General features: G+C 70.9%; 52 protein-coding genes (1 of these 52 only partly in view). 34 read left to right on the top strand and 18 right to left on the bottom strand.

The genetic code is table 11. The features are described from left to right. Together BLW84_RS30955 and BLW84_RS30950 are read left to right on the top strand one after the other, a co-directional pair. On the top strand, positions 1–724 hold the 3' portion of the coding sequence (locus BLW84_RS30955) for a hypothetical protein (RefSeq protein WP_093272469.1). 11 nt of this gene lie to the left of the window's left edge; 724 of the gene's 735 nt are visible here — the last part of the coding sequence; its start codon lies beyond the left edge, outside the window; its stop codon occupies positions 722–724. Next, a complete protein-coding gene (locus tag BLW84_RS30950) occupies positions 721–2,745 on the top strand; it encodes a hypothetical protein (RefSeq protein ID WP_093272466.1) in 2,025 nt (674 codons plus the stop codon). Before BLW84_RS30955 ends, BLW84_RS30950 begins: the two co-directional genes overlap by 4 nt. 146 nt (positions 2,746–2,891) lie before the next feature. On the opposite strand, the gene BLW84_RS50445 is transcribed toward BLW84_RS30950, so the two are convergent. Then, positions 2,892–3,554, bottom strand: a complete 663-nt coding sequence (locus BLW84_RS50445) for an amidohydrolase family protein (protein WP_425441781.1) — start codon at positions 3,552–3,554, stop codon at positions 2,892–2,894. 329 nt (positions 3,555–3,883) lie between these two features. On the opposite strand from BLW84_RS50445, the gene BLW84_RS30940 reads away from it, so the two are divergent. Together BLW84_RS30940 and BLW84_RS30935 are read left to right on the top strand one after the other, a co-directional pair. Then, positions 3,884–4,741 (top strand): aminoglycoside phosphotransferase family protein, encoded by an 858-nt coding sequence (locus tag BLW84_RS30940; protein WP_245761512.1) that lies wholly within the window; start codon positions 3,884–3,886, stop codon positions 4,739–4,741. 184 nt (positions 4,742–4,925) lie between these two features. Beyond that, positions 4,926–5,459 carry a MarR family winged helix-turn-helix transcriptional regulator gene (locus tag BLW84_RS30935; protein ID WP_245761511.1) on the top strand — a complete coding sequence of 178 codons (534 nt, stop codon included), beginning with the start codon at positions 4,926–4,928 and terminating at the stop codon, positions 5,457–5,459. 96 nt (positions 5,460–5,555) lie between these two features. Here the strand turns inward: BLW84_RS30935 and BLW84_RS30930 are convergent, their stop codons facing one another. Further along, positions 5,556–6,953 carry an aldehyde dehydrogenase gene (locus BLW84_RS30930; protein WP_093272463.1) on the bottom strand — a complete coding sequence of 466 codons (1,398 nt, stop codon included), beginning with the start codon at positions 6,951–6,953 and terminating at the stop codon, positions 5,556–5,558. On the opposite strand from BLW84_RS30930, the gene BLW84_RS30925 reads away from it, so the two are divergent. The 13 genes from BLW84_RS30925 (at position 6,941) to BLW84_RS30865 (ending at position 18,342) form a co-directional block, all read left to right on the top strand. Then, positions 6,941–7,462: a cupin domain-containing protein gene (locus tag BLW84_RS30925; protein ID WP_093272460.1), complete on the top strand. Its 522-nt coding sequence runs from the start codon at positions 6,941–6,943 to the stop codon at positions 7,460–7,462. The two genes, BLW84_RS30930 and BLW84_RS30925, sit on opposite strands and share 13 nt — an antisense overlap. Positions 7,463–7,539: 77 nt before the next feature. Beyond that, positions 7,540–8,478 carry a PDR/VanB family oxidoreductase gene (locus BLW84_RS30920; RefSeq protein ID WP_093272457.1) on the top strand — a complete coding sequence of 313 codons (939 nt, stop codon included), beginning with the start codon at positions 7,540–7,542 and terminating at the stop codon, positions 8,476–8,478. A gap of 12 nt (positions 8,479–8,490) precedes the next feature. After that, the gene (locus tag BLW84_RS30915; RefSeq protein ID WP_093272454.1) at positions 8,491–8,733 is read left to right on the top strand and encodes a hypothetical protein; all 243 of its coding nucleotides are present in this window, start codon (positions 8,491–8,493) and stop codon (positions 8,731–8,733) included. A gap of 143 nt (positions 8,734–8,876) precedes the next feature. Then, positions 8,877–9,101, top strand: coding sequence for a recombinase-like helix-turn-helix domain-containing protein (locus BLW84_RS30910; RefSeq protein ID WP_093272452.1), 225 nt, complete (start codon positions 8,877–8,879; stop codon positions 9,099–9,101). 2 nt (positions 9,102–9,103) lie between these two features. Further along, entirely contained in the window at positions 9,104–10,147 is a 1,044-nt protein-coding gene (locus BLW84_RS30905; RefSeq protein WP_093272449.1) for a Rieske 2Fe-2S domain-containing protein, read from the top strand. Between the two features lie 183 nt (positions 10,148–10,330). Further along, complete coding sequence (locus tag BLW84_RS30900; RefSeq protein WP_093272447.1) at positions 10,331–11,266, top strand: VOC family protein; 936 nt, start codon at positions 10,331–10,333, stop codon at positions 11,264–11,266. Next, complete coding sequence (locus tag BLW84_RS30895) at positions 11,263–12,045, top strand: aspartate dehydrogenase domain-containing protein (protein ID WP_093272444.1); 783 nt, start codon at positions 11,263–11,265, stop codon at positions 12,043–12,045. Before BLW84_RS30900 ends, BLW84_RS30895 begins: the two co-directional genes overlap by 4 nt. After that, positions 12,042–12,839: an alpha/beta fold hydrolase gene (locus BLW84_RS30890; protein ID WP_093272441.1), complete on the top strand. Its 798-nt coding sequence runs from the start codon at positions 12,042–12,044 to the stop codon at positions 12,837–12,839. The genes BLW84_RS30895 and BLW84_RS30890 overlap by 4 nt, the downstream gene beginning before the upstream one ends. Next, a complete protein-coding gene (locus BLW84_RS30885) occupies positions 12,836–13,585 on the top strand; it encodes a 3-oxoacyl-ACP reductase family protein (protein ID WP_093272439.1) in 750 nt (249 codons plus the stop codon). The genes BLW84_RS30890 and BLW84_RS30885 overlap by 4 nt, the downstream gene beginning before the upstream one ends. Before the next feature lie 10 nt (positions 13,586–13,595). Further along, entirely contained in the window at positions 13,596–14,366 is a 771-nt protein-coding gene (locus BLW84_RS30880; RefSeq protein WP_093272435.1) for an SDR family oxidoreductase, read from the top strand. A 280-nt stretch (positions 14,367–14,646) separates the two neighbouring features. Next, positions 14,647–16,281: a thiamine pyrophosphate-binding protein gene (locus tag BLW84_RS30875; protein ID WP_093272433.1), complete on the top strand. Its 1,635-nt coding sequence runs from the start codon at positions 14,647–14,649 to the stop codon at positions 16,279–16,281. A gap of 12 nt (positions 16,282–16,293) precedes the next feature. Next, positions 16,294–16,824 (top strand): dienelactone hydrolase family protein, encoded by a 531-nt coding sequence (locus tag BLW84_RS30870; protein ID WP_093272430.1) that lies wholly within the window; start codon positions 16,294–16,296, stop codon positions 16,822–16,824. Positions 16,825–16,959: 135 nt separating this feature from the next. After that, entirely contained in the window at positions 16,960–18,342 is a 1,383-nt protein-coding gene (locus BLW84_RS30865; protein ID WP_093272428.1) for an MFS transporter, read from the top strand. Positions 18,343–18,574: 232 nt separating this feature from the next. Here the strand turns inward: BLW84_RS30865 and BLW84_RS30860 are convergent, their stop codons facing one another. Continuing rightward, positions 18,575–19,378: a nucleotidyltransferase family protein gene (locus tag BLW84_RS30860; RefSeq protein ID WP_143061161.1), complete on the bottom strand. Its 804-nt coding sequence runs from the start codon at positions 19,376–19,378 to the stop codon at positions 18,575–18,577. A 220-nt stretch (positions 19,379–19,598) separates the two neighbouring features. Here BLW84_RS30860 and BLW84_RS30855 point away from each other — a divergent pair, with 220 nt between their 5' ends. Both BLW84_RS30855 and BLW84_RS30850 read left to right on the top strand, forming a co-directional pair. Next, positions 19,599–19,766, top strand: a complete 168-nt coding sequence (locus BLW84_RS30855) for a hypothetical protein (RefSeq protein WP_218157541.1) — start codon at positions 19,599–19,601, stop codon at positions 19,764–19,766. A gap of 81 nt (positions 19,767–19,847) precedes the next feature. Continuing rightward, a complete protein-coding gene (locus tag BLW84_RS30850; RefSeq protein ID WP_093272423.1) occupies positions 19,848–20,771 on the top strand; it encodes a phosphotransferase in 924 nt (307 codons plus the stop codon). A 279-nt stretch (positions 20,772–21,050) separates the two neighbouring features. On the opposite strand, the gene BLW84_RS30845 is transcribed toward BLW84_RS30850, so the two are convergent. The 4 genes from BLW84_RS30845 to BLW84_RS30830 are packed head-to-tail and all read right to left on the bottom strand — an operon-like array spanning position 21,051 to position 24,951. Further along, positions 21,051–21,782, bottom strand: a complete 732-nt coding sequence (locus BLW84_RS30845; protein WP_093272420.1) for an amino acid ABC transporter ATP-binding protein — start codon at positions 21,780–21,782, stop codon at positions 21,051–21,053. Further along, a complete protein-coding gene (locus tag BLW84_RS30840; protein WP_093272418.1) occupies positions 21,782–23,260 on the bottom strand; it encodes an ABC transporter substrate-binding protein/permease in 1,479 nt (492 codons plus the stop codon). The genes BLW84_RS30845 and BLW84_RS30840 overlap by 1 nt, the downstream gene beginning before the upstream one ends. Then, the gene (gene hutG / locus BLW84_RS30835; protein ID WP_093272415.1) at positions 23,261–24,211 is read right to left on the bottom strand and encodes a formimidoylglutamase; all 951 of its coding nucleotides are present in this window, start codon (positions 24,209–24,211) and stop codon (positions 23,261–23,263) included. Continuing rightward, positions 24,208–24,951 carry an IclR family transcriptional regulator gene (locus BLW84_RS30830; RefSeq protein WP_177226780.1) on the bottom strand — a complete coding sequence of 248 codons (744 nt, stop codon included), beginning with the start codon at positions 24,949–24,951 and terminating at the stop codon, positions 24,208–24,210. Before BLW84_RS30830 ends, hutG begins: the two co-directional genes overlap by 4 nt. A gap of 239 nt (positions 24,952–25,190) precedes the next feature. Here BLW84_RS30830 and BLW84_RS30825 point away from each other — a divergent pair, with 239 nt between their 5' ends. Further along, the gene (locus BLW84_RS30825) at positions 25,191–28,736 is read left to right on the top strand and encodes an AAA family ATPase (protein WP_143061160.1); all 3,546 of its coding nucleotides are present in this window, start codon (positions 25,191–25,193) and stop codon (positions 28,734–28,736) included. Positions 28,737–28,875: 139 nt separating this feature from the next. Here BLW84_RS30825 and aztD read toward each other — a convergent pair whose 3' ends face one another. The 4 genes from aztD to aztB form a co-directional block, all read right to left on the bottom strand. Next, positions 28,876–30,051, bottom strand: coding sequence for a zinc metallochaperone AztD (gene aztD, locus BLW84_RS30820; protein ID WP_093272549.1), 1,176 nt, complete (start codon positions 30,049–30,051; stop codon positions 28,876–28,878). Positions 30,052–30,116: 65 nt separating this feature from the next. Next, positions 30,117–31,046 (bottom strand): zinc ABC transporter substrate-binding protein AztC, encoded by a 930-nt coding sequence (gene aztC / locus BLW84_RS30815; protein WP_093272407.1) that lies wholly within the window; start codon positions 31,044–31,046, stop codon positions 30,117–30,119. After that, positions 31,043–32,248: a hypothetical protein gene (locus tag BLW84_RS30810; protein ID WP_245761510.1), complete on the bottom strand. Its 1,206-nt coding sequence runs from the start codon at positions 32,246–32,248 to the stop codon at positions 31,043–31,045. Before BLW84_RS30810 ends, aztC begins: the two co-directional genes overlap by 4 nt. Before the next feature lie 22 nt (positions 32,249–32,270). Next, positions 32,271–33,116, bottom strand: a complete 846-nt coding sequence (gene aztB / locus BLW84_RS30805; RefSeq protein WP_093272403.1) for a zinc ABC transporter permease AztB — start codon at positions 33,114–33,116, stop codon at positions 32,271–32,273. 77 nt (positions 33,117–33,193) lie between these two features. Between aztB and aztA the strand changes: the two genes are divergently transcribed. Next, a complete protein-coding gene (gene aztA, locus BLW84_RS30800; protein ID WP_093272400.1) occupies positions 33,194–33,910 on the top strand; it encodes a zinc ABC transporter ATP-binding protein AztA in 717 nt (238 codons plus the stop codon). Positions 33,911–34,015: 105 nt separating this feature from the next. Here the strand turns inward: aztA and BLW84_RS30795 are convergent, their stop codons facing one another. Next, positions 34,016–35,233, bottom strand: coding sequence for a type VII secretion protein EccE (locus BLW84_RS30795; RefSeq protein WP_245761509.1), 1,218 nt, complete (start codon positions 35,231–35,233; stop codon positions 34,016–34,018). A 133-nt stretch (positions 35,234–35,366) separates the two neighbouring features. Here BLW84_RS30795 and BLW84_RS30790 point away from each other — a divergent pair, with 133 nt between their 5' ends. The 4 genes from BLW84_RS30790 to BLW84_RS30775 all read left to right on the top strand — a co-directional run bounded on the left by BLW84_RS30790 (position 35,367) and on the right by BLW84_RS30775 (position 41,737). After that, the gene (locus BLW84_RS30790; protein WP_093272394.1) at positions 35,367–37,394 is read left to right on the top strand and encodes a fibronectin type III domain-containing protein; all 2,028 of its coding nucleotides are present in this window, start codon (positions 35,367–35,369) and stop codon (positions 37,392–37,394) included. An 85-nt stretch (positions 37,395–37,479) separates the two neighbouring features. Beyond that, a complete protein-coding gene (locus BLW84_RS30785; RefSeq protein ID WP_093272393.1) occupies positions 37,480–38,433 on the top strand; it encodes an AAA family ATPase in 954 nt (317 codons plus the stop codon). A gap of 2 nt (positions 38,434–38,435) precedes the next feature. After that, a complete protein-coding gene (locus BLW84_RS30780) occupies positions 38,436–39,557 on the top strand; it encodes a DUF58 domain-containing protein (RefSeq protein WP_093272390.1) in 1,122 nt (373 codons plus the stop codon). Next, positions 39,554–41,737 (top strand): transglutaminase TgpA family protein, encoded by a 2,184-nt coding sequence (locus tag BLW84_RS30775; RefSeq protein ID WP_093272388.1) that lies wholly within the window; start codon positions 39,554–39,556, stop codon positions 41,735–41,737. The genes BLW84_RS30780 and BLW84_RS30775 overlap by 4 nt, the downstream gene beginning before the upstream one ends. Before the next feature lie 16 nt (positions 41,738–41,753). Here the strand turns inward: BLW84_RS30775 and BLW84_RS46600 are convergent, their stop codons facing one another. Both BLW84_RS46600 and BLW84_RS30770 read right to left on the bottom strand, forming a co-directional pair. Further along, entirely contained in the window at positions 41,754–41,999 is a 246-nt protein-coding gene (locus BLW84_RS46600; RefSeq protein WP_143061159.1) for a hypothetical protein, read from the bottom strand. 3 nt (positions 42,000–42,002) lie between these two features. Continuing rightward, a complete protein-coding gene (locus BLW84_RS30770) occupies positions 42,003–42,404 on the bottom strand; it encodes a hypothetical protein (protein ID WP_093272543.1) in 402 nt (133 codons plus the stop codon). A 161-nt stretch (positions 42,405–42,565) separates the two neighbouring features. Here BLW84_RS30770 and BLW84_RS30765 point away from each other — a divergent pair, with 161 nt between their 5' ends. Both BLW84_RS30765 and BLW84_RS30760 read left to right on the top strand, forming a co-directional pair. Beyond that, positions 42,566–43,336 (top strand): helix-turn-helix domain-containing protein, encoded by a 771-nt coding sequence (locus BLW84_RS30765; protein WP_342743191.1) that lies wholly within the window; start codon positions 42,566–42,568, stop codon positions 43,334–43,336. Between the two features lie 84 nt (positions 43,337–43,420). Next, positions 43,421–43,855 carry an Imm1 family immunity protein gene (locus tag BLW84_RS30760; RefSeq protein ID WP_093272384.1) on the top strand — a complete coding sequence of 145 codons (435 nt, stop codon included), beginning with the start codon at positions 43,421–43,423 and terminating at the stop codon, positions 43,853–43,855. Positions 43,856–43,882: 27 nt separating this feature from the next. Here the strand turns inward: BLW84_RS30760 and BLW84_RS30755 are convergent, their stop codons facing one another. After that, entirely contained in the window at positions 43,883–45,394 is a 1,512-nt protein-coding gene (locus BLW84_RS30755; protein WP_093272383.1) for a serine/threonine protein kinase, read from the bottom strand. A gap of 107 nt (positions 45,395–45,501) precedes the next feature. Here BLW84_RS30755 and eccD point away from each other — a divergent pair, with 107 nt between their 5' ends. From eccD to BLW84_RS30740, 3 genes are all read left to right on the top strand, one after another. After that, on the top strand, positions 45,502–46,878 hold the full coding sequence (gene eccD / locus BLW84_RS30750) for a type VII secretion integral membrane protein EccD (protein ID WP_093272381.1): 1,377 nt from the start codon (positions 45,502–45,504) through the stop codon (positions 46,876–46,878). A 4-nt stretch (positions 46,879–46,882) separates the two neighbouring features. Beyond that, complete coding sequence (gene eccB / locus BLW84_RS30745; RefSeq protein ID WP_093272378.1) at positions 46,883–48,319, top strand: type VII secretion protein EccB; 1,437 nt, start codon at positions 46,883–46,885, stop codon at positions 48,317–48,319. 494 nt (positions 48,320–48,813) lie between these two features. Beyond that, positions 48,814–49,245 carry an MFS transporter gene (locus BLW84_RS30740; RefSeq protein WP_177226779.1) on the top strand — a complete coding sequence of 144 codons (432 nt, stop codon included), beginning with the start codon at positions 48,814–48,816 and terminating at the stop codon, positions 49,243–49,245. Between the two features lie 341 nt (positions 49,246–49,586). Here BLW84_RS30740 and BLW84_RS30735 read toward each other — a convergent pair whose 3' ends face one another. The 3 genes from BLW84_RS30735 to eccCa all read right to left on the bottom strand — a co-directional run bounded on the left by BLW84_RS30735 (position 49,587) and on the right by eccCa (position 55,309). Then, positions 49,587–50,747, bottom strand: coding sequence for a hypothetical protein (locus tag BLW84_RS30735; protein ID WP_093272372.1), 1,161 nt, complete (start codon positions 50,745–50,747; stop codon positions 49,587–49,589). 10 nt (positions 50,748–50,757) lie between these two features. Further along, positions 50,758–51,171, bottom strand: coding sequence for a hypothetical protein (locus tag BLW84_RS30730; protein ID WP_093272540.1), 414 nt, complete (start codon positions 51,169–51,171; stop codon positions 50,758–50,760). A 175-nt stretch (positions 51,172–51,346) separates the two neighbouring features. Beyond that, entirely contained in the window at positions 51,347–55,309 is a 3,963-nt protein-coding gene (gene eccCa, locus BLW84_RS30725; RefSeq protein WP_093272370.1) for a type VII secretion protein EccCa, read from the bottom strand. A gap of 129 nt (positions 55,310–55,438) precedes the next feature. Here eccCa and BLW84_RS30720 point away from each other — a divergent pair, with 129 nt between their 5' ends. The 4 genes from BLW84_RS30720 to BLW84_RS30705 form a co-directional block, all read left to right on the top strand. Further along, a complete protein-coding gene (locus BLW84_RS30720; protein ID WP_093272367.1) occupies positions 55,439–55,774 on the top strand; it encodes a hypothetical protein in 336 nt (111 codons plus the stop codon). A gap of 12 nt (positions 55,775–55,786) precedes the next feature. Beyond that, the gene (locus BLW84_RS30715; RefSeq protein WP_093272364.1) at positions 55,787–56,083 is read left to right on the top strand and encodes a hypothetical protein; all 297 of its coding nucleotides are present in this window, start codon (positions 55,787–55,789) and stop codon (positions 56,081–56,083) included. Between the two features lie 222 nt (positions 56,084–56,305). Continuing rightward, positions 56,306–56,938 (top strand): DUF4360 domain-containing protein, encoded by a 633-nt coding sequence (locus BLW84_RS30710; RefSeq protein ID WP_093272362.1) that lies wholly within the window; start codon positions 56,306–56,308, stop codon positions 56,936–56,938. Positions 56,939–57,077: 139 nt separating this feature from the next. Next, a partial coding sequence (locus tag BLW84_RS30705) for a helix-turn-helix domain-containing protein (protein ID WP_177226778.1) occupies positions 57,078–57,354 on the top strand: 277 nt, incomplete at its 3' end.

Raw genomic sequence — 57,354 nt, 5'->3', positions numbered from 1 at the left:
TCCGGAGCATCGCGCGCTGCTCGGCGTCGACGTCGTCGGCTCGGCGAGCAATCCTGGATATCATCTGAACGCCGTAGCCGAGTGCGTCGACGAGTTGCTGTGCGAGGCGCTGGCAACAAGCAGCATCCCCCGTCACGAGGTGGTGGACTGGGAGTCAACCGGAGACGGGGCACTGCTCGCGCTCCCCAGCAGATATCTTGGACGTTTGCTGGACTGCTCCCAGCATCTCGATGCACTCGCCGCAGTCCGGAATCGATGGCAGAAGCCCGAGATCTGTCTCCGCATCGCGATCGAAATCGGACCAGTGGGCGGAAGGCCTGGCTTCTACGCCGCCAAGATCGCACTCAGCAGGATGCTGGAGGCGAAGGAGTTCAAGGCTCTGTTCGGCCGATGTCGAGAGGAGAGGCCTGGCGACGTTGCGAGCTCCGCGCTCATCGTTTCTGAAAAGGTGCTGGGTGCTGCCTTCGGTGGTGACCACACCGATCTGGTTCGACGCAGTGACTTCGCGGCACTACCCCTCCGCAACAAGGAGCACAGCGACACGGCTTGGGTCAGGGTCCCGGGTTTCGATCCGCGAAGCTTGGACTCGTTCGTCTCACCGCGCAGCGAAGAGGGTGCGCAGCGGCCCAGTGTCCAGGTGTCCAACACGTCGTACGGGACCAATCAGGGGGTCCAAGCCCATACCGTCAACGGTGGGGTGACGTTCGGAGCAGTGCCGCGATGAGCGAGGAATCCAACAACGAAACGACTGAGGAAGAACTCGGCGGCGTCCGCTACGTCCCGAATTTCAAGCAGGGGTCCACGCAGAACACGGCATATCGCGACCAGAACGGCGTCCAAACGGGGATCCTCAATGGCGATGTCACGATGAACAGCTTCAGCTCTCCCAAGGAGCCGGAGCTGCTCGTCCGCCGTGCGACTGATGACGAGGTCGAACAGGCGCGGAAGCAGTTTGTCGAGCCCGGGGGTTTCGCCACCGCCAAACGCATTCTGTGGGAGCACAACGTGGTGGTGCTGTGCGGGCCCGGCACCGGAAGGTCGTTCACCGCTCGGAGGCTGCTCGACGATTGCGGTGCGAGCGCCATCGTTGAGATGAACCGGCAGCGGAAACTCCAGTCGGTGCGTGCGAGTGATCTGGAAGCGGGTCTTGGCTACATCTGGTCGGTTGGCGACGATGGCGGCAAGCCTTTCTTGGACTGGGAATTCGAGCAATGTGCAAGCTTGTTCAAAGACGAGGGTTGCCGGCTGGTTATCGTGCTTGATCATCGCTCGCAGTCCTGCTCCACGGCATCGAGCAAGACGGTGGAGCTAGCGGCTCCGGACCTCGTCGAGGTGGCTCTTTGCGCTCTCAGGTGGCGTTGCCGATATGGGGCTGAAGGGCCGGCGGTGGTGCTCAAATCAGACCTTCGCAATGCGTTGGAGAAAGGGGATCCTCCGGAGAAGGCAGTACGAGCCGCTGAGTGGGCGCTGCGTGCCTTTCACGGTGAGGCGTCGGTTGACGAGGCGTTGGCAGGCTTGCGCGAGGATATCGGGAATGCGGTAGCTCGCTGGTTCGAAGCTTGGCAGGTCTCGTCAGTGCGGGAGTACGCGATGTCCTTGGCGGTCGCGGTGTTGGAGAACGAGCCCTACGACAGGGTCGTGGCGCACGCCACCCTGCTGGACGAGGGGATCCGCAAGGCTCAGCTTCCCGAGGACAAGAAGTTGCGCCCTCGTCGGGTATTCGAGAAGCCGAAGCAGCAGTTGCTGGACGACATCCAGACCGAGACGGTAGAGCGTCAACATCCTCGGCACACCGGCCTGCGAGAAGAAACAGTGCGCTTCAAACGTGAAGGCTGGGCCGTTGCGCTGCTCTGCCATGTGTGGCGCGAGTACCCTTCCATCCACCCGATTCTGCACAAGTGGTTGGTCTGCGTCCCAGGCGACGCCGCACGCCGTGCGCTGTGCACGATTACCGCGAAGGTTCCTGCGCACGAGCCGCTGCGCTTCGTGAATGAGCTTGCGGCGAAGAGAAGATACGCTGATCGGCTCCTGGCAGCGGCAACCCTCACTACTTTGGCGGACGACCACAACCTGCAACCGCTCGTAGAAGAGACATTGGAGGACTGGACCGAGTACGGCGGTGCGTACCAGCAGTGGACTGCGGCAGTTGTGTACACATCATCTTTCGGGCAGCGGGACATACGCGGAGCACTGACCCGGCTCGCGAAGATCGGGCAGTCTACTTACCAAGCGCCGCAGAACGCGGTGGTCGCGGGTGTGTTGGGCATGCTGCAGAATCCCGACATCCAGGAGCTCGTGATGGATCGCGTCCTGTCGTGGTCGGAGCCGAAGTATCGCCGCAAGGGGTTGCGCGCCGTAGCTCTGAGTCTGGGGTTGTGGTTGACCGGGCTGGACCGCGTCGAGTGGTTCGACGCTGCCGAGGTATACGAGACATTCGACTACCACGTGCGTGTGCTCATGCGGCTTGTGCTCGAGGATCCTGACTTCGGGGGGATAGCCATTGAGCGCCTGTCTGCGCTGGCAATCCAGTCCCAGTGGGACCAGGACAAGGCGGCGGAACTGGTCCGCCTGATCGAACTCGCCATTCCTGACCTGCGGTGGCGGCGTCGCCGTCGTGCCGTTTCCGTGCTCGGCCTCTACCACCCGACGAAGCGTTCGCAGATCCGAAGTCTTTTGAAGACGACGCGAAAGTGTCAACGCCGGCTATCGCGTGTGAACCGCGGGCGAGAGGGCGCGATCAACTGAAGTGTCAAGCTTCTTCCGGGAAGGATGTCAAAGGAGCCCCGCCTCGGGCTTTCGAGGAGTCGCAGTTTCGGGGCCTGCTCTCCCGGCGGTTCTTCTGCGTTGATCGGCCTCTGCCTTGGGCGGTCGGTTGTCCTGGGTGTCGCAGATCATCCCGGTGTGCGGCATGCTCCGCTTGGACTTTGCTGAGCGCCTACCGGCGCTGTCCGAATCCTTGACCTCCGACAGCGCCGGTTTGCTCGGGGCGGTCGGGTCAGATCGTTCTGGCTGCTTTGATGACGTGCTTGAGGTTCTTGGTGGGTTTGGTCAGGGCCGCTAGGTCTTCGAGTGGGTTCCTCGACCACGAGGAGGTCCACGTGGACTCCCTTCGCGAGCGTGCCGATCTGGCCGGTCATGCCCAGCAGGCGCGCCGCCGTCGTCGTCGCCGACCGGATCAGGTCTGCGTTGGGCTGGACCTCCGCGCGGAGGGCGAACTCGTCGAGTTGGTGGGCGTGCATCGGGCCCAGGAGGTCCGTTCCGTAGGCGATGTTCACCCCTGCTCGGTGCGCCTTCTCCAGTGCGTCGAGGCCCGCGTGCCGAACGTCGAAGATCTTGCGGTACGAAGCCTCGCTCACGCCCGCCTGCACCTGCGTTCCTCGCCGTTGGCCGACGACGCGCACCACCTGATCGCCACACCGATCGAGGGCGTCCAGGCGGGCCCGTCTCTCACCGCCATGGTCGCGGCGGTGTGGGCCGTCCTCGCGGAGATGGCGGACGACGACTCCGCGCGCGTCCGGAGACGCCCAGAAGCTGTGGGGCGACCTCGACCTCATGGACGTCCAGCCCTAGGGGCTCATTTCGTGTGAATGTCCGCAAAGGACTAAAGGTGATCCGTGGTGGACGGGCGGTGTTGTGATCGGCATCCGGCGGAGTCGGCACCGTGGAGCCATGCAAGTCAACGGTTTCAGCCTGGTCGGCGAACTGCTCGTCGGGCAATGAGCGCGGGGTATCTGCGTACCGGGAGGATTCGAAGGAGCGGAATCGTCGGCCGCGCCAGGACACGTGCGGCTTCCGTCTGCTGGTTCGACCGGTGCTAGCGTGCCTGCGCATGCCGGTGATCGGAGGCTCCTCGATGGACGGGTTGAAGTTCGAGCGAAACCTGGTGCGGGCGCTGTTGCGGGATCAGCATCCGGATCTCGCGGACCTCGAGCTCCGAGACGTCAACGGAGGCGGGGACAACCAGCAGTGGCGCCTCGGGGAGGAGCTGGCCGTGCGCTTGCCGCGCACCGAGCGAGCGCCGGCTCTGCTGCAGGGGGAGCAGACGTGGCTGCCGGTGTTGGCCGAGCGCCTGCCGCTGCCAACGCCCGTGCCGGTTCGCATCGGCAAGCCTTCGGGCCTGTTCGAGCACACCTGGACGATCGCGCGCTGGGTCGAGGGTGAGCCGGCCGATCACACGCCGATCAGGCGCATCGAGGCGGCCGAGGTCCTCGCTGGGTTCCTCGGGGCGCTGCATCACCAGGCGCCGGCTGACGCCCCTGCCAACCCGACGCGCGGCATCCCGCTGGCCGGTTTGCGGCAGGAGGTCGACGGCTGGCTCGAGGTCATCGCCGACTACGCGGACGCTGACGCTGCGCGGGAAGTGTGGGAGAACGCCGTCGCGGCGCCCGCCTGGCAGGGCGCGCCGCTCTGGCTGCACGGTGACTTGCATCCGGCCAACGTGGTCGTCCGGGACGGGATGCTCGCCGGGGTGATCGACTTCGGCGAGATGTGCGCAGGTGATCCCACGACTGATCTTTCGGCCGCTTGGATCCTGCTGCCCGCCGGCGCGGCAAGTCGGTTCTTCGACGCTTACGAGCACGCCGACGAAGCCACCGTCGCCCGGGCCCGAGGCTGGGCCGTCGCGCGCGCTCTGGGCCTGATCTGGATCGGACAGCGTGGCAGGCTCGGTCTGCCCGGGGGTAAACCGACCTGGGAACCGGCGGGCTACGCAACACTTGAACGGGTCCTGGCGGCGAACTGATCGCGCGGCCGCGCGTCGAGGACGGTGCGGGTCCGGCACGCGTCGCACCACCTGTGAGCATCGAGTTCGCGCCGAGGAGCACGGTTCCCAGGGCTGCTGTCCTGGCACGGCGCTCGTCGGGAAATTCCTTAGCTCTGCTATTCTTAGTACTTCTTGTTCGTCGAGTTTCGGGTGGTGGGCGAAGGTGGTCCGACGCAACCGGTCCCGGCCGGACGCGGTCGACTTCATGCTGGCGGAGTGGCGCCGCGAGGTTCCGGACGTCGACGCCTCCGGCATGGCCGTGTTCGGCCGCCTGCACCGCGCCTACCACCGCTACCAGGACCAGCTGAACCGGATCTTCCAGTCCTTCGACCTGACCATGGCCGGGTTCAGCATCCTCGCGTCGCTGCGCCGGGCGGGCAGCCCGTACCGGCGCACTGCGGGCGAGCTCGCCGACGCCGCGTTGGTGACCACGGGCGGGATCACCCAGCGCGTCGACAAGCTCGAAGCCGCCGGCCTGGTGCGGCGGGAGCGCGACGCCCATGACCGGCGCACCGTTCACGTGCAGCTGACCGAGGAGGGCCTCGCCTTCACCGACAAGGTCAGCGAGGCCCACTTCGCCAACGAGCGCGAGATGCTCAGCGGCCTGTCCGCCACGGAGCAGGAGCGCCTCGCGGACCTGCTCAGCAGGCTCGAAGGCTCCCTCGACCACGCGGTGGCCAGGCGCGCCGGCGAGTGATCTTCCGGCGAGGGCCGGAAGATCACCGCGGCACGCATGGAGCCCGAGGTCTCCGCAGTTTCAATTGAAACTGCCGACCTCCGGTGGGGCGGCGGGTCAGGTGGCCCAGGGAAGCGGGGCTTCGTCGAGGCCCCAGTAGAGGCTCTTCTGCCGGGTGTAGCGCAGGATCGCGTCCCGGCCCTTGTCGGTGCCCACGCCGCTGGCCTTCATCCCGCTGAACGGCGTGGCGATGCTGAACTGCTTGTAGGTGTTGATCCACACGGTGCCCGCGTCGATGCGCCGGGCCACCCGCCAGGCCCGCCGGTAGTCCCGGGTCCAGATCCCGCAGGCCAGGCCGAAGATCGTGTCGTTCGCCCGGGCGATCAGCTCTTCCTCGTCGCGGAAGGGCAGCACGACGCCGACCGGGCCGAAGATCTCCTCCTGGCACGTGCGCGCGTCGTTGGGCAGCCCGTCCAGCAGCGTCGGCAGGTAGTAAGCGCCGCGCGCCAACTCCGGATCGTCGGGGATTCCGCCGCCGCAGAGCACGTTGGCGCCTTCCTCGCGGGCGCGGTCGACCAGCGCGGCCACCCGATCGCGGTGCGCGAAGGTGGCCAGCGGCCCGACCTGGCTGGCCGGGTCGGTGCCGGGGCCGACCCGCAGCCGCCGCGCCCCGGCGACCAGGCGCTCGACGAACTCCGCGTAGATCCGCTCCGGTACGAAGATCCGGGATCCGGCGATGCAGCTCTGCCCGCTGGAGGAGAAGATCCCGAACAGGATCCCGGCCACGGCCTGGTCCAGGTCGGCGTCGTCGAACACGATCGTCGGGGACTTGCCGCCGAGTTCGCTGGTCAGCGGCATGAACTTGGCCGCGGCCAGCCGGCCGATGGCGCGGCCGGTGTCGGTGCCGCCGGTGAAGGAGACCTTGCCCACCGCCGGATGCCGGACGATCGCGTCGCCGACCACCGACCCCTTGCCGGGCAGCACCGAGAACAGCGCCGGAGGCACCCCGGCCTCGACCACCAGCCGCGCGAGCGCCAGCGACACCAGCGGGGTGGCTTCGGCGGGCTTGAGCAGCACGGCGTTGCCCGCGGCCAGTGCCGGCGCGACCTTCTGCGCGTCGCTCGCGATGGGGGAGTTCCACGGCGTGATCGCGCCGACCACGCCGATCGGCTCCGGCACGCTCATCGTCAGGTAGGGGCCGCGTTGCGGGGGCAGCGGGGTCTCGGTGGTCTCCAAAGCGGCGGCGTAGAACCGGAAAGTGCCCGCGGCGCTGCCCACCAGCGCGCGCGTCTCGGCCAGCGCCTTGCCGGTGTTGCGGGTCTGCAGGAGGGCGAGTTCGCCGGCGTGCTGCTCGATCAGGTCGCCGACCCGGGTGAGCAGCCGGGCGCGTTCGTGCGGGAGCAGGTCCCGCCAGGCCGGGTCCGCCGCGGCGGCGGACCCGGCGCGGGCGGCTTCGTCGACGTCCTCCGGTGTGGCGGCTAAGAGATTCTGGAGGTCGCCCGATGACCGCTGCAGACGCCAAGACCCACACCGGCCTGGAAGACCTGATCGACTCCTGCATCGCCTCGCGGGAGAGCCGCCACGAGGACTGGGACACCCTCGCGTTCCAGGCCAAGGCCGGCGACGAGTTCCGCCGCGCGCAGATCCGCTACATCGGTTCCGGCGCCACCGGCAACCACGATGGCGACAGCCGCACGCTGCCGTCGGAGCACTTCACCTTCTCCAACATGCGCCTGCCGCTGGGCGCGATCGGCCCGGAGCACACCCACCACGACGTGGAGGAGGTGTTCTTCGTGCTGGAGGGGCAGCTCGAGGTCAGCGTCCACGACGTCGAGGACGGCACCAAGACCGCGACCCGCGTGCTCGGCTACCGCGACCTGATCCGGGTGCCTGCCGGGGTGCCGCGCAGCCTGAAGGCCATCGGCGACACCGACGCGCTGTTCTGCGTCGTCATCGGCGCCCAGAAGCCGCAGCTGCCGACCTACCCGGCCACCTCGCCGGTGCACGGCGTCACCCGCGACTGAAGCGAGTCCACGCCGCGAGCGGCTCCGCGCCGCATTGGAGAACAGACGTCGGTCGAGGAAGGCCCGGGGTGAGGAGCATGGCGCACGGGGTTCGGGTGCACAGCACGACGTGGCTGGCATCCGGGGTGGTGCAGGTGGAATTCCGGGATCCGGCCGGGGGCGACCTCCCGGCATGGGAACCGGGGGCGCACCTCGCACTGCAGTTGGCCAACGGGATGACGCGGGAGTACTCGCTGTGCGGCGACCCGGCCGACCGGCGCAGCTGGACGGTCGCGGTGCTGCGCGAGCCGAACTCGCGCGGCGGCAGCAGCTGGGTGCACGAGCGGTTGACCGCGGGCACCCTGCTGACGGTCGACGGGCCGCGCAACAACTTCCCGCTGGAACCCGCCGAGCGCCACCTCCTCATCGCGGGCGGCATCGGCGTGACGCCGATGCGGGCCATGGCCGGCGAACTCGCCGACCGCGGCGCCGACTGGCGGATGCTCTACTGCGGACGGTCCCGCGAGAGCATGGCCTTCCTGCCGCAGCTGCGGGAGATCGGTGGTGACCGGGTCCGCGTCCACGCCGACGACGAGCACGGCGGGCCGCCGGACCTCGGTGCCGAACTCGCCGACCTGCCGCCCGGCGCGCTGGTGTACTGCTGCGGCCCCGAACCGCTGATCAGCGCGGTGGAATCGGCGCTGCCCGATCCGTCGGTGCTGCGCGTCGAGCGGTTCCGGGCCCCGGAGGCGACAGCGTCCACTTCGGACGACGGCTTCGAGGTGACCTGCAAAGCCTCCGGCACGCGGGTGTTCGTCGGCCCGGACGTCTCGGTGCTCGACGCGCTGTCCGACGCCGGGGTGCAGGTGCCGAACTCCTGCCAGGAAGGCGTGTGCGGCACCTGCGAGACCAAGGTGCTCGGCGGCGAGCCGGAGCACCGCGACTTCGTGCTCAGCCAGGCAGAACGGGATGCCGGGGAAACGATGATGATCTGCGTGTCCCGCTGCCGTTCGGCCGAGCTGGTGCTGGACTTGTGAACGAGTGCGATCATGACCGTCATCGCTGTGCTCAACCACCGCCAGCTGGCCATGCTGCGGGCCGTCGCCGGTGGCCGGGCCGAGATCACCTGCAGCTGCGAACCCGACCTGTACGTCGACGGGTTGCCGTGCTGCGACCAGGGCAGCGCCCGGGAGCTGGTGCAGACCGGCCTGCTGCGCGCGGCCCCGCCCGGCGCGAGCGGCCGGCGCGTGACCGCGGCCCTGACCGATCTCGGCCGGGCGGCACTGCATTAGAGGCTTTTGACTGCCGGCTGGACTCCGGGATTCCCGAGTCGTGCACGTCCGGCAGCCCGATTGAATCCCGCACCGCGTGCGGATACGACCCCGCAAAGACCCGGGTGCCGGTGTCCCGTTGGAAACACTGGAGGAGAACCGATATGTCGCTGACCTTGGAGCCGGTGCAGACCCGGCTCGGGCCCACCACGAGCTATGCGGATGCCTTCGCCGACGAACTGGAGGCGATCTACGGCCGGGGCGTGCACGACCTGCCCGGCGTCGTTGCCGCGCTCAACGAGACCGGAGTCCGCCCGGCCGACGGCTCCGACTGGACCGAGCAGGCGTTCACCGCCGAGCTCGCCCGCCTCGGCGCGAAGGAGATCTGACGATGACCAGGCTGCGGAACGAGGAAGACCTCCTGCTGCTCGGGCTGCGGGACCGCTGGTACCCGCTGTGCCCGTCCCACCGGGTCCGGGCGGGCGAGCTGACCCGGCTGGAGCGCGCGGGCGAGGAATTGCTGCTGTGGCGCGACAGTTCCGGTGTCGTGCACGTGCAGGAGGACCGGTGTCCGCACCGCTCCGCGCGGCTGTCGCTGGGCGTGCACATGGGCGACCGGATCGCCTGCAACTACCACGGTGTTCAGCTCGACGGCGACGGCGTCGTGGCCTCGGTGCCGGGCAGCCCGGGCTGCGCGCTGGAAGGCCGCAAGGCGTTGCGCACCTTCCCGGCGCAGGAGCACGCCGGGGCGATCTTCGCCTGGTTCGGCGCGGACGAGTCCGCCGAGCCGACCCCGCTGCAGGTGCCCGCGCCGATCGCCGGCGCCGAGTGGGACGACTTCCTCTGCTACGTCGAGTGGGACGCCTCCTACTTGCTCTCGCTGGACAACCTGCTCGACCCCATGCACGGCGCGTTCCTGCACCGCAACAGCCACACCATGTACACCGGGAAGCGGGAGGCGGCGTTCCAGATCCGGGACACCGACACCGGTTTCGTGTTCGAGAAGACCGACCAGCGCGGCGTCAACTTCGACTGGTCGGAGTGGCTCGACACCGGCGGGCTGCAATCGGTCACGCTGGACATCCCGTACCCGGACACCGCCGGGCCGGGCGGGCCGTTCACCATCGTCGCCTGCGTGACGGCGATCAACGAGCGCCAGCACGCCGGGTTCTTCTGGCGCTGCCGCAAGGTCAGCGGCTGGCAGCGGGACAGCTGGCGGTTCCTGTACAAGAACCGGATCGAGGCGCGGCACTGGCAGGTGCTGGAGCAGGACCGCGTCATGGCCGAGGCGATGCCCGACGACGCCTGGGCGCGGGAGAACCTCTACCAGCACGACATCGCCCTCGTCCGGCTGCGCCGGATGCTGCGCGCGGAAGCCAAGCGCCAAGCGGCCGCCCGAGCCGAGCGCGAACCCGTCCGCGCGGCCGCCCGCTGATTGCTTGTCTCCGAACCGCTTCTGCCTGGCGCTGCCGGTCGGAACCCCTGAAGCCTTCTCGGCTCTGGGATGTCCACGCGGCATCGGCGAGAAGGCTCCTGGGAACCCGTGGCGGTGCAAGTCGCGAGGGCGGGCCAAGCGCCTCCGGCGCTTCGAAGACAGTCTCTGATTGGAGTGCACACCATGCAATTCCCCGACGCCGAACCGGTGGTGCGGCTCCGGTCGCTGCGGTCGGTCGGCTTGCGCACCGAGCGGTTCGCCGAGGCCGCCGAGTTCTACCGCGAGATCTGGGGCCTGACCCCGGTGGAGACCGACCGGGACGCCGCGTGGCTGCGCGGAACCGGCTCGGAACACCACATCGTCGAGCTGCGGCAGGCCGAGCAGAACGGGTTGGGCAAGATCGCGTTCGCGGTCGGCACGCCCGCCGAGATCGACGAGGCCGGGCGGCGGCTGGCCGCGCTCGGCGTCCCGATGCTCGCCGAACCCGGCCCGCTGGACCAGATCGGCGGCGGCTACGGGCTGCGGTTCGTCGATCCCGAAGGCCGGCTGGTCGAGCTGTCCTGCAACGTGGAAGCCGTCGTCGCGCAAGATCCGGGCGGCCTGCCCGCGGTGCCCCGCAAGGTGGCGCACGTCGTGCTCAACACCGTCGACATCGACGCCGCCTGCGAGTTCTACACGCGCGTGCTGGGGATGCGGATCTCGGACTGGTCGGAGCACCAGATGGCGTTCCTGCGGTGCAATTCCGACCACCACGTGATCGCGTTCAACCAGGCGCGGTGGACCTCGGTCAACCACGTGGCCTACGAGATGCCGTCGATGGACCACTTCATGCGCGGCATCGGGCGGCTGAAGCACAACGGGATCACCCCGCTGTGGGGCCCGGGGCGGCACGGCCCGGGATCCAACACCTTCTCCTACTTCGCCGATCCGGCCGGACTGGTCTGCGAGTACACCTCCGACGTCGCGCAGGTCGAGGAGGACGCCTGGCTGTGCCGGGTGTGGCGGCGCACCGCCGAGCTCTCCGACCAGTGGGGCACCGCGGGCCCGCCGTCCAAGGACGCGCGTGCGCACATGGCGGGCAAGCCCGACGCCGGTTACCGGGAGCTGGTGCGCGCATGAAGGTGGCGATCCTCGGCTGCGGCGCGATCGGCGGCGTCGTGGCGCGCGCGGTGCGGGACGGCGAAGTCCCGGGGGCCGAGCTGGTCGGCGTCGTGCACGCCGAGCGCACCGACCCGCCGGGACTGCCGGTGCTGGACGTCGAAGCCGCGATCGAGCAGGCGGACCTGATCGTCGAGTGCGCGGGCCAGCGCGCGCTCGCCGAGCTCGGGCCGTCCATCGTGGCCGCCGGCACGGATCTGCTGGTGGTGTCGGTCGGCGCGCTGGCCGATGACGCCCTGCTGGCGAAGCTGCGCGACACCGGGCCCGGCCGGCTGCACCTGTGCAGCGGCGCGATCGGCGGCCTGGACGTGCTCGCGGCGGCCGCCCGGATGGGCGGGCTGTCGGAGGTGCGCATCGTGACCACCAAGAAGGCGACCACGCTGATCCAGAAGTGGATGGACGAGCCCGCCGCGCAGCGGCTGCGCACCGCCGTCGAGCCTGTCGAGTTGATGCGCGCACCGGCCCGCGCGGTCACCGCCGCCTTCCCGGCCTCGGCCAACGTCGCGGCATCGGTCGCGCTGGCGGTGGGGGACTGGGACCTGGTGGAGGCCGCCGTCGTCGCCGACCCGGAGGCCCCGCTGACCAGCCACGTGATCACGGCCGAAGGCAGCGCGGGCGACTACCGCTTTGAGATCCGCAACCACCCGTCCCCGGCGAATCCGGCCACCAGCGGCGTGGTTCCGCACGCGGTGCTGGCCGCGGTGGGCCGGCTCGCCGCGCCGACCGGAGCGTTCGCATGATCCGGACGAAGGTGTCCGATGTGGACTTCGTGGTGGCGGGTAGCGGCACGCCGCTGGTGTTGCTGCACGGCATCGGCGGCGCCGCCGACGCGTTCGACGCGCAGCTGTCCGGGCTGGCCGGCGACCACCGGGTCATCGCCTGGGACGCGCCCGGCTACGGCGGCTCGGCCGACCTGCCCGGCGAGCCGGACCTGGACGCGTACGCCGACGCGGTCGTGTCGGCGCTGCGCGGACTGGACGCCGAACCGGCGCACCTGCTCGGGGTTTCCTGGGGCGGGGTGATCGCGACGCGGGTGGCGATCAAGGCACCGGAGGTGCTGCGGTCGCTGATCCTCGCCGACTCCTCGCGCGGCTCCGGCCGGACGGCCGACGGCCGCAAGGCGATGGCGGCGCGGGTCCGGGAGCTCGCCGCCCGCGGCGCGGACGAGTTCGCGGCCGCCCGTGGACCGCGCCTGGTGGCGCCCGGTGCGGACGCGGCGGTGCGGGAGAAGGTCGTGGCGCTGATGTCGCGGGTCCGGCCGCGCGGCTACCGCAACGCCGCCCGGGTGATGGCCGCGACCGACCACTCCGCGCAGCTGGCGGTGATCACCACGCCGACGCTGGTGGTCGTCGGCGGCGAGGACACCGTGACCGGCGTGGCCGAAAGCCGGGTGCTGGCCGAGCAGATCCCCGACGCCCGGCTGGTCGAGATCCCCGGCGCCGGGCATGCCGCCAACCAGGAGCGCCCCGCCGAGTTCAACGCGGCGGTGCGGACGTTCCTGGCCGAACTCGACGTCAGGGGAGGAGTGCTGTGACGCTCACCGGACGACTGGTCGTGGTCACCGGCGCCGGCCGCGGCCTGGGGCTCGCGATCGCCCACGACCTCGCCGCCGCCGGGGCGCACCTCGTGATCGCCGAGCGGAATTCCGGCTTCGCCGCCACGGCGGTAGCCGAACTCGCCGAGCACGGCGTTCCAGTGCACCGCGTGGATACCGACGTGTCCGACCCCGGCTCGGTGCAGCGGTTCGCCGACCGGGTCGCCGAGCTCGGCGGGGCCTACGGCGTGGTCAACAACGCGGCGCTGGCCGACGGCGTCGGCGGGAAGCACTTCTGCGACATCGAGCCCGACGAGTTCGACCGGATCATGTCGGTCAACCTGCGCGGCACCTGGCTGGTTTCGAAGGCGCTCTACCCGCAGCTGCGGGCCAGGGGAGACGGCCGGATCCTCAACATCGCCTCGGACGTCGCGTTCTACGGCCCGCCCCGGCTGATGCACTACGTGGCCTCCAAGGGCGCGATCGTGGCCATGACGCGCGCGATGGCCCGCGACGCCGGTCCCGACGGGATCACCGTGAACGCCGTCGCCCCGGGCATCACCGAATGCGAGGCCACCCAGGCGGTTCCGGCCGAACGGCACGAGCTGTACCGGATCAACCGCGCGCTCGCCCGGCCGCAGCAACCCGAGGACCTCGTGGGCGCGGTGCGGTTCCTGCTGTCCGACGCGGCCGCGTACATCACCGGCCAGACGCTGCTCGTAGACGGCGGCTTCGTCTGCCGATGAGGAGGAAACGATGGATCTTGGGTTGACCGGCCGCACCGTGGTGGTGACCGGCGCGAGTTCCGGCGTCGGCCTGGCGACCACCAAGATGCTGCTCGCCGAGGGAGCCAACGTCGCCGCGTGCGCACGCGACGCCGACCGGCTGAAGGCCGCGCTGGACGGGCTGCCGGTGCACATCGGTGCCTGCGACGTCCTGGACGAAGAGGCCGTGCAGGAGTTCGTCGCGGGTGCCGCCGATGCCTTCGGCGGGATCGACGGCGTGGTCAACAACGCCGGGCGCTCCCTGATGGCGCGGCTGTCCGAAACCGCCGACCGGCAGTGGTGCGACGAACTGGAGCTGAAGATCTTCAGCGTCCTGCACGTGATCCGGGCCGCGCAGCCGTGGCTGCGCGCCTCCGACGCCGCATCGGTGGTCAACATCAACGCGATCCTGGCGCGGCAGCCCGAAGCGCGCCTGGCGGCCACCTCGGCGGCGCGGGCCGCGCTGCTCAACCTGACCAAGACGCTCGCCGGTGAGCTCGCCGCCGACGGGATCCGGGTCAACTCGGTGTGCCTCGGCCTGATCGACACGGGGCAGTGGCGGCGCCGCTACGAGCAGTCCGGCTCCGCAGCGGATTTCGCCGCGTGGAGCGCGGAACTGGCCGCCGACCGCGGCATCCCGCTGGGGCGGCTGGGCACCGCCGACGAGGTCGCCTTCCCGATCGCGTCGCTGCTCTCCCCGCGCGCCTCCTACATCACCGGCTCCGCCGTCGACGTCGGCGGCGGCATCGCCCGCTACCTCTGAAAGCCTGTTGGTGGGCTCGTTTTGCGTGGCGGTGCGGGTGGCGGAACCTCAGACGCCGCCTGGCTGTGGGATCCCGTTTTTACGTATGTCCAATACGCGGCAAACGGGCTGTCCTCGCCAGACGACGTCTGAGAACCCGCGGCGGTGCAAGTTGCTTAGGTGGGCTAAGCGGCTGGCGCCGCTTCAAAGACAAAGAACAAAACGACATTCGCTAACAGGCTCTGAGCCCTCCGGTCGTGAGTGCGAAAGGGTTTTCGCGCTCACGAGAGAAAGGACTGTCATGCCCAGTACCAACGGCGGCGATCTGCTCGTCCAGGTCATGCGCGACAACGGCGTCGACACCGCCTTCGGCGTGGTCAGCGTGCACAACCTGCCCCTGGTGGAGGCGGTGAGCCGAGAGCTGCGCTTCGTCCCGGTGCGCCACGAAGCGGCGGCGGTCAACGCCGCCGACGGCTACGCCCGGACGACCGGCGGCCTCGGGGTGGCGATCACCAGCACCGGCACCGGAGCGGGCAACGCGGCCGGCGCGATGGTCGAGGCGCTGACCGCGGGCAGCCGGGTGCTGCACGTGACCGGCCAGATCGACTCGCCGTTCCTCGGGCAGGGCCGCGGCGTCATCCACGAGACCAAGGACCAGGCCGCGATGCTCGCCGCCGTGTCCAAGCATTCCGCCACCGTGAACTCGTCCGATGCGGCGGAATCCGTGCTCCGCCAAGCGGTTCGCAGCGCCTTGTCGCTCCCTTGTGGACCATCGAGCGTGGAATGGCCGATCGACCTCCAGTACGCCGAGCAGCGATGCCAGGCCGCTCCTGCGGAGCGGGGCGAGGCCGCGCCGCCGGTCGATCCGGGGGCGGTGCGCCGTGCCGCCGAGATCATCCGCAGCGCCGAGCGGCCGATCCTGTGGGTAGGCGGCGGTGGCACCGGCGCCGGCGAGCGCGTTCGCGAGCTGGCGGAGCTGCTCGGGGCGGGAGTGCTGACCAGCAACTCCGGCCGCGGCAGCGTGCCGGAGGACCACGAGCTGGTGATCGGCAACTTCGCCGCCAATCCCGAGGCCGGGCCGCTGCTCGCCGAGGCCGACCTGCTGATCTCCATCGGAACGCACTTCCGCTCCAACGAAACCAGGCACTACGCGCTGGAACTGCCCGGAAACCACGTGCAGATCGACGTCGACCCGGCGGCGATCGGCCGCGTCCACCCGGCCGAGGTCGGCTTGACCGGTGCTGCGGAGCAGGTGCTCCCGCAGCTGCTCGCGGAGCTGACCGGGGTGGTGGGCGCCGAGGCCGGCTGGCGCGAGAAGGTCACCGGCACTCGCGCGCGGGTGCGCGCGCACCTGCGCGCGGCGATCGGCAAGTACGCGCTGATCTGCGATGCGATGCGGCAGGCGCTCCCGGCCGAGTCGGTGATCGCGCGGGACGTGACGATCCCGTCCAGCCAGTGGGGCAACCGGCTGCTGGAGATCTACCGGCCGAACACCAACGTCTTCCCGGTCGGCGGCGGCATCGGGCAGGGCTTGGCCACCGGCATCGGCGCGGCGATCGGCGTGCCGCAGGCGCCGACCGTGGTGTTCGCCGGGGACGGCGGGCTCACGGTGCACCTCGGCGAGCTCGCCACGCTGGCCCAGGAGCAGCCGTGGCTGGTGCTGGTGGTGTTCAACGACGGCGGCTACGGCGTGCTGCGCAACATGCAGGACAAGCACGCGAACCGGCGCTCCGGCGTCGACCTGTTCACGCCGAACTTCGGGGGCCTGGCCGACGCGCTGGACATGCCGTACGCGCTGGTCAACAGGGCGGAATCGTTCGCCGAGACGTTCGCCAAGGCGGTGGCGGAGCACCGCCCGGTCCTGATCGAGGTCGACGTCACCGCGCTCGAACCGACGCCGTCGCCGTTCGTGCCCCCGGTCCACGTGCCCAGCTGAACAGGATCCGAGATGCCTGCCGAACCGGCCCACCACGACCACCACCACGCCCACGGACCCGCCAACCGGGGCCGCCGGGTGCTGCGCACCGCGGCACCGCTGTTCGTGCGGTTCCCGCGAACCCGGCTGCGCACGGCCGTGGTAGTGCTGCACGACGCCTACGGGCTGACCGAACCGATCGAGCACTGCTGCCGGGCGCTGGCCCGCAACGGGCACGTCGCGGCCGCCCCCTACCTGTACTACGAGACCGGCGGCAAGGAGTTCCGCCCGGAGAACGAGGAAACCGCGCGCGCCGCGATGTCCTTGCTGGCGGCCGACGACCTCGCCGCGGACATCGCCGGGGCCCTCGACCACCTGGCCTCCCGGCTCGGCATCCCCGCCCGCGCGACCGGCGCGCTCGGGGTGGGAGAGACCGGCCCGCTCGCGACCCGGGCCGCCGCCGAACACGACCTGGCCGCGGCGGTCGAGTGCGATCCGCTCGACGAGTCCCCGGCCGCCGACCCCGCCCGGGCGATCCGGCTATTCGACGCCCGGATGCCCTGACCACATCGGCCCCACCGGTCGCCTCCCGACCCAGGGGGCGCCAGACGCGAGTCCACCGCGCTCGCCGAACCTCCCGGCAACTACCGTTCCATGCCACGCACTCGTGGCATGCGTGTCCCAACGAAGGAGGGACGCATGAGCATCACGGCCCCCGACCACACCGTCCAGCAGGACGTCGCCGCTCGTCTGGAGCGGCTGCCGATGTCGCGCTGGCACGTCAGCGTGCGGCTGATCATCGGCGTCGTCACGTTCTTCGAGGCGTTCGACCAACTGCTCATCGCCTTCTCGCTGCCCGAGATCTCCCGCGAGTGGGGCCTGTCCACGGCAGGCGCCACCGCGACCCTGACCGTCGGCTCGATCGGCATGCTGCTCGGGGCGCTGGCCTCCGGCTGGCTCGCCGACCGCATCGGCCGGGTCCGGGTGATCACGCTGTGCCTGGTGATCACCGCGCTCGGCAACCTGGGCATGGCGCTGAGCCCGGCGCTGCTGCCGTTCCTGGTCCTGCGGTTCATCCAGGGGCTCGCCATCGGCGGCGAAGTGCCCACCGCGGCGTCCTACATCGCCGAGCTCAGCCGGGCCAAGCGCCGCGGCCGTTTCGTGCTGATGTACGAGGTGGTCTTCCCGGCCGGCCTGACCGTCGGCGCGCTGGCGTCGGCGTGGATCGTGCCGCACTGGGGCTGGCGCACGCTGTTCCTGATCGCCGCGATCCCCGGCGTCGCCGCGTTCTTCCTGCAGCGCAGGGTGCCCGAGTCGCCGCGTTGGCTGGCCGCCCGCGGCAGGTCCGCCGAGGCGCAGGAGGTGATGACGCGGATCGAGGAGAACGTCCGCCGCTCCACCGGCCGGGACCTGCCGCCGCCCGCACCGGCTCCCGCGGTCGTCGGTTCGGAGTCCGCGCGCACCGGCGCGCTGCGCGACCTGTTCACCGGTCGCTACCGGCGCCGCACCCTGGTGGTCTGGACGATCTGGTTCGTCGGCTACCTGGCCAACTACGGGCTCACCTCGTGGCTGCCGACGCTCTACAAGCAGGTGTTCGGCCTGCCGATCGACGTCTCGCTCTGGTACAGCACCCTGGCGTCGGTGGCCGGGCTGGCCGGCTGCGTGCTGGCGGCTTTGACCATCGACCGGCTCGGCCGGCGGATGGTGCTGAGCATCGGGCTGGGCGGCACCACGGTGGCGATGGGCGTGCTGGCGGTGCTCGGCGCGAACTCCGCGGGGCAGCTCGCGGTGTTCTCCGCGTTCGCGGCGATGTTCAGCTTCGCGGCCAACATCAGCCTCTACCTCTACACGCCGGAGCTCTACCCGACCCGCAGCCGGGCGCTCGGTTGCAGCCTGGGCGGCGTCCTCAACCGGCTGGGCATCATCATCGGCCCGATCCTGGTCGCCCTGGTCTACGCGGGCGGCACGGGTCTGTCGGCGGTGTTCCTGCTGATCGGCGGCATCACACTCGTCGGGACGCTCGTCACGGCGGTCTTCGCCGAGGAGACCAAGGGGCGCACGCTCGAAGAGCTTTCGCCGTGACGATGCCCGGTGATGGCAGGTCGTTTCAAGACCGGTCCGGCAGGTAGGTCACGAACGGCCCTGCTGCGCTCGCGCGGCAGGGCCGTTCGCACGCGCGCAGTGTCCGAACAGGACAGAACGCGGGTCAGCCGATGGCGTCGACCCCGGGGCAGCTCGGCAACGATCGCGCGTTCGTGTCGTTGACCGCCGTCCAGGACAGCATCAACGGAGAACGACCACGAACACGCAGTGGCTATTCGGGGCTTTCGGCGGGGAGCGCGAGTGCGGTCTCGATCGTGGTGTCCAGGAAGGCGAGTGTGTCGCGGCGACGGGCCAGCGGGTTGCGATAGCCCCGACGGCCCTCGGCGCCGCCGGTGCGCAGGCTCAGGCTTTCGGCGATGATGCGCTGCCAGCGTGGGTCGAACGCCTTCTGGGCGTACCGACCGGCACCGGTTTTGGAGGTCATCGTTCCGGTAGCGATCACGTGGTGCAGTCGGCTCACACCGAGAACCGCCCACACCGGGAACCACGCAGTGAGCCCGACGACGACGGCCAGCGGGCGTTGCTGCCGCATCTGCTGCCACCACGGCCGCCAGTAGGTGCGGAGGTTGTCGACGGTGAACGCGCGCAAGGCATTCTGGTCGGCCCACAGGTCCACGTCGGTCGGGTGGGGCCCGCGCACCGGAATCCCGTGCCAGGCAAGCTCGCAGAACGTCACCGGGTTGATGCCGGACCGGCCGGCCGGTGCGAACCGGCTCTCCTGCGCACAGGGAACGTCGGGGCAGTGGTCCGGCCCGGTCGCGAGGTCGGTCCAGGTGAGCACCGCGCCATCGAAGTGCGGCCGGGGGAAGCAGGCCACGGTGCGGGCGTGGGCCTCGGCCAACGCCGCCATCTCCCGTGACCCGGACTCCACACGGCGGTCGGTTACCACAACGAAGTCGATATCGCTGGCCGTGCTGAGCCGGCCGCGACCGGCGCCGGAGGGGTGAAAGTCGCCCAAGGCCACCGATCCGACCAGGTAGAAGCCGGTGACCAAGCCCGGTGCCAACTCATCCACGGCAGTCAGGAACAGCTCCGCACTCCGACAGACCTCGACTGGAAGATCACCGCTGGGCATGCCGGACAATCTACCGATCACCCCTCCCGGCCAACCGTGAACAGCCCTAATCCGGTGCGACAGGACATCCAGGCCGACGCTCCTGCTCAACCGGCGGTGTCCGGTTCGCCGGCGCGGAGCAGGCTGTCGCGGGGGCGCCCTGGCGGCGACGGCCCTGGACATGAGCGATCCCCAGGCCGCGCTGGCGAGCATCATGCCCGCCTGGATCGCCCCGGTCTTCGTCATCGCCGTCGTGGTGAACACGATGGCCAACAACGACATGACGGCCTACAGCGCCGGACTGTGCATGCAGTCCATATGGTTACTTGGGGCAGCAGCGATGGTGTGATGCTCTGGAGCTCGCGCATCGATCGCACGTCGGAACGGTCGGACAACGTTGTCGTGGTCGAACCCAGTATGGTTGCTCCGCATGACCGAGATCGAGACCGAGATCACCGCGGGTCTCATCCGCGACCTGCTGCGGGACCAGCATCCGGACCTGGCCGAGCTGCCCCTCCGCGAGGTGGAGGGCGGCTGGGGCAACCAGATGTGGCGCCTCGGGGACGAGCTGGCCGTGCGGATCCAGCGCATGGACACCGGCCCCGATCACCAGCTCAAGGAGCGCCGGTGGCTGCCGCTGCTCGCCCCACGCCTGCCGCTGCCAATCCCCGTGCCGGTGCGGAGTGGTGCGCCCTCCGAGCGTTTCCCCAAGATTTGGACGGTCATGACGTGGGTGCCGGGCCTGCCGCTGGACCACGGGTCGATCACCCGCGGCGAGCACGCGGCCGACACCCTGGCGGCATTCCTCCGGGCGCTGCACGTGGCAGCGCCCGCCGACGCACCGGTTGATACGGGCCGCGGCGCGCATCCCAAGGACTGCACGGACGGCTTCGACCAGTTCTTCGACTCCGTCGACGCTGACGCGATCGGCTCCGACGCCGCCGACGTCCGGGCCGTCTGGGACGACGCCGTCGCGGCCCCCGCATGGGAGGGTCCGCCGGTGTGGGTGCACGGCGACCTGCATCCCGCGAACATCGTCGTCGCGGACGGGACGCTGGCGGGCGTTGTCGACTTCGGCGACCTGTTCGTCGGCGACCCGGCGTCGGACCTGGCGGCCGCCTGGGTGCTGCTGCCGGCGGGCGCGGCCGCACGCTTCTTCGCCGCGTACGCGGAGGCTGACGAGGCGATGGTCCGGCGCGCCCGCGGGCTGGCCGCGCTGAAGAGCCTCTTCCTGATGCTGATGGGCCAGAACGGGGACCGCGGCCTGCCCGGCGGCAAGCCGGCGTGGGGTCCGGCGGGACGGGCGGCGCTCGACCGGGTCCTGAGCGAGCGTCTGACCCGATTCCACGAGTAGATCGGCGGCATACTTCGACTGTTTCACCTAGCTTCTTGAGGAGGCCGGTACAGGCCAGGCGAGGAGGCGGCCGAGGCCCACCGCCTGCTAGAGGCGGGCGGCCTGCGCGGGAGATTGGTGCTGGACTTCTCCTGACGGCGCCGCCACGGCGAAGATGCCGTAGAAGGCTCGGCGGTGTTCGGATTCGGTGTGCAGCCGTCGCCCGCACCGAACCCGATCCGCCCGGGCTGGCCCGCCGCCCGGACGCGCCTTGCGCAGGCGCGTCCGGGCCCGAGCCGGTCAGAGCACCTTGTCCAGGAAGGTGCGGATGCGGGGATTCGCGTTGCCCTCCGAGAAGAAGTCCTCCGGCGGCAGGTCGGCGGCGATCTTCCCGCCGTCGACGAACACCACGCGGTCGGCGACCTTGCGGGCGAAGCCCATCTCGTGGGTGACGACGACCATGGTCATGCCGTCGCGGGCGAGCTCGGACATGATGTCGAGGACGTCCTGGACGACCTCGGGGTCCAGCGCGGACGTCGGCTCGTCGAAGAGCATCAGCTTCGGGTCCATCGCGGCGGCGCGGACGATCGCGACGCGCTGCTTCTGCCCGCCGGACAACCTGTTCGGGTAAGCGTCCGCGCGTTCGAGCATGCCGACGCGCTGCAGCAGACCGCGTGCTTTCGCCTCGGCCTCGGCCTTCGAGCGCTTGAGCACGTTCACCTGGGGCAGCACGATGTTGCGCAGCACCGTCATGTTGGGGAACAGGTTGAAGTGCTGGAACACCATGCCCATCCGCGACCGCAGCCGGTCGAGATCGACACCGCGTCCGGTCAGCTCGTCGCCGTCGAACCGCACGCTGCCGGAGGCCGGGGTTTCCAGCAGGTTGAGGCAGCGCAGGAAGGTGGACTTCCCGCCGCCGCTGGGGCCGATCACCGCGACAACCTGGCCGGGTTCGATCGTGAAGTCGATCCCGTCGAGCACCTTGACGTCGCCGTAGACCTTGGTCAGGTCCCGGACTTCCAGTAGTGCCATCAGATGTACACCGCCATCTTCTTCTCGATGGTGCTCGTCGCGAAACCGATGAGGTTGGTCATCAGGTAGTAGAGGAGGCCGATGAACAGGTAGACCGTCAGCGCGTCGAAGGTGCGGGAGATGATGGTCTGCCCCACGAGGAACAACTCGTGGATGGTCACGAAGGACACCAGCGCCGAGTTCTTCGTCATCGAGACGAACTCGTTGCCCAGCGGCGGGAGCATGCGCAGGAAGGCCTGCGGGATGATCACGTGGCGCATGGCCGAGGCGTGCGACATCCCGCACGACCGCGACGCCTCCAGCTGACCGCGGTCGACGGACTGCACGGCACCGCGGAAGATCTCGGTCACGTACGAGCCGCTGTAGAGCCCGAGCGAGATGATCCCGGCGGCCATCGGCGGAAGTTGCAGGCCGAGCTGGGGGAGCCCGAAGTAGATGAAGAACAGCTGCACCACGAACGGCGTCCCGCGGATGACCGAGACGTAGGCGTTGCCGAGCCACCGCAGCGGCGCGATCCGGCTGAGCTTGGCGAAACCGCCGATGGCACCGAGCAGCAGGCTGAGCACCAGTGCGCTCAGGATGACCTGGATGCTGACGAGGAGGCCCTGCCAGATCTGCCCCGAGGACTCGACGATGGTGGCCACGTTGAACAGGGGGTGCCCGCCCGGCTTGGCCGCCGTGGTCTCCGCGCCGAACCACTTCTCGGTGACCTGCGCGTAGGAGCCGTCGTCGTGCATCTGCTTGAGCGCGGTGTTGAACGCGCCGCGCACATCCGCATCGGCCTTCTGGAAGGCGTAGCCGTAGTTCTCGTCGGTCAGGCGTTCGCCGACCTGCTTGAGGCCGCCCTGCTGGGCGATGAAGTACTTACCGGCGGGCGCGCCGGTCACGACGGCGTCCGCCTGTCCCAGCCGCACCGACGAGAACATCTGCTCGTTGGTCTGCACCGTGATCAGCTGTGCCGCGGGCTGGTGCTGCTTGACCCACTCGACGGACTTCGTGCCCACCTGGACGGCGACCCGCTTGCCCGCGAGGTCCCCGAGCGAGGCGATGCCGTTGTCCTTCTCGCCGGCGAAGATGGCGAGGCCGCCGGGGTAGTAGATGTCCGTGAAATCAACGGCTTTGGCGCGTTCGGCGCTGATGTAGATCGCCGAGGCGCCCACGTCGATCTGGTCCGCCTGCAGCGCGGGAACGATGTTGCCGAACGGCATCTGGACGAATTCGACGTTCTTGATGCCGGCCCGCGCGGCCAGCGCCCGGACCAGGTCGATGTCGAAACCGAGCTGGTTCCCCTGGGCGTCGGTGAACTCGAACGGCGGGAACGTCGCGTCGGTGCCGACCCGGAGCGTGGCCTGCCCGGACCGCAACGCGTCGAGCTTGGTGGGGGGTTCTGCCGCGGACGCCGCGCTCGTGGGCACGAGCACGAGCAGGCATGCGACGAGCGCGGTCGCGAGCCGCGCCCAGGTTCGCTGACGGTGCATTCAGTGTCCTTCCGGGACAGACCGGTCGGCGGCGCTCGTCACGATCGTGTGCACGAGGCGGGCCGCGATCCGAGCGGTGCGGTTGTCGATGTCGTAGGAGCTGTTCAGTTCGGTGATGTCGGACAGGGCGAGCTTCGGGTCGCTGCCGACCAACCGGCACACTTCGATGACGACAGCGGCGGGTACGCCGAGGGTCGAAGGAGCGCTGACTCCCGGCGCTTGTGCGGCGGGGAGCACGTCGAGATCGATCGACAGGTACAGCGCGTCGACGTCCGCGATGAAGGCCCGGACGAATTCGAGGACGTCCTCGATGTGCCGTTCCTGGCAGTCGAGGTCGTGAAGGTGGCGGACGCCGAGCTCGGTCGCCGTGGCGAACAACGCGGCGGTGTTGCTGGGCTGGCTGATCCCGATCACCGCGTAGGTGAATTCGGCGCCGCGCTCGGTCTCTCCGACGGCGATCTGCCGGAACGGGGTGCCGGACGACGGGCGATCGGCCTCTCGCAGGTCGAAGTGCGCATCGAGGTTGAGCACGCCCAGCCGCCGCCCGTCCAGCAGGCCGCTGCGGGCGAGCCCGAGGTAGGAGCCGTAGGCGGTCTCGTGCCCGCCGCCGAGCACGACCGGGAGGTTCCCGGCGCGGAGCTGGTCCGCGACCGCCTCGGCGAGGCCGTCCTGCGCCGCTTCGAGGTCGTCGCCGGCGACCGCGACGTCACCGGCGTCCTGCACGACGACCTCCGGCTGGATCGCGAACGAACCCAGGGCCGCGCGGATCGCGCCCGGGCCCGCCTGCGCCCCCGGACGACCGCCGTTGCGGCGGACGCCGATGTCGCTGGGAAAACCGATCAGCGAAACGCCGGTGGCGCCGGGCGACTCGTCGATGGCGTTGTGCCACCGGCGATGTTCCGGACCCGGGCCGTCGACGCGTCCGGTCCACCTGGGAACGGATGTGCTCACGCGTACTCCTCCAGTCTGCTGATGTCCTGCGCTGCGGCGTGCGTGAGCGTCACGAGGGATTCGTGCCGAGGCCGGACGCGGAAGTCCGGGGCCATCGTGCTGACCACGCCGACGAGGTTCTGCTTCCGGTCCAACACGGGCACGCTCACGCCCCACACGCCCGGATCGACCTGACCGACGCTCACCGCGAAGCCCTTGCCCCGGACCCGCCGCAGGTCGACCTCCAACTTGTGGACCTGCGGCGGGGTCAGCCCGTGCGCCGCGGCGGCGCGCGCGACCCGCTCTTCGGGCAGGTGCGCCAGCAGGGCTTGGGCGCTCGCGCCGAAGGTGAGCGGCTTGCTCAGCCCGGGGGAGAAGCTGCACCGGACGACCCGCGTCCCCTCGGCCGCTTCGACGCAGAGCACGTCGTTGTCGCGGGCGATGAGGAACGCGGCGAGCTCGTCGGTGTCGGTCGCCAGCCGCCGGAGGCGGCGCTTCACGCCGCCCTGGCTGAGCACCTCGCGGCGGTAGTTCTCGGCCATCTGCACCGTCAGCGACCCCGCGCAGTAGCGGCCGCGGGTGCGTGCCTGGTGCACCAGCCCGATCTCGACGAACGTCGTCAAGTGCCGGTACACGGCGCTCGACGGGATCCCGGTGACAGCGGAGATCTCGTCCGCCGTCGCGCTCTCCCGTTCGGCGAACACGGCAAGGATCCGCGCTGCTCGCGTACCGGCTTTCCGGTTCGTTTCCGGGCTTGTCACGGCGGGCACGCTACGTCGGCGGTGACCTGCTGCCCAGCAATTCTTCCCATTTAATGGGAATGTCATTCCCAGTGTTCGAGCATGCGCGGAGAGGAGCAGCCAGCGGCGCCGAAGCTGGACCGACAGTGACGCCCCGACTACCGGTGGTCATTCGATGACGAGGACTTCCCGGCGGGCGAGTGATCGGTGTTCGTCGCCTGGAATCAGGCAGCCGGCGGGCGGAAGTAAGGTGGCGGACCGTGGATCGCTCCTTGCTGCCCGAGCACCTCCGGCTGCTGCTGTCCGACGAGCCCGTGCTGGACGTGTACTCCCACGGTCCGTGGCGGGTTCCGGACGGGCTGTACGAGGAGATCGGGGAGCGCGCGGTCGAGCTCAACCGCGATCCGGCCGCGGAGGCGCTGGCCGTGGAACTGCCGGAGTTCTTCGCCGAGGACACCACCGTCATCGGCGCCGAGCTGTGGTTCCTGCTGGAGTTCCTGGTCGGCACGGCGGCGGTGCGCGGCGGCAACGCCGCCGACCTGCAGCGGGAGACCATGGGCGGCTTCGCGGCCCAGCCCTGGCGGCCCAACCGCACCTGGTCCTGGAGCGCGAGCGCGTCCCGGTTCCGGCCGCCGGTGGAGTGGCTGCTCGACGGTGCCGGGGACGACCCCGATCTGCGCGAGCTGGCGTTCGACGTCGCCCGCCGCTGCCTGGACGTGTTCGCCGGGATCGAGCCGCTCGAACCACGCCGCCAGGCGCTGATCGCGCTGCACGACATGCGCGCGGCCGACCCGGCGCTGGCCAAGCAGGACCTCGTCGCGCCGGTCGGGAGGCTGGCGGACCTGTGGGCGCAGCGCGCCGACGAGTCGATCCTGGCGGCGCTGCCCGAGCTCAGCGGCCCGGCCGGCTACCTGGACTGGGCGTGCTCGGGGTTCCTGGCCGCGCACCAGCGGCTGCTGGAGCGGTCACCGGGCGTCGCGGGCGCCGGCCCGATCCCCGACATCGACTACTCGGTGGAGCACGAGATCGCGCTGGCCGGCCTGATGCTGCAGGCCGAGCTGGTCGAGGTGCCGGTCGAACTGGCGCTCACCACGGGCCACGCGATGTTCGAGGTCGTGCAGGCCATGTTCGTCCGGCTCAAGGAGAACTTCGACGGCGACCGATGGCACAACCTCGTGCTCGCCTGGTTGGGGCGCGCGGTGCTGGCGGGTGAGGTGGACGTCTGCCGCGCCTGGCTGGACATGGCGATGCGGATCAGCGGCGTGGTGCAGGGCCTGCCGGACGGCGTCGTGACGCCGAGCTGCTTCGTCCCGGTGCGGGACTTCCAGCGGCAACTGCGGGTGCTGGCCCGGCCGCGCAGGGTGCTCAACCTGCTGGTGCCGAAGCTGGTCGGCGGCGAGGAACTGCACTCGGCGGCCGCGGACCCGGCGGCGGCCCTGGTGGGCCAGCCGGAGCTGGCCGAGGCGGTCCGCGCCGAGCTGGCGGATTTCCGGCACGGCCGCACCAGGGTGGTGCGGATGTTGTTGACCGGTCCGGAAAGCACGGGGCGCGGCACGGCTGCGGGAGTGCTGCGCGGAATGCTGCTCAAGGCGGGCGGCAACCGCACCGAAGCCTGGGTTTCCGAGGCCGAGTTCGCCAGCCTCGACGTCAGCAACGCGGTGGTGCACCTGCAGCAGAAGACGCAGGGCCTCGGCGCTCACGACGTGCTGGTCGTGAACGGTCTCGACCAGCTGGCGGGCCTGGAGCGGTCCGGGACCGCGCTGCTGGAGGAATTGCGGCGGCTGGTGAAGCGGCTGCCGGAGCTGCACGTCATCGCGGTGTGCCGGGCCGGGGGAGACGACCGGGTGGGCGCGGTGAATCCGGCGCTGCTCCAGAAGTTCCGGGTCGCCAGGACCGCCGACTTCGCGCCGGAGGACCTCGCCGAGCTGTTCCGGCGCGCGGTGGCCCGGCGGGACGCAGTCGCAGCGGACGAGGTCGCGCAGTCGGCTGCGCGGCTGGCGGCGGTGGGGCCGCAGAACATGCGCGGCGCCCGGCTGATCGAGGACCTGGCGCAGCGCGGCGTCGACGCGGCTCGCGCCCGCAACAGCGGAGGACCGGTGGAGGTGCTCGGCCGCGACCTGCCGGAGCATTCGACCGGCACCGACCTGGCGGACTGCGTCGGCCTGGACTCGGTCCGCCGCGAACTGGACCTGGTCCTCGCCGAGGTCCGGGCCGCGAAGCTGCGCCGGGAGGCCGGGATGCCAGGCGCGGTGCGCCCGCGGCACCTGGTGTTCACCGGCGCGCCGGGGACCGGGAAGACGACCGTGGCCGGGGTCCTCGGCCGGACCTGCGCGGATCTCGGCCTGCTGTCCTCCGGGCATCTGGTGGTGGTCGACTGCGCGGACCTCGCCGGGCGGCACGTGGCGGAGGCGGCGACCGGGGTGCAGCGTGCGCTCGACAGGGCCATGGGCGGCGTGCTGTGCGTCGAGGACGCGGGCACGCTCGCCCGGCCCGGCATCGACGTCGACCGGGCCCGCAACCAGGGCGTGATCGACGCGCTGCTGGCGGGCCTGCAATCGCGCTCGGCGGATCTGCTGGTGGTCCTGTGCGGCCCGGACGCCGCGGTGAACGGCCTGCTCAAGGCGACCCCGGAACTGGCGGCCTGCTTCCCGAAGGTGGTGCGCTTCCCGGACCTGACCGACGAGCAGGTCGTGGAGCTGTTCGAGCGCAAGGCCGCGGCGGCGGGCTTCGCGCTCGGCGACGGGGTGGCGGAGAAGGCCCGGGCGGTGGTCCGCATGGCGCGCCGCGACGCGGCGATGACCAACGGCCGCCTCGCGGTGAACCTGCTGGAACGCGCGGTTTCGCTGCAGTCCAGGCGAATCCTCGCGGACGGTGTGGTCGGCGCGGACGAGTCGCTGCACCGGATCGACGCCGTGGACGTGCCCGACACCCCGGTCGAACCGGTGCACGCGGACCTCCCGGCGGACCCGCTGGCGGCGATCGACGGCCTGATCGGGCTGGAGTCGGTGAAGCGCGAAGTGCGCCTGCTGGTCGCCGAAGCGGAAGCGGACCGGCTGCGCCGTGGCGCCGGGCTGCCGCTCGCGGCCCGCACCCGGCACCTGGTGTTCACCGGCAATCCGGGCACGGCGAAGACGACGGTCGCCAGGCTGGTCGCGGCGGTGTACGCGAAGCTCGGCCTGCTGTCCTCCGGCCACCTGGTGGAGGTCTCGCACGCGGACCTGATCGCCGAGTACATCGGCCAGACCGCGCCGAAGGTCCGCGCCGCGGTGGAGCGAGCGCGGGGCGGCGTCCTGTTCATCGACGAGGCCTACGCGCTGACGCCGCCGGACGGCAGGCACTCCTACGGCCCGGAGGCGATCGCGGAGCTGCTGCGGCTGATGGAGGAGCACCGCGACGACCTGGTGGTGATCGCGGCCGGGTACGAGAGCCGGATGACGGAGTTCCTGCGCACCAACCCCGGCCTGGCCTCGCGCTTCCCCTCGGTGGTGCACTTCCCGGACTACGACGAGGCGGAGCTCGTCGAGATCTTCGAAAGCCTGGCGAGCATGGCGGGATTCACCGTCCACGAAGAAGTCGGCGCGGAGGTCCGCCGAATCCTGCGGGCGACGAGCCGGGACGAGTCGTTCGGCAACGGCCGGGTCGTCAGAAACCTCCTAGACCGGGCGATCGCGCTGCAGGGCGAGCGGATCACGGCATCCGAACGGCAGGACGCGGCGGAGGTCGGCCTCCTCCGCCCGGCGGACCTGTCCGGCGTCCACATCAGCCACCTGGCGAACCGAACCGACCAGTTCGGCCAATACCTCTGATGGTCTGCTGCGCCGTCATTTCACCGCGCCCGGTGGAGGAGGGGCGGTAAGAGCGGCTGCCCGCCCGGCGGTGGCCCGGCTCGTCGTGAGCCGCGGCCACCGCCGGGCGGGTCCAGCGGCGCAACGAGGTGTTGGAGCGTCAGGAGCGGACGCCGCTGAGTTCGTTCGGGATCGCGGGCAGGTCGCCGGTGGCGAGGGCGTTCCCCGAGGCCAGATCGATCGCGTGGATCTTCTTCCCCGCCGGATCCGTGATGTAGGCGGTGCCGCCGCGGACGAAGATCGCGGGCCGCGGCTGCTGCCACTCCAGCGGCTCCTGCCACGGGGCCAGGACCGGAATCGTCCGCGTGACCTGGGCGGTCGCCGGGTCGATCTGGTGGATCGCGCCGTCGGTGCCCAGGACCAGGGCCTCGCCCCGCGGCCCCCTGGCGAGGGAGCGGAAGGTGTAGCTGGTGCCGATGTCGACCAGCCGCAGGCTCCCGTTGGTGGTGTCGATGAGCGAAACCTGCTGGGGGCGCTCCAGTTCGGCGTGCTCGTCCTTCTTGTAGTCGCCCAGCACGATCGGCGACGCGGCGGAGCCGGCCTGGTTGCCGATCCGGCCGTACTCGGTGGGGCTGGTGACCTTCGTGATGGTGCCGCCGCGGTAGATCAGCGCGCCGTTCTCGCAGCCGATCACGACGGCCTCGCCCTGCGCGGTCGCTTCACCGTGCACGCCGGGGCAGTCCTCGCTGCGCGCGATCTCCTTGCGTGCGGCGTCGAGCACCCTGATGCCGACCCGCTCCTCCTCGTTTCCGATCGTGACCACGAGCTCGCCGTTGGACAGCTCGATCGCGACGCCGTGGTGCGGTTCGGGCGTCCGGTACACCTCGGTCGGCGGCATGCCGGCACCGAGCGCTTCGGGATCGAAGACCGTGACTTCGCCGGTGCCGTCGGAGAAGAGCACGGTCCTGCCGGCGTGCGGCACGACGTGACCCGGCTTGGCGCCCTTGAACTCGACGTCGCTCAGGATCGCGCCGGCCGCGTCGAGCACGCGGAAACCCGTCGCCGTGGAAACCAGGACGTGGCGGTCGTCGCCGGCCGGGTTGAGGCGGTTGAAGCCCACCAGCGGCAGGTCCTCGACCACCTCCAAGGTCCTGCCATCGAGGACGTAGACGCCACCGTCGTAGGTGACGGTGACCGGATCGGCCACCACGGCCGGTGCGGCGGCCGCGTTCTCCTGGGGTGGTGCCTGCGCGGTGCTGCAGGCACCCAGCGCGGCAGTGAGGGATAACGCCGCGGACGCCGCGGCGATCTTCTTGCGGGAAACGGTATTCACCATCATCATTTCCATTCCACTTCGGACGGACGGATCCAGGAGTGCCCGGGGCGGCGGGCTCGCGCGGCTCAGTCCCGGCCGAGCCCCCGCGCGATGGACTCGGCGTTGGACCGCATCATTTCCAGGTAGTCGCCGGCGCCCCGTCCCGGTCGGCTCAGCGATTCGGAGAACAGCGACACGACCTCGACGTGCAGGCCGGCCTGGTCGGCGAGGACTCGCGCGAGGCGGTCCGGCTGGGAGGAGTCGGCGAAGATCGCCGGAACGCCTGCCGCGCGAACCGTGTCCGCGAGGGACTTCAGGTCCGACGCGCTGGGCGAGGCGAGCGTTGTTCCGCTGGGAATCACCGCGCCGACGACCTCGAAGCCGTACCGCTGCGCGAGGTATCCGAACACGTGGTGGTTGGTCACCAGCTTGCGGCGTTCGGTCGGGATGTCGGCGAACTGCCGGCCCATTTCGGCGTCGAGCCGGTCGACGGCGCCCCGGTACTGCGCCGCGTTGGCGCGCACGACCTGCGGATCGACGCCGTCGACGTGCGCGATGACCTGCTCGGCGATCAGGTCGACCGCTCGGCTCACGCGCCGGGGGTCGGTCCAGAAGTGCGGGTCGAGACGGCCGTCGGTGCTCCCCGCGGTGTAGCGGACGGGATCCACCTCGGCGCCCACGGCGAGGGTCGGGACCCCGGCGGCTTCCGCCGCCTGGACGTTGCGCGCGACACCCTCCTCCAGGCCCAATCCATTGTGGACGACGAGACCGGCCTGTTCCAGCTTCGCCGCCTGCTGCGCCGAGATCCCGAAGGAGTGCGGGTCCGCGTCGGGCTTCATCAGCACCGTCACCTCGGCTTCGCCGCCGACGATCTGCCGGGTGATGTCGCCGAGGATGTTGGTCGTGACGACCACGCCCGAACGGCCCTGCGCCGGGGCGGTGCAGCCGGTGAGCACAAGGAGGAATGCGATTCCGGAGGTGATGAGGAGCCGGCTGCTTCGCGTTCCAGCGCTCATCGTCCCGTCTCCACCAGGTGGGTGACCCGGCCGCCGAGTTCGAGGGTGCGAGCGCGGCGGAGGGCGTCGTTGTAGTCGATTTCGTGGACGACACCCGCGGTCGCGTCGTTGATGTAGGCGCGGCTGGTGTCGATCTCGATCGTCGGCGCAACCCCGCCCGCCACCGGATCGCTCAGCAGCGGTACGACCGCCGTCTCCTGGCCGGTTTCGCCGTCGAACGCGCGCAGAGCCCCATCCGCGGTGAGGGCCAGAACGGGCCCGCCGGCGCCGACCGCGTTGGCCGTCAGAACCGGGCCGGTGGCGATGTGCGTCCACTTGCGGTGCGCGACGTCGAGCGACCAGACGCCGGTCGCACCGGCTTTCGCCGCGAGCGTGTCGCTGCCCGGCCGGTGGTCGAACTCCTGCGCGCGCTCGTCCTCGGAGACCGGCCGCGGGTACGGAATCTTTTCGCCGCTGAACCTGCCGTCCTTCGAGTCGACGAGGAGAGCGCCGTCGGCGCAACCGAACACGGCGCCTCGCCGGGTGACAGCGGCACCGGCGGGGCCGGGGCAGGGCTGATCGATGGTCGTGACCGGCCGACCGTCCCGGCTGCGGACCTGCAACGCGCCCGCCCGGCCGGGCTGCTCCACCGGCACGAGGACGTGGCCGTCGAAGGGCAGCACCGCCGCGCCGCGAGCCACGTCCTCGATCTTGCCCGTCTCGGCGATCGTGCCCGCCTCCAGCTCGGCGCGATCGAGCAAGCTGGCCGTGCCGTCGCCGAACGACACCGCGACGACCGCTGGATCGCGGTACGCGCGCACCGGCCCGGTGCCCGGGATCGTGCCGACCTCGCGAACGGCGGCGCGGTAGTAGTGCACGTGATCGCCGTGGTCGACCATCCAGGAGCCGCTGTCGACGATCCGGACCGACGGGCCCGCCGCCAGGTAGGCGAACCGCCCGTCGCCGACGACCTCTTCGACGCCGTGCACCTGACCTGCCTCCGCGGCATCGCCGGTGATCAGGTCCAGCACGCGCACGGTCCCGGACTGCGCGTCGGCGACCACCAGGCGCGACTGCGCCTCGGCGGCCTCCTCCGCGCCTTCGACGTAGCCGTGCGGAACTTCTTCGGCGGGCGTCGACGCGTCCGGCCCGCATCCCGCGAGGACCACTGCTGCGACCGACAATCCCGCGAAGGCAGCGGATTTCTTCCTGATGTAGTTCACGATCCCCTCTCGATTCCGGCTTCTACTCGCCTGTTGTGGTTGAGATCCGCCGCATGCGGTGGCGGATTTCCGCACCGAGCGCGGAGAGGAAGAACAGCGCGACCGCGGCCGCCGAGATCGTCGCTCCGGCCGCGGTGCCCCAGTGCCACGAGCCGACCAGCCCGATGACCGTCGCGGCGGTGCCGATCAACGCCGCGACGAGCATGATCGCGGGAATCCGGTCGACCCAGAGAACGGCTGCGGCGGGCGGCGCGATGAGAAGGCTGAACACCAGCAACGTTCCGACGACGTGGAACGAGGCGACGATCGCCAGCGTGATCAGGCCGAGCAGGCAGGCGTGGGCCAAACGGGGCCGCAGGCCGAGCGTTTGTGCCTTCCGCGGGTCGAAGGCGAGCGCGACGAACGAGCGGTGGCCGAGCGCGGACACCCACGCGGCGACGACCAGCGCCGCCGCGAGGTAGCCCAGGTCCTGCCCGCGCACCGCCAGCACGTCGCCGAAGAGGAAGCCGGTCAGGTCGACCGCGAAGGACTGCGAGTGCGAAACGATGATCACGCCCAGCGACAGCATCCCGACGAACAGCAGCCCGATGGCGGTGTCCTGCGACAGCCGCGACGACCGGCCGAGCGCGGTCACGCCGAGCGTCATCGCGCCCGCGCTGAGCGCCGCTCCGAGCAGCAGGTTCCCGCCCAGCAGCGAGGCCAGCGCGACACCGGGGAGCATCCCGTGGGACATGGCGTCGCCGAGGAACGCCATGCCGCGCAGGACGACCCACGTGCCGACGAGCGCGCAGATCGACGAGACAAGCGTCCCGGCCCACAGCGCCCGCGCCACGAACGACACCTCGAACGGGACGAACAGCCAATCCATGAGCACGGATCCTATGATGAAAATGATTATCATTGTAGGTACAGTTCGGTGACGCCGAACACTGCGCGAGGAGTGCTGTGACGATCACCCGAGATCAACCGGAGATCGCCGTCCGCGACCTGACGGTCGGCTACACGCGCGAACCGGTGCTGCGCGGCCTCAGCGCCACGTTCCCGAGGGGGCGGATGACGGCCGTCATCGGCCCCAACGGTTCCGGGAAGTCGACGTTGCTCGGCGTGATCGCGGGGGTGCTCCGGCCTGCCGCGGGTTCGGTCGAGCGGGCGGCCGACCGGGAACCCGCGTTCGTCGCGCAACGAAGCGCGGTGTCCGATTCGCTGCCGATCAGCGTCCGCGACGCGGTGTCCATGGGGCGGTGGGCGCACCGCGGCCCGTGGCGGCGCCTGACCGCCCAAGACTGGGCCGTCGTCGAGAAGTGCCTGGCCGGCCTGGAACTCCTCCCGGTGGCGGCCCGCAGGCTCGGCTCGCTGTCGGGCGGCCAGCGCCAGCGCGCCCTGCTGGCGCAAGGGCTCGCCCAGGAGTCCGGCCTGCTCCTGCTCGACGAACCGGGTTCCGGTCTGGATGCCGAGGCGCGACGCCTGATCTCAGCGGCCCTCGAGAACGCCAAAGCACAAGGGACGACGGTGGTTCAGGTGACCCACGACTTCGCCGAAGCGATGCGCGCGGATCACTGCTTGGTGCTCAACGGCGGAAGGCTGATCGCCGCGGGCGCGCCCGGTGCCGTCCTGACCCCGCGAGTGCTCGAAGAGGTCTGGGGCATCCGGTCGCTGAGCTGACACCACGCGCGGCGCAGGTCTCGTCGGGGCTGCGCCGGATGCCCGCCATGGCGAAAACCGATGCCCTTCGGTCGAAGGGTCCGATGTGGACAGTAACGTCCGAGTTCAGCGGTGCTGCTGTGCGTCGGTGAGACCGATCGGCAGGGTGCCTGCCACGCCCTGCGCGTGCCTGCCGTCGAGGCGTTCCAGGCCGATGCCCCAGCTGCGGGCCAGCCCGGTCAGCGCCTGCGTCGTGTGCTCCAGCGCTTGGAGGTTCGCCGCCGCGATGCGCATCGTCGCCTTCACGCTGGGCTCGGTGTCGGTCGTCGACCGGTGTGCCGTGACGGCGATCGTCACCGCCGCGTGCGGGGCCGCGAGCAGCCGGTGCAATGCCTGCGTCGTGACCGCGGGGGAAAGACCCGACCAGCCTTCGAGTTCGAAGGTCGCCTGCGAGACCGGTCCGGCGTGCCAGAGCCGCCACTGCTCCCGGACGCGGCTGCGGTCGGCCGTGACGTGCGCGAGCGAGGAGATGGCGCCGAGGACCTCGTGCTCGGTAAGTCCTCTGGTGGGCGCGCCGTCGCGGCGGAGCTGGCGCTTCACCCGCCGGACGGCGTTGCCGAGAGCTTGCCGGACTTCCGCGTCCCGATGCACTTCGACCGTGCGCAGGACTTGCAGGGTCAGCCAGACGCGCGGTGCGTGAGCCTGGCTGAACCCCGCGTGGTGCACCACTTGCACGGCGAACGCCGGTGCCTGCTCGCTCAGCGGTGGCAGCATGGTCTCCGGCGGCGGCATCGGTTTCGGGGCGCGTGCGGTCGTTCTCGGTTGCAGCACCGCGGAGATCCCGGCGGTCCGGCTGAGCATCGACACCACGTCGTCGCCGACGTCGTCCACGAGCCACACCGATTCCGGCGAGATCAGGCGCAGCAGCGCGCGCCCGGCCTCGTCCGCGTTCCGCAGATCCCGGTCGCGCTTGCGCAGCAAGTACTTCCAGGACAACGCGAGCCATTCGTACAGCCAGCGGCCGCGGGTGCGGACCGCGGTCAGCGCCAGGACGATCGCGGCTGCCACGACGACCGCGGCGACCGCGGGCCACGGGCGGCCGATGGCCAGCGCGACCGCGATCAGCACGAGCTGCCAGCAGATGACCTGCAGCACGCCGATCCCGCCGAGCGGACGTGCTTGAGCGGGCGTCGTTTCCGGCGGCCCCGCGGCAGGGCGAGCGGGTGGCTTCTGTGCTGGGCCGGCGACCGGGTGCTCCGGTTGCCACGCCGGAATCGGTCGCGGTTGCGGGATCGCCGGTGCGTTGATTCGCACGCCGGCTCGGGTAGCGCCTGGATCGGTCACCGTGCTGCCTCCTCGTGCCTTCCCCAGCCCCAGTGTCCGTAGGGAAAATGAGGATTCGGTGACAGCGGACCGCTCCCGCCCGAAGTTGGCCATTATCATCAAATCTTCATCGACCGCTTGTTAATGTCATCGGGTGACTGACGACACGTCCGGCTCGAAATCCCCGGCCTTGCAGCGGCTTCGCGCCGTCGCGCGCGGCCGCGCGGCGATCGCGCTGCTGGTCGCCGGCTGCGTGGGGCTGGTCGGCCTGGCCGTGACCGGACAGGCGTCGGTTCCGCCCGGCCTGCAGTTCGTCCAGGTCGGCCACTGGGTCTACAACAACGCCTCGCAGTCGGCGTTCCACGTCGACGGATCGACCGGCCAGGTAGACGCGCGGGCGAACGTGCCCGGCGCGGAGCCGGGCAGCCAGGTCGTGCAGGGCGAGCGCTCCGGATACGTCGTCGAGCGGTCGCGGATCACGGAGTTCAGCAAGTCGACGCTGAGCGTCGAGAACAGCGTCGCCCCACCCGCCGCCGAGCGACCGGTCGTGCTGGAGGTCGCGGGCGGCCCGTACCTGGTCTACCGCAACGCGGGCCGGGTGGCGCGCCTCGGCGACCCGACGGCCACCGTCCCGGCGGGCGGCCCGCTGTCCACGCCGGTGGCGACCTCGGACGGAACGGTGTGGCTGCACCGGATCGACACCGGTTCGATCTGCCAGCTGCCGCGCGGCGCCACCCGGCTCGCCTGTCCCGCGGAATTGCCCAAGGGCCACGGCGGCGCGTTGGCCGTCGTCGGCGACCGGGCGGTCGTGATCGACACGACGGCGGACACGCTGCACACCATCAGCGGCGACGGGCTCGGCGGATCCGCCGAGATCGGGCTGAAACTGCCGCCCACGGCGCAGGTCGCCAACAGAGCCGTCGACGGGCGGCTCGCCGTCGTCGACCCGGACCGCAAGCAGCTGCACCTGATCGACACCGCCGGGCTGGAGAAGAACGGCCCGACCGCCCGGCCCGTCTCGGTCGACCTGCCCAGGGACGGCAAGATCGCCGGACCCGTCGCGGCCTCGCACGTCGTCATGGTGGTCGACGAGACCCGGCACGAAGTGCTCACCTACGACAGCAAGGGCCAGCTGAAGAGCTCGAAGAAGCTTCCGGAGAACGGCGAACCGCCGCGACCGGCGCTGGGCGAGGACAACCGGATCTACGTCGACACCTCGGACGGCTCGCGGGTGCTGGTGGTCGACGGCGAGGACGGATCGGCGGCCGAGGTGTCCATCGACGACGCCGCCCGCAACGGGACGGCCGACGAGGCGACCGCCGAGGAGCCCCCGGACTCCGAGCCGCTGGTGCCCGGCGTGCTGTCGGATGTCGTCGCGCCCGCGACGCCGCCCGGCGCGCCCCGCAACGTCAAGGCGGTCGCCGGCGACAGCTCGGCCACGGTGTCCTGGGGCGCCGCCGCGAACAACGGCGCGCGGATCACCAGGTACCGGCTGAGCTGGTCGGGAGGGTCGACCACGGTCGACGGCTCGGCGTCGAGCGCCACCGTGAGCGGGTTGACCAACGGCAGGTCCTACGTGATCACCGTGACCGCGGAGAACTCGGCGGGCCGGGGCTCGGGCGCCAGCGCCAAGGCAGTGGTGCCGGGACGCGCGGCCGAAGCGCCGAAGGTCACCGCGAAGGCGAGCGCCGACGGGCGGGTCTCGGTGACCTGGACCGAGCCAGACCTTCACGGCGCGAACCTGGTGCACTACCTGGTGAGCGCGTCCGGCAAGGGCGAACGCGAGATTTCCGGCCAGAGCACGGAATTCCAGGGGATCACGGGCACCACCACCATCACCGTCCGCGCGGTCACCCGGTACGGTCCGTCCGGTTCTCCCGTGCTCACGGGGAAGCCCGGCAAGCAGAGCGTCACCGTGCCGTCGGGCCCGCCCACCGTGGAGATCACCGGGGTGCGAGGCGAGGGCGGCAACAGGCTGATCGTGAGCGTCAACGCCGACGCCAAGGGCTCGTCGGCCACCTGCGAGGCGCGCTTCATGGGCCTCTTTCCGACCTCTGCGCCCTGCGACGGGCCTTCCGAGATCGCCATCAACAACGTCACCTGGATCGGCAGGGTCAAGATCACTGTCACCATCACGACCCCGCTGGGTCAGGCCACGGACAACTGGACGGGAGAGCCGTGATAGCCGGGCGGATCCAGGGCGTCGTGTTCTGGATCGGGCCGGCTCTGCTGGCGGGTTTGCGTCGAGGAAAGGACGAGGAACTGCTGTGACACCCACCCCCAAGGTCGCCTACGACCTCATCGCCGAGAACGTGCAGGTGGTGATGCGCGGCAAGGAGGACGCCGTCCGGCTCGCGGTGGCCGCCCTGTTCGCCGAGGGGCACCTGCTGATCGAGGACGTGCCCGGGGTCGGGAAGACGACCATGGCGCGGTGCATCGCGGCCAGCATCGGTGGCGGGTGGAGCCGCATCCAGTTCACGCCCGACCTGCTGCCCGGCGACATCACCGGCGTGATGGTGTACCACCAGAACGCCGAGCGGTTCCAGTTCCACCCCGGCGCGATCTTCGCCAACGTGGTGCTGGCGGACGAGATCAACCGGGGCACGCCGAAGACCCAGGCCGCGCTGCTGGAGGTGATGGCCGAGCGCCGGGTGACCGTCGACTCGGTCAGCCAGGACGTGCCCCGGCCGTTCCTCGTCGTGGCCACGCAGAACCCGATCGAGATGGAAGGCACCTACCGGCTGCCCGAGGCGCAGCTGGACCGGTTCCTGATGCGCCTGTCGGTCGGCTACCCGGATCACGACGCCGAGGTGCGCGTGGTGATGGGCGACTGCGCCGGGGTGAGCCCGGACGAGCTGCAGCCGGTGATCGACATCAGCGGCGTGCAGCAGGTGATCGCCGAGGTGCGGAAGTCGCGCCTGGCGCCCGAGATCATCTCCTACGCGGTGCGGCTGGCCGCGTCGAGCCGGACCCATCCGGCGGTCCGCTACGGCGCCAGCCCGCGCGGCAGCATCGCCCTGATCCGGGCGGCCCAGGCGCTCGCCGCCACCCACGGCCGCGACTTCGTGACACCGGACGACGTGAAGGACGTGGCGGTCCCGGTGCTCGCCCACCGCCTCGTGCTCACCCCCGACGCGGAACTGAGCCAGCGGCAGGCGAGCGACGTGGTGGCGGAGCTGCTGGCGGACACCGCCGTGCCGACGGACCCGGCGAGGAGGTAGGGGTGCGGCTCACCCGCCGCGGCATCCTCGTTCTCCTCGGGGCCGCAATGTGTTTCGCCTTCGGCGAGGTGGCCGGGTACCCGCTGTTCCGGGCTCTGGCAGGGGCCGCGGTCGGCGCGGTGCTGGCCGCCGTGGCCACTACCTTCGTCCAGCCGAAGGTGGAGGTCGTCCGCTCCGTCACGCCGGACCGGGTCGAGCGGGGCAAGCCCGCGCTGGCGTCGCTGGTGGTCCGCAACGGCACCACCCGCCGGCACGGCGGTTTCGCCGCGGCCGACCGGGTCGGCACCGAGGTGAACGAGGTGCAGGTCCGCCCGCTCGCGCCCGGCGCGGAGGCCACCTACCACTACGAGCTGCTCACCACGGCGCGCGGCCGGCTCCAGGTCGGCCCGCTCGTGCTGAGCCGGTTCGATCCCTTCGGACTCGCCCACGGCGACCGGACCGCGGGCGGCACCGCGCACCTGTGGGCACATCCGCGCCGGCACCAGGTGCGCCCCGCGCGGGCCGGCTATCCACGGCACCACCACGACGGGCCGATCACCGATCCGCCGCTGCGCGGTTCGGCGGACCTGCGCGCCGTCCGGCCGTACGTGATCGGCGACGAAGTGCGCTTCCTGCACTGGAAAGCGACGGCCCGGACCGGTCAGCTCATGGTGCGCGAGTACGCCGACCCGGCGCAGCTGCGGTTCACGGCGGTGCTCGACACCCGGCCCGCCGCGATGAGCCCGGCCGTTTTCGAGGAAGCCGTCGAGGTGGCGGCCTCGCTGCTGTACGCGTCGGCGTCGGCCGGGCAGCACTGCCGGTTGATCACCTCGCACGGCATCGACACGCCGGTCGACAGCGGCCTGCGGGCGGTCAGGTCGTTGCTGGACGAGTTGTGCCTGGTCGGCCAGGACGCGGCGGCGGATGAGCCGCTGGTGCCGGCCGCGCTCGCCGCAGCGCGACCCGGCGGCATCCTGGTCGTGCTCACCGGGCCGGACGCCGATGTAGCCGCGCACCGCTGGCGGCCGGACGTGCTGGTCCGGCTCGGCGCCCGGCAATCGTCGGCGGGCAACGGGCTGATCGCCGCGTCGGATGCGGCCGACGCCGCGGCGAAGTGGAACGCCTTGCAGGCGGGTCCGGCATGACCGCGCGCAACCGGCTGGCGGTCGCCGGATTGCTCTGTGCCGCTGCGGTTTCCGGGTTCATGTTCGCCCCGGTCTTCGGTTTGGCTCCGCTGATCGTCCCGGTCCTGGTCGTGGTGCTCGTCGGCTACGGCTGCGTGGAAATGGCCGTGAGGTGGCCGAAACTCGTGCCGTGGCGCCCGGTTCTGGTGCTGCTGGGGGCTCTCCTCGGGCTGATCGAGTCGGTCCTGTTCCCGACCACCGTCGTGGGCGTACCCACCGGGGAGACGCTGCGGGTGCTGGAGCGCGGGCTGACCGAGGGCTGGCTGCTCACCCTGCAGTCGACCTGGCCCGCCAGACCGGATGCCGAGCAGCTGTTGTTCGTCCCGCTGGCGGTGCTGCTCGCCGTCGTGCTCGGCCTGGAATTGTTGCTGCGCCTGCGAAAGCCGATGGTGGCGTTGCTGCCGGGCCTGGCCGTGGTCGCGCTCGGCCAGGCGTACCAGGCGCTGACCGGGTTCGCCGCACTGCTGGCGGCGATCGCCTATGCGGTCCCGGCCGGAGTGGTGCTCTGGGCGGAGCGCCCCGGGCGCCCGGGCGCCCGTCCCCGCGGTGGGCTCCAACCGGCGCGCCGGGCATCCAAGGCGCGGATTCTGCTCGTGGTGCCGACGATCGTGGGCGTGGTCGCCGGTTCCGTCCTCATCGGTGGCTTCGATCCGGTCGGCGGCGATCCGTACCGCCTGGCGGACGGCCGCCTGGCGCCGCTGCAGCAGAACCGGCTCAGCAATCCGCTGGACCAGGTCGCGGCGCGGCTGGGCGACCGCGAGCGGGAGGTGTTCCGCTACCGCAGCGATGCACCGGTCGACCGGTGGCGCCTGGTGGTGCTGGACGGTTTCGACGGGACCAACTGGTCGACCGGCGCGGAGCTGCGCCGGATGGGCACCGGCCTCGACGGGGTGCCGGGCGGCACCGAGAGCGCGGCCGATCTGCGGGTGCGGGGCGGGCTCGGGCCGTGGTTGCCGAGCCAGCCGGTTCCGATGGGCGTGACCGGGCTCGCGCCGCTGGTGGACCAGTCCTCGGGCGCACTGCTGGTGGATCCGCCGGTGCCCGCCGGCCAGGAGGTCTCCTACCGGCTGAGCTGGTCGACGCCCCAGATCGACGCGGCGCGACTCGGCGTCGCCCCGGTTGATCCCGACGCGACGGGCGGCCTCGGCGGCCTCGGCGTCGTGCCACCGGAAATCGGGCGGCTGGCCAGGGATTCGGTGCGCGGGCTGCGCCCGACGTTCCAGGCGGCCCTGCAGCTCGACCGGTTCCTCAGCGAGAACTACCAGGTCGCGGTAGGCGAACACCTGCCGACCGGGCACGGCTGGCCGCAGCTGCGGCACTTCCTCCTCGAGAGCAAGCGCGGGACGAGCGAGCAGTTCGCCGCCGCGTACGTGCTCCTGGCGAGGATGAACGGCATCCCGGCCCGGCTGGTCGTCGGGTTCCGCGGCTCGAACAAGACCGAAGGCGACTTCAAGGTGGTGCGCAACGGCGACGTGCTGGCGTGGCCGGAGGTGGCGGTCGAGGGAGTCGGCTGGGTGCCGCTGGACCCGACCGCGACCGCGACCCAGTCCGGCCGGGACCAGTCCGGCCTGGCCATGGCGGCCGCGCAGGCCAAGCAGCAGCTCCCGCCGGAGAACCAGCTGCGCCCGCCTCAACTCCCGCCGGGACAGCAGGAAGATGAGGGCGAACAGGAATCCGGCGCCGCCCCGATGCTGTGGGCAGTGGTGATTCCGGTTGCCGGGGCCCTGCTCCTGCTCGCCTGCTGGCTGATCGGAGTGCCGCTGGCGAAGTCCGTGCGAGCCCGCCGCAGGAGGCGCCTGGCCGGCGCCGATGGCGTGATGGGCGCGTGGGCGGAAGCCCGCGACCGGATCCGAGCCCACGGCGTGCCGTACCGGATCGGGATGACACCGCGAGATCTGGCGGAGTCGGCGGGCTCGATGATCGGGGAGCGAACGGCGGAGCCGGTGGTAAGGCTGGCGAAGGTGCTGGACATGGCGCTGTGGTCAGGAGTCCCGGTGGCGGACGGCCAACCCCGACGAGCCTGGGAAGAGGTCCGAGAGGTCCGGCGAGCCCTAGCGGCCCGCCCACTGTCCACCAGACTGAGAGCGGCACTGGAACTCCGCACACTGCTCCCCACCGGCCGCCAGCAAGACCGATCCTGAGTGATCGGCCGAGAGGTCATCTCGACTTCCGCCAGCTCGTGGCTGCGCGCTGCGCTGCGGTGGCGTGCAGCCACGCCCGCGCTTTCTGGTCAAGGTCGCGGATGTCGTCCCAGCTGTGATCGACCGGGATCGAAACCACCAGTTGGTGGTTCTCGTGCACTGGTCCGGTGTCACCGCGCAGAACGTCGATAGCGGAGTCCCCACGTCCCCAGCGGAAGGTGAAGCCGCCCAGGTACAGCCATTGACACGGGAGCTTTGCCATTCGCTAACTCGCAGACGGTGACAACGGGCGGATCAGAACTGGACGAGCCAGCCCCTCCGGCAAGAAGCACTCATGAGCCGGTTCCTGGATGCAGAACGGTGCTTGCGGGTGTGTTGGCGCTGGAAGCGCCAGAATCGCCCGAAGCGTCCACAGTGGCGGGGCGTGGTACTGGTAAGCCACGGCCTGCGGGTTGAACACCCCAGTGCTGTCCGGCGTGGGCACGCGGTACGCGGTGGCCTGGTTCTGGCTGCGGAGGATGAAGACATCTGCGCAGTCCTGCGGGTGCTGGAACATCGCGGCCATGAGCTGAGGGGCGTGCTCCGGACCCCAGCGGATCAGGGTCCAACCCCGCAAGCGCAACTCGGTGAGCAGCTCCTTCAGCTCAAGCGACAACGGCTCGTTCATCGCAGCCCCCAAGGCACAGGCCACTTCCGCAGGTCCACCCGTTTCCTCTGCTTCCGCATGGCGGCCCACTCGCGCCGGTACTGACGCCTTTCCAGCAAGCGTTTCCACATCGCGTCTCCCGATCTCTGGAAAGACAACCCCGCCTACTGGTCAAGGGAGAGGTGTCTTTCTGTAGTCTTCGGATCACGAGGAGTGACTCGGAAGCTTCTGGGGGTCTACAGGTGTCTTCTGCCGGTGATGAGGTCGGTGCCGAACTTCGGTCCGCGCGGGTTGACGCAGGGATCAGCCTTTCGCAGATGGCGCGGCTCACGAACTACTCCAAGCCCTACCTCGGGCTGATCGAGACTGGTCGGCGGCCGATCACGGTCGATATCGTGGTGGCGTACGAACGCGAACTCGGCCCGTTGGGAGACGACATGCTGCGTCGCCGGGACATCACGCACCCCCGCACCATGAAGGCTGACCGACCGACACTCACCGAGCTGGCCCGTTCGATCGACAGCGGAGACCCCGGAGTGTTGGCGACCGCGCCGTCCAGCCGCGCCGTCGACTTCTTCCTCGCGTCGAAGCTGGGTGAGTCGGGGGCGAACCACCTGCGGGAGTGGGTCCGAACCGGGAAGACGTCGACGCTGCGGGCGAACGCTCTCGCGGTGCTTTCGAAGATGTCGATGCGCGAGGACATCGAGCTCATCGTGGAGTGCTTGGAGACGGACGAGAAGGTCAGGTTCCTGTCCTTGGCGTCCGAGGTGTCCAAGCTGACGCAACACGACTGGGAGACCGCCAAGGCGGTTGCGAAAGACCCGACCACCGCGCCGAATCCCCGGAAGCTGGCAAAGGCCCTGACGAAGGAAACCCTCCTGGACTCCGACGCCGAGTCCCGGTGGTGCGGGGCATACCTGCTCCGGGGACTCGTCCCCGTACTGGGAAGGTAGACCTGGCCCGCGCGTCGGCGAGCTGATCAGCCGAGGGTGCGTTAGTGCTGCAGGGTGTACCTACGTCGGTCGGAAGGTGACGGGATGAGCATTAGGGCAGGTTGGGCAGTTGTCGGTCTCGACGGCTCGTACCAGGGGCTGAACGCGACCCTGGGCACCCCGGAGGACGTCGCGGGGTTCGTCGAGCAACTCTCCGATCCCCAAGCGGACTCGGCCCGGCTGGTGCACAACGGTCGGCCGCTGTGGGACGCGGAAACGAACTTTCCCGATCACGGTGTGTTCGCTGCCGTCGTCGACGGATTCGGGTACCTCAGCTACCAAGACGCCACTCGTGACAAGGCCTACCCCGAGGGAGATCCTACATCGGAGGGCTGCGAGTTCGACGACGACGACTTTCCGCCCGGATCGGGTCTGCCGGTCGAGAAGTTCACCAAGACTCTCGTCGAGTTCCTGCACACCGCCGACCGGCCCGCTTCGGTGACATGGCGCGACCTCTACCCGGAGACGCCGGCTGAGTAACCGAGTCGAGGTTGCCTCGTAGGGGCTCTAGAGGTTGCAGCGGGCGCCCCGGATTGGGATCGGGTCGCTGGTGTAGATGTGCTTTCCTGCCTCCGTCGCCCTCACTTGGAAGCAGTACCTTCGGGTCGGGTCCACCGGTACCACCTTGGTGCGGTCCCGGTTGGCGACCAGGACCATCGTGTCGATGCGCTCGCCCGCCACCACCACCGCGAAGTCGAGGTCGCCGTCCGCTCGCCAGGTCAGCTGGACCTGGTCGCCCCGGTCCTCCGGTGGGGCCACTTCGAGGTTCACGTCCGGCTTCGGGTCGGCCGGCTGCTGCGGCGGGGGAGCGGCGACCGCGGTGGGCGCGGATTCGGCCTGCTCCACCGGTTCGCCCGACCCGATGAACAGCGGCACGGCCGTCAGGCCCAGGACGACCACGCCGGCGCCGATCAGGATGCCGGTGCGCCGCCGGTTGTGCGGGCGCTTGCCGGGTTTCGACTCGCCGCCGAAGGTGTGGACGAGGGTTCGGCCCGGTGTCACCGGTTCGGCCGCAGGCGGAGCGTGTCCGGCGGCCAATGGTGGGACGTGTCCGGAGACCGGCGGTGGAGCGTGTCCGGCGGCCACCGGTGGGGCGTGTCCGGCGGTTGGCGGCTGGTGCTGCGCGACCTCGGCGAAATCGTCGAACTCGGCGGCGGGCTCGTCTTCCTCGTCGTCGGCCTCGCCGGAGTCGTTGCCGGGCTCGATCGCGCCGCTGCCCGTCGCTCGCTGGATCCTGGCGAACAACGTCATCAGCATCGCGGCGTCCTGCGGCCGGTCCGCCGGGTCCTTGGCCAGCAGGCGACCGACCACATCGGACAGTTCGGCCGGCACCCCGGAGGCCCGGATCGGCGGCACCGGTTCCCGCAGCACCTGGAGGATCCGCTCGCCGGGCTGCTGTCCGGTGCGGTGCGGGAACGGCGGCGCGCCCGTCAGCGCGGTGTGCAGGATCGCACCCAGCCCGTACAGGTCGGATGCCGCGGAAATGGTGTCCTCGCGCAGCGTTTCGGGGGCCGTGTAGGCCACCGCGTGCATCGGGTCGCGCGGAAAACGGCGGCGCAGCGCCAATCCGAAGTCGGCGAGGACGAATTCGCCGGACCGGCGGTACAGCACGTTGTGCGGCGTCACACCGCCGTGCAGGATGTCCGCCCGGTGCGCCGCGGCGAGCGCGGTGGCGATCGCCGACCCGATGGCGAGCACGTCGCGCAGCGACAGCGCGACGCCGGAGTCGAACAACCCGGCCACCGAGCCCCGGCACAGCTCCATCCGCACGCCGGAGCGCCCGTCGCGGTGCTTGATCACGGCGTCGACGGGCAGGATCGGCCGCACCTCCCGCAGTGCGTCGAGCGCCTTGCGCTCGCGGTCCAGCCACGCCGTGGTGTCGGCGTCGAAACCGTCGGCGAACATCTTGATCGCGACCGCGCGGCCATCATCGACCAGCCGGCCCGCGTAGACCTTGGCGGTCGGACCTTCGGCGAGCAGCCTCAGGTCGCCCACCGCGCCGCTGCTCTCGATGCTCATGCGCCCATTCTCCAGGAGTGCGGCCGGTCTTCGGCGAAAGTCGCGCAACGCGGCAGGTTCCTGCCTTCGCCACCCGCGATCGCCCGCCGCGGTCGAAGCTTTCGAGCATGCAGACTACCGGCCTGGTCAGAGTGACCATCGCCGCTCCGCGGCGGCGAATCGACATGGCGTTGCCCGAGCACGCGGCCGTCGCCGAGCTCCTCCCAGGCCTGCTGGCGCGCGCGGGCGAAGGCCTGGCCGACGACGGCGTCACCGGCGGCGGCTGGCAGCTGCGCAGGGTCGACGGGACGGCGTTCGACCTGGACCGGACGCTCGGCTCGCACCGGGTGCGGGACGGGGAGGTGCTGCACCTGGCGCCGCGCCGGATCAGCTGGCCGGAGCTGGAGTACGACGACCTGGTGGACGCGATCGCCACCGGCTCCGGACACACCGGCAGGGCGTGGGGGCCGCGGCACACCCGGGTGGCGGGACTGGCGGCCGGTGCAGCGGCAGTGCTGCTCGGCCTGGTCGCCGTGTTGCGCGCGGGCCCGCCGTGGACATCGCCCGCGTTGTGGGCGTTGGGCACGGCCGTGTTGCTGCTCGCGGCGGGCGTGGTGTTGGCCCGCGCAGTCGGTGATGCCGATGCCGGGGCGGTGCTGGCGGGGGTCGCGCTGCCGTTCGCCTTCGCCGGTGGGGGATTGCTGCTGGCCGGGCGGAAGCCGGTGACCGAGCTGTCGGCGGGCCACCTGATGCTCGCCGGTGCGTTGCTGCTGCTGGCGGGCCTGGTGGGTTACCTCGGCGTGACCGCGGCCCAGTCCCTGTTCGCGGGGGCGGTCACCGTCGGCCTGCTCGGAGTGCTCGCCGGCTGGCTGGCCACGATCGACGGGTTGGCGGGCTACCAAGTCGCGGCCGTGGTCGGGGGCGGGCTGCTGGCACTGTCCACAGTGTTCGCTCCCCTGGCGTTGCGGCTCGGCAGGGTGCCGATGCCGGTGTTGCCGCGATCGACGGCGGATCTGGTGCGCGACGACCCGCCGCCGCCCCTCGAACTGGTCCACGCCGCGGTGGCCAGGGCGGACGGGGTGCTCACCGGGATGCTGACCGGGGCGTCGGTCGTGGTGATGTGCTGCCTGGTGGTGCTGGTCGGCCGCGCCGATGCGAGCTCGGTGGTGATGACCGCGGTGCTCGCCGTCGGATTCCTGCTGCGCGCGCGGCTCTACCCGATCCTGCGGCAACGGGTGCCGTTGCTGGTCACCGGGATGTTCGGCGTCGGCTGCCTGGTTGTCGGCCCGGGCATGACGGCGGCGGGGCTGGTGTTCGCCGGGCCGCTGCTGCTGGTCGTGGCCGCCGCGGTGATCGCGGCCGGCATCCTGCTCAGCACCCGCGCCGCGAACCCCTACCTGGGCCGGTTCGCCGAGTACTCCGAGATCCTGGTGATGGTCGCGATCGTCCCGGTGGTGTGCGCCGTGCTCGGCCTGTACGGCTACGTCCGCGGGCTGGGGGGCTGAGCGCATGGCGTCGAAGCGAGACCAGCTGCAGGCGTACCAGTTCCTCGTCCAGCGGGCGATTTCCGCCCTGGTCACCAGGGAAACCGATCCGGAGCAGCCGCCGTTCCGCAGGCCGACGGGCGCGGTGCTCGCGAGCATCGCGCTGGCCATCGTGTCGCTGGCCTGCGTCGGCGTGTACGGGATGATCGTGCCGGGCGGCAACAACGCCTGGCGCAAGGACGCCGCGGTGATCGTGGAGAAGGAGACCGGCACCCGGTACGTCTACCTGAACGACCGGCTGTACCCGGTCGCCAACTACGCGTCCGCGCTGCTGCTCCTCGGCGATCACCGCGCCACGCAGCAGGTTTCCCGGAATTCCCTCGCCGACGTGCCCCGTGGGCCCCGCATCGGCATCCCGGGCGCGCCCGACGCGCTGCCGGGCCCGGACCGGCTGCTGACCGGCTCCTGGTCGCTGTGCTCGGTGCCGGCCAGCGACGTGGCGGGCAGCAGGATCGAGGAGTCGGTGCTGCTGGCCGGTGCCGAACCGGGCGGTGGCGCCGGGCTGGGCGACCAGGCGTTGCTGGTGGAGCTCGCGCCAACGGGGGAGCGCTACCTGATCTGGCGCGGCCGGCGGCACCAGATCAACGCTTACGACGCGGTCGTCGGCACCGGTCTCGCGCTGACTTCCGATCCGTGGGCGAGAGTGGGGCAGGCGTGGCTGGACGTGCTGCCCGAAGGCGCCCCGATCGAGCCGCTCGCGGTGGCGCAGGCCGGTGAGCCGTCCGCGGCGGTGCCGGGGCGAAGCGACATCCGGATCGGGATGCTGCTGGTGGTGCAGACCTCGGGCGGCGGGCAGCAGTACTACCTGGCGGAGCGGGACGCGCTGCGCCCGATCACCCAGCTGCAGCACGACATCCAGCTCGCGGACGCGCAGACGATGCTCGCCGCCTATCCCGGCGGGGAGCCGAAGGCGGTTCAGCTGGCGCCGTCACTGGCGGCCACGGCGCGGCGGCTCGATCCGGTCGTGGCGGCCGCGGGCTCGGCGCCCGCCACGCGACCGGCGGTCGCTCGGCTGCGGGACCGGGAAGCCACGGTGTGCGCCACCTTCGGCCAGGGCGGGGTGCCCCTGCTGGTGGTCGATCCGGTGCTGCCGCCGGCTGATCCGATGACGGCGACCACGCGCCGGAGCCCGAACGGAACGCCGCTGGCCGACCGGGTGCACGTGCCGCCGGGGTGGGCCGCGGTGGTCGAGGCGATGCCGTCGGAGCAGGCCCCGGCGGGCACGCTGACCGTGGTCACGGACATGGGACGCCGCTACCCGCTGGCGACACCGGAGGTGCTGCGGATGCTCGGCTACGCCTCGGCCCGCCCGGTGCGGCTACCCGCGGGCCTGGTGGCCCGCCTGCCGGAAGGCCCCGCCCTGGACCCCAACGCCGCCATGCGACAGGCCCCGGCCGGATGACACCCGAGCCGGGAAGCGTCCGGTCAGCGGCAACGCTGGCCGGACTGCGGACGTAACGGCCGTGAGCCCGTCGGGGTGCTCTGGATGTGCTGGCGCGGGGGTGCTGTACGGGCGCTCGTGTCGATGGAGTGGCGAAGCCGCTTGTGGCCGTGGGTTCGGATGGCGTTTTCGCGCGAAAACGGCGCCCGGTAGGCGTGGCGAACGCCGTTTTCGCGCGAAAACGGCGCAGAACGATCCCAGTTTCGAGGAAAAGCGCTGGCGGCGGGCCTTATAGTGTCGGCGGCATGGCTTGGCCCGGACCGGGAGGAGCCCCGGTGCGCAACTGAGTGGAGACGCTCGTCGACGGCTCTGGCTCATCCAGGCGGCGGGCCTGCCGGTCGCGCTCGATCTCCTGACCCACTCCCGTTCCCGACGCGGCGGTTCCGCAACGCGTGCTGCGTTGCGGTGTTCTCGCGCCCAACGGCGCGCCCTCATCCATGATGAACCTGACCGGGGTGGGGGGATTCTCCATCTGGGTGGTCCTGTACGCGCGCGAGCACCTCGGTCTGTTCGCAATTGGTTTCGGCCTCTTCATCGCCGCCGGCGCCTTCGGTGGCATCGCGGGTTCGAGGGCCTACGGATTCCTGGAACGGTGGCTCGGCATGGTCTTCATCCTGCGCGCGGGCCTGATCGTGGAGGCGCTCACCTATGCCGCGCTCGCCCTGGTCACCAACCCTTGGGCCGCCGCAGCGGTGATGGCGTTCTTCGGCGTGCACGCCGTCGTGTGGGGCACGGCCGCGACCACCGCGCGGCAGCGGCTCGCCCCGCCGCACCTGCTCGGCAGGGTCACCAGTGCTTACCGGCTCGCCGACCTCGGCGGGGCAGCACTGGGCGCCCTTGCCGGTGGCCTCCTGGCGCGGACCTTCGGCCTGCTCATGCGGTTCTAGGTCGCTGCCACGGCCGTGGCGCTGCTTTCGATGCCGACGTGGTCCGCGCTGCGGCACACGGCTCGCCACTTCGACGGATCCGGCTCACGCCCGTGATCCACCGGGGTGTCGTCTCGGATGGGCGCCGGGCAAGCTCGTCCCAACGCCGCCTGGCGCCCGGGACTGGCGGCGATTTCGCGCGAAATCGCCGACCAACCCTCACGGGGAGCGGCGATTTCGCGCGAAGTCGACCTCCTGCGCTCCAGGCGACGACTCACATGTGCCCGCGCGACAAGAACGGTCGCCGTGTTCCGTTGGTTACGAGGTCTGGTGCGTGTTGGGGATCTCCACCGGTGGGACGGTCATCTGCGCCTGGTGGGTGGATTCACCTGCCACAGATCGTCGTCGGGCAGCCGGGCCGGGCCTGCTTCGCGGGTGCGTTGGCCGCTCGTCCGGTGGAAGGCGGCGTCGCCGCCGGAGCGGCCGCGCAGGCTCTCCGGCACACCGTCGGTTCCGGTCGGCTTGCGCTTGGTCTCGGTACGACCGGCGGACTGCTCGGCGGAGCCCGGCCGCAGCGTGCCCGCCGCGCCCTGGCCTGCGGACGGCGGGAGCATCGGCGGCGGCATCGCGCCCGCGACCGGTTTCGTCCCAGCCGCGGCGGCGGTTCCCGGTTTCACCTCGGCGGCCAGGCTGGGCGCCCGCTTGCCCGCTACCGGCTTCGCCAGCGGCATCATGCCCGCGCCGCCCGCCGCGCCCGCCCAGCCGAGCCCGCCCGACGGCACCGGCGGGCCGGACACCGATGGCAGCCCGGCACCGAGGTGCGCGTTCGGGACCGGGCCGGTCACGGGCGTCGCCCCGGCCAGCGACGGCCCGGTCGCGCCGGAGACGTCCGGTGCGGTCGCGCCGTCGGTCATCGACGACGCCAGGTTCTGCAGTTCTGACAGGACGTCCATCCCGGCGTTCGCCGCCTTGAGGAACTCGCCCGGGGAGCCTTCGACAACGGGGAGGCCGCCCTTCGGCGCGGGCAGCACGTCGCCCGGCGACTGGAGCCCGGAGGCCGCGACCACCTTGAGCATCGACATGTCGAACTGCGCGCCCAGGGCCGACATCCGCGCGCCGGCCGCCTGCTGGAACGCCGGGGCCATCCCCATGGTGAGCGGGTTGGACATGGCGAGCATGTAGGACTCGTAGAGGCCGGTCACGGTCCCGAGCGCCTCCGGGATCGCGCCGGCCAGCGTGGTCAGCGTCTCGACCGGCTGGGCCGCGTCGATCCGGTCCGCCCACATGGTCAGCTCGGCCAGCGACCGCTGGACCTTCTCCTCGTGCGCCCGTCCGGCGTCATCCTTCCACTGTGGAGTGAGCTCGCCCGCGCGGGTGTGCAGCTCCACCCTGGCTTCTTCGATCCAGGCGCGGACCTCGGTCCACATCCGCGCCGCGTCGGTGAGGACGGCGACGTTGGCCTGCTCGGCGGTGATCATCGCCATGTGCGCCTCGATGGGCAGCAGGTTGTAGGGGATTGCCATGGTGCCCTCCTCAGGCGGCGCTGGTCGGGGAGGCGGTTCCGGTCTCGTCACCGGGCTTCGCGGCGGGTTGCTGGCCGAACGTCCCGCCCGCCTTCTTCAGCAGGCCGAGACCCTTGTTCGCGAGCTTCAGGGCCGAGGCGGTCAGCGTGAGCGCGCTGGTCACGTCGGCGGCGCTGTAGGTCGCCGCGGCCGCCTTGACCTTCGCGGAGTCGGTCACCAGGTCCTCGGTCACCTTCGTCAGGTACGTGGCCATGGCCGCCGTGGCGGCCTTGTCCAGCACGGACATCGCGATCCCCTCGAACAGGCCGGACAGGTTCGGCGGCGTCCCCAGCCGCGTGAGCGACGGCGGCATCGGGGGAGCGGTGAGCCGGCTGGAGAACGCGCTCATCGCCTCGGTGTTGCCGTTGACCTCTGCTGCGGGCATACGCCCCTCCTCGATGTCCCGCGCGGTGTCGCGCATTTGCGGTTCTGGTCGATCCGGTTCGGCCGCCCGGCATTTCCGCTGGATTGCCACGGGTTTTCGCGCATCGCCCGCCCCCTGTTCAGCGAAGCACGGCGGCCGGTCGCGGTGGGGGCCGCGACAGCAACCGGCCATCCGGCTACGCGCCCGGCGGCAGCCAGGCGATCTGGACCTGGTCCTTCTGCCCGCGGCGGTCGACCAGCCAGCCGCGGCCCGGCGGCAGCACCTGGGCGCGCATGCCGCCCAGCAGCGGGCCCTCGTCCCGGTCGCCGGACATCATCAGGCCGGGCGTGCCGACTTCCCGCAGCCGGGCCAGGAACGGCTCGAACAGCCCGCGCCCGGCCCCGCCGGAGCGGCGCGCAAGCACGACGTGCAGGCCGATGTCGGTGCCCTGCGCCGCCAGCGGCAGCAGCGACATCAGCGGGTGTTCCTGGTGCGTGGCCACCATGTCGTAGTCGTCGACGAGCACGAAGATCTCCGGTCCCTGCCACCAGTTCCGGGCGCGCAGCTGCTCCGGCGTGATGTCCTGCCCCGGCAGCCGCTTGGTCAGCTCGGCGGCCACCTCCGCCAGCAGGCCGCGGCTGTGCGCGTCGTTGGTGCCGGTGCCGAGCAGGTGCTCGTCGCCGATCTCGCCGAGCAGCCCGCGGCGGTGGTCGACGAGCACGATCCGCGCCTCGCTCGGCGAGTACGCCTGGCAGATCCGCCGGGCCAGCACCCGCAGGAACGAGGTCTTGCCGGATTCGGTGTCGGCCAGCAGGAAGAAGTGCGGGTCGGCGGTGAAGTCCAGCCGCATCGGGGAGAGGTCGCGCTCGTGGATGCCGACCGCGAGCCCCGCCGCGTCCCCGGTGAGCTCATCTGTCGCGGGCAACTCGGTGTAGGGCAGCACGCCCGGCAGCAGCCGCACCGGCGGCGCGGGCTCGCCCGGCCAGGCCGCGCCGACCGCCTCGACCAGCGCGCCGATGCCGCCGGCCAGATCGCCGGCGCTGCTCGCCCCGTCGATCCTGGGCAGCGCCACCAGCATCTGGTGCCCGCTCATCGCGAGGCCCCGTCCGGGCGAGTCGGCGGGCACGCTCATCGCGGCGCGCCGGTCGACGATCGAGTCGATCGGGTCGCCGATCTTCAGCTCAAGCCTGCTGGCGAACAGGTCCCGGACGTTCATCCGCAGCTCGAAGGAGCGGGCGCAGGACGCCACCACGTGCACGCCGTAGGACAGGCCGCGGGCGGCGATGTCGCCGACGACCTCCTCCAGGTCGCTGAAGTCGTTGCGCAGCGTCTGCCAGCCGTCGATCACCAGGAAGACGTCGCCGTGCGGGCGGTCGGCGAACCGGCCCTCGGCGCGCAGCCTGCGGTAGGTGGCGATGCCGTCGATCTGGTGCTCGGCGAACATCCGCTCGCGCTGGGCGAGCAGCGTCGCCACCTCGGCGACGGTGCGCCGGACCGCGCCGGTGTCCAGGCGTCCCGACACGCCACCGACGTGTGGCAGGCCGACGATCGAGCCGAGCGTGCCGCCACCGAAATCCAGGCAGTAGAACTGGACTTCGCGCGGGGTGTGGGTGAGTGCGAGGCTGGTGATCAGGGTGCGCAGTGCGGTGCTCTTGCCGGTCTGCGGGGCCCCGAGCACCAGCAGGTGCCCGGCGGCGCCGGACAGGTCGAGCTCCAGCGGGTCGCGCCGCTGCTCCAGCGGCCGGTCGACGATGCCGAGCACCGGGCGGAGCGTGCCCGCCGGGGCGGCGGTCAACCCGCGCACCGGATCGGCGGTCAGCGGCGGCAGCACGGCGTCCAGCGACGGCGAGTCGGACAGCGGCGGCAGCCACACCTGGTGCGCCGGCGTGCCCCGGCCCTGCAGCCGGTCCACCATGACGTCCAGCAGCGTTTCGCCGACGGCGGTCTCCTCGTCGGCCTCCGGCTCCTCCGGCACATCGTCGAGAGTGGGCTCCGGGGCGAGGTACGTGGTCGTGTACTCGTGCAGCGCCAGCCGTTCGCCGAAGGCGGCGGCCACGCCTGTTCCCGCTGTGCTCTGGTAGACGCCGGAGACGTAGGCGGAGCGGAACCGGTCCATCGGCTCGGTGCCGACCTTGAGGAATCCGTGCCCGGGGGCCCGCGGCAACCGGAAGGCGTCCGGCACGCCGAGCACCGCCCGGCTCTCCATCTCGGAGAAGGTGCGCAGCCCGATCCGGTAGGACAGGTGGGTTTCCAGGCCGCGCAACCGGCCCTCGTCCAGCCGCTGCGAGGCGAGCAGGAGGTGCACGCCGAGCGAGCGGCCGACCCGTCCTATTTGGACGAACAGGTCGATGAACTCCGGTTTGGCGGACAGCAGTTCGGAGAACTCGTCGCAGATGACCAGCAGCGTCGGCACCTCGGGCAGCGGGGCTCCGGCGGCGCGGGCCTTCTCGTAGTCGCGCAGGGAAGCGAAGTCGCCCGCCGCGCGCAACAGCTCCTGGCGGCGGATCAGCTCGCCGTTGATCGCGTCGGTCATCCGGTCGACCAGGTGCAGTTCGTCGGCGAGGTTGGTGATCACCGCGCTGGTGTGCGGCAACGCGTCCAGCCGGGTGAAGGTGGCGCCGCCCTTGAAGTCGACCAGCGCGAAGTTCAGCGAGTTCGGCGGGTGGGTGACCGCCAGCGCCAGCACGAGGGTGCGCAGCAGCTCCGACTTGCCGGAGCCGGTCGCGCCGACCAGCAGGCCGTGCGGGCCCATGCCGTCCTGGGCCGACTCCTTCAGGTCGATCTCGATCGGAACGCCGTCGGCCCGGATGCCGAACTTCACCCGCAGCCGGTCCCGGTTCGGCCGCGGCGCCCAGGTCTCGGCCGGGTCGAGCTCGTACGGGTCGCCCAGCTCCAGCAGGTCGGCCAGGCCCAGCTCGTTGGTCATCGGCTCACCGCCGCGCACGCCGGCGGTCAGCCGCAGCGGGGCCAGCTGCCGGGCCAGGCCCTCGGCCGCGGCGGCGCCGAGCGAGTCCGCCCGGCCGACCAGGGCGGCGCCGTCCATCGTCTCGCTGCCCAGCTCGCCGTCGGCGGCCACGTCCAGCACCACCGCGCTCCGGTCCAGCGCCCGCGGCGGCGCGGTGGTCAGGTCCACCACGGTCACGCCTTCCACGCCGCCGCCGGTCATCAGGTGATCGGAACCGGCGACGGAGCCGCCGTCGAGCACCACCACCAGGTGCGGGCCCGGAATGCCCGCCCCGGCCTCCGGGTCGAAGCGCGGCCGCTTGGCGAGCTCCTCCTCCAGCATCGATTCCAGCGCCGGAATCTCCTGGGCCACCAAGCGGACCGGCCCGACCGCGTCGGTGTGCTCCGGGTGCAGCGCGTGCGGCAGCCACTTGATCCAGTCCCAGTCCGGGCGGCGGTCCTCGCCCACGCACACCGCGATCCGCAGGTCGTCCGGCGAGTGCGAGGTGGCCAGCTGCGCGAGCATCGCGCGCAGCGCGCCCAGCGCCGCAGCGCGGTCGCCGCGCAGGTAGATCCGGCTGAAACCGTTGACCGCGATCGCGACCGGCAACCGGTCCACTGTGGAGTAGGTGGTGAGGAACCTGCGCAGCGCCAGCGCGGACAGCGGTTCGAGTTCCTCCAGCGGTTTGGTGTCGGGCGCGACCAGCGTGACGGTCGGGCGTTGCGCGCCGCTGCCGATCCGGGCGACGCCGAAATCCGGGTCGTCCTTGCGCCGCTCCCACAACCGGTAGCTCGCCGCCACCGACCACAGCGAGGCGGGATCCGGGTGCAGGTACTCCATCGCCGCGCGCTGCCCGCGCACCGACCGCCGGAACCGCTGCCGGTGCTGGGCGAGGTGCCGCAGGTACTTGCGCCGGGCGTGGCCCATCTCGCGCTTGCTCGGGCCGCCGCTCTGCAGGAAGCCCATGACGACCATGCCGAGCATCGCCACGCCCATCAGCCCGTACATGACGAAGCGGATGGAACCGCCCATCGATCCGGAGAACATCAGCATCATGCCCGCCGTCATCGCCACCATGGGCAGGACCATGAACACCTGCGTCCACTGCCGGGCGGGCGGCGGCGGGATCTCCGGCGGAGCCTGCAGCACCAGCTCACCGGCGGGCATCTCCGGCGCCGGTCTGCGGGCCGGCCTCTTCACCACGACTGTCGCCATGCCCGAGATGGTTCGCGATCGGCGGCGGTGGGCGCGGGCGATGGCAGGAACGTGCCGCGCCGGGGCGCGACCCCGGTTCCGCGCTCTAGCTTCGGCATCGGAACCGCACGCCGAGCAGAGGAGGGGTGGATGGTTTCCAACCAGGCCCACATCGATTACGGGGCGATGCAGCACCTGGTCTCCCTGACCGAGAGCAGCCAGCGCGACCAGAACGGCGCGAGCGTGGCCCACAGCCAGCGCAACAGCGAGACGGTCCAGGGTGGACTGCTGGGGTCGCCGCAGGTCGCGGCGTTCTCGGTCGGCCAGAACCGCGACGACCAGTGGCGGAAAGTCGCGGACCACAACCAGCTCCTGGTCGACAACAACAACCAGTTGCTCTCCACGTACCAGGGCGGCCAGGACGCCGCCCAGAGCGTGCTCGCCGCGCCGGACTACGGCACCGCGAGCGTCATCAACCCGACCTGAAGGGAGTAGCGAATGTCGACCGGCGGCGAATTCAAGATCGTCTTCGACATGATGGGCACGGCGATGTCCGATGCCCAGAAGACGGCGGCCCAGATCGGAGACTACTTCGACGGGCAGGTCCAGCAAGCGATGAACATCAACCACTTCGACGAGGCCCACCAGCAGATGTCGCAGTCCTACCAGCTGCGCCAGAAGGAAACCGGGTACTGGCAGGAGGGGCTGAACTCGGAGGGCAATGCCTACGGCAACGTCGGCGACATCGGCAACCAGACCCTGCGGCAAGCCATCAACATCGTCACCAACATCTAGCAGACATTTCGTCATCACCGGATGCCCGGCGCGACACCGCGCCGGGCATCCGGTGTTCGCGGCGGGAAGCGCCGCGTCCCAATTTCCCTGCGCATTAACAGTTTTCGGGACTCTGCGGTTTTAGCCCGTTCAGAGGCGTGCCGCGAACGGCCCCGCCGCTACTCTCATCGCATTCACGGCAGTGAAGTCTTGTCTGTTCGCTTTCAATGAAGGGCGTTCGCCATGTTCGCTGCTCTTTCTGCTGCCGCTTTGACGGCTTTGACCATGCTCTCCCCGGCGGGCTACCACGACGACGTTCCGCCGCCGACCGGCAAGATCACCATCGATGTCGCGACGGTGAACGGATCGGGCTGCCCGGCGGGAACCGCCGCGGTCGCGGTGTCCCCGGACAACACCTCGTTCACCGTGAGCTACAGCGATTACCTGGCCAAGGTGGGCCCGGACGCGGATCCCACCGCATTCCGCAAGAACTGCCAGCTCAACCTGATCGTCAGCATCCCGCAGGGATTCACCTACGGCATCGCCAGCGCCGACTACCGCGGTTTCGCCCACCTCGAACCGGGCGCGACCGGATTGGAGAAGGCGAGCTACTACTTCCAGGGAATGTCGGAAACGGGCCGCTTCCAGACGCCGTTCTCCGGCCCGCTGAGCGACAACTGGCAGGTGACCGACTCCACCGAGATCGGCGCGATCGTCTACAAGCCGTGCGGTGAACAGCGCAATTTCAACATCAACACCGAATTGCGGGTGGACGCCGGCACCTCGGACCCGTCGAAGACGAGCTTCATGTCGATGGACTCCACCGACGGGAACATCGACACGACCTACCAGTTCGAGTGGAAGGAATGCTCGTAGGAGTGGTAGCAGAATGGCTTGCGTGGCGGTGCGGGTGGCGGCCCCCCTGCGGGAGTTACAGCGTCCGCCTGGACTGCGGGAGCCGTGACTTATTGATGGGTAACTCAAATGTGGCGTGGTCGTTGGTTATGGTGTGAAGGTGACGGTGGTTGATGTCAAGCGGCTTTCGCCTGCCTCGCAAGAGGATTTGCGGCGGCGGGTGGTCGCGGCGGTCGAGTCCGGGCGGACGCAGGCGGAGGTCGCGGAGACCTTCGGTGTGGGGCTGCGGTCGGTGTCGCGTCGGGTGAATGCGTTTCACCGTGCCGGAAACCGGGCCTTGGACGCGCGGAAACGTGGCCGGCGTCCCGAGGAGCAGAAGGCGCTGACCGCACGGCAGCAGGCCCGGGTGAAGCGGGCGGTGGTAGGCAAGTTTCCCG

It is taken from the genome of Saccharopolyspora shandongensis, from assembly GCF_900106995.1.
Lineage (GTDB): Bacteria > Actinomycetota > Actinomycetes > Mycobacteriales > Pseudonocardiaceae > Saccharopolyspora > Saccharopolyspora shandongensis.
Note: the sequence above shows the minus strand (reverse complement) of the source record. Positions and strands in the feature narration are given on the sequence as shown.

Coding starts and splice junctions, on each gene's coding strand:
- BLW84_RS30895 (WP_093272444.1), top strand. CDS start 11,263: ATGAAGGTGGCGATCCTCGGCTGCGGCGCGATCGGCGGCGTCGTGGCG.
- BLW84_RS30730 (WP_093272540.1), bottom strand. CDS start 51,171: ATGCCCGCAGCAGAGGTCAACGGCAACACCGAGGCGATGAGCGCGTTC.
- BLW84_RS30715 (WP_093272364.1), top strand. CDS start 55,787: ATGTCGACCGGCGGCGAATTCAAGATCGTCTTCGACATGATGGGCACG.
- eccB (WP_093272378.1), top strand. CDS start 46,883: ATGGCGTCGAAGCGAGACCAGCTGCAGGCGTACCAGTTCCTCGTCCAG.
- BLW84_RS30760 (WP_093272384.1), top strand. CDS start 43,421: ATGAGCATTAGGGCAGGTTGGGCAGTTGTCGGTCTCGACGGCTCGTAC.
- BLW84_RS30875 (WP_093272433.1), top strand. CDS start 14,647: ATGCCCAGTACCAACGGCGGCGATCTGCTCGTCCAGGTCATGCGCGAC.
- BLW84_RS30925 (WP_093272460.1), top strand. CDS start 6,941: ATGACCGCTGCAGACGCCAAGACCCACACCGGCCTGGAAGACCTGATC.
- BLW84_RS30850 (WP_093272423.1), top strand. CDS start 19,848: ATGACCGAGATCGAGACCGAGATCACCGCGGGTCTCATCCGCGACCTG.
- BLW84_RS30735 (WP_093272372.1), bottom strand. CDS start 50,747: ATGGCAATCCCCTACAACCTGCTGCCCATCGAGGCGCACATGGCGATG.
- BLW84_RS30870 (WP_093272430.1), top strand. CDS start 16,294: ATGCCTGCCGAACCGGCCCACCACGACCACCACCACGCCCACGGACCC.
- BLW84_RS30910 (WP_093272452.1), top strand. CDS start 8,877: ATGTCGCTGACCTTGGAGCCGGTGCAGACCCGGCTCGGGCCCACCACG.
- BLW84_RS30920 (WP_093272457.1), top strand. CDS start 7,540: ATGGCGCACGGGGTTCGGGTGCACAGCACGACGTGGCTGGCATCCGGG.
- BLW84_RS30840 (WP_093272418.1), bottom strand. CDS start 23,260: ATGCACCGTCAGCGAACCTGGGCGCGGCTCGCGACCGCGCTCGTCGCA.
- BLW84_RS30950 (WP_093272466.1), top strand. CDS start 721: ATGAGCGAGGAATCCAACAACGAAACGACTGAGGAAGAACTCGGCGGC.
- BLW84_RS30865 (WP_093272428.1), top strand. CDS start 16,960: ATGAGCATCACGGCCCCCGACCACACCGTCCAGCAGGACGTCGCCGCT.
- BLW84_RS30755 (WP_093272383.1), bottom strand. CDS start 45,394: ATGAGCATCGAGAGCAGCGGCGCGGTGGGCGACCTGAGGCTGCTCGCC.
- aztC (WP_093272407.1), bottom strand. CDS start 31,046: ATGAGCGCTGGAACGCGAAGCAGCCGGCTCCTCATCACCTCCGGAATC.
- BLW84_RS30710 (WP_093272362.1), top strand. CDS start 56,306: ATGTTCGCTGCTCTTTCTGCTGCCGCTTTGACGGCTTTGACCATGCTC.
- aztD (WP_093272549.1), bottom strand. CDS start 30,051: ATGGTGAATACCGTTTCCCGCAAGAAGATCGCCGCGGCGTCCGCGGCG.
- BLW84_RS30845 (WP_093272420.1), bottom strand. CDS start 21,782: ATGGCACTACTGGAAGTCCGGGACCTGACCAAGGTCTACGGCGACGTC.
- BLW84_RS30890 (WP_093272441.1), top strand. CDS start 12,042: ATGATCCGGACGAAGGTGTCCGATGTGGACTTCGTGGTGGCGGGTAGC.
- BLW84_RS30900 (WP_093272447.1), top strand. CDS start 10,331: ATGCAATTCCCCGACGCCGAACCGGTGGTGCGGCTCCGGTCGCTGCGG.
- BLW84_RS30915 (WP_093272454.1), top strand. CDS start 8,491: ATGACCGTCATCGCTGTGCTCAACCACCGCCAGCTGGCCATGCTGCGG.
- BLW84_RS30905 (WP_093272449.1), top strand. CDS start 9,104: ATGACCAGGCTGCGGAACGAGGAAGACCTCCTGCTGCTCGGGCTGCGG.
- eccD (WP_093272381.1), top strand. CDS start 45,502: ATGCAGACTACCGGCCTGGTCAGAGTGACCATCGCCGCTCCGCGGCGG.
- BLW84_RS30770 (WP_093272543.1), bottom strand. CDS start 42,404: ATGAACGAGCCGTTGTCGCTTGAGCTGAAGGAGCTGCTCACCGAGTTG.
- aztB (WP_093272403.1), bottom strand. CDS start 33,116: ATGGATTGGCTGTTCGTCCCGTTCGAGGTGTCGTTCGTGGCGCGGGCG.
- eccCa (WP_093272370.1), bottom strand. CDS start 55,309: ATGGCGACAGTCGTGGTGAAGAGGCCGGCCCGCAGACCGGCGCCGGAG.
- BLW84_RS30855 (WP_218157541.1), top strand. CDS start 19,599: ATGAGCGATCCCCAGGCCGCGCTGGCGAGCATCATGCCCGCCTGGATC.
- BLW84_RS50445 (WP_425441781.1), bottom strand. CDS start 3,554: ATGAGGTCGAGGTCGCCCCACAGCTTCTGGGCGTCTCCGGACGCGCGC.
- BLW84_RS46600 (WP_143061159.1), bottom strand. CDS start 41,999: ATGGCAAAGCTCCCGTGTCAATGGCTGTACCTGGGCGGCTTCACCTTC.
- BLW84_RS30880 (WP_093272435.1), top strand. CDS start 13,596: ATGGATCTTGGGTTGACCGGCCGCACCGTGGTGGTGACCGGCGCGAGT.
- BLW84_RS30775 (WP_093272388.1), top strand. CDS start 39,554: ATGACCGCGCGCAACCGGCTGGCGGTCGCCGGATTGCTCTGTGCCGCT.
- BLW84_RS30720 (WP_093272367.1), top strand. CDS start 55,439: ATGGTTTCCAACCAGGCCCACATCGATTACGGGGCGATGCAGCACCTG.